Here is a 57,179-nt window from a genome sequence, read left to right as displayed (position 1 = left end):
ACGGTGTTGAACACCGCGGCCACACCGGCCGCGTCGAGGAAGACGTCTGTGCCCGGCCGGGGCTGGCCGAGGGCGTTGGCGCTCTGGCCGTGCAGTGCGGTCAGCCGCGCCGCCACGTCCTCCTCCGCCGAGTTGACGACGGCGTCCGCACCCACGGCCAGTGCCTTCTCCAGCCGGGAGGGGATGACGTCGACGACCACCACGTGCTCCACGCCGCGCAGCTTCAGCCAGATCGCCGCGCCCAGCCCGATCGGGCCGGCGCCGAACACGACGACCTTGTCACCGGGGCCCGCCTCGGAACGGTTGACGGCGTGCCGCGCCACGGCCATCGGCTCGTTGAGCGAGGCCACGGCGAAGGGCACGGTGTCGGGGAAGACGGCGACGCTCCTGCCGACCTCGACGTTCTCGATCAGCAGGAACTCGCTCATACCGCCGTACGCGCCGCCGCAGCCGATGATGCCGGTGGGGGCGTCCTGCGGGTTGACGACCACCCGGTCGCCGATGTTCAGGCCCTCCACGTCGGAGCCGATCTCCACGATCTCGCCGGCCGGCTCATGGCCGAGCGCCACCGGGACCAGGTTGCCGCCCAGATGGGCACGGGCGGGCATACCGCCCATGTGGAGGAACGTGACATCGGTGCCGCAGATGCCGCAGGCACGGATCCGGACCAGGGCGTCCTTGGGGCCGGGCACGGGCCGCTCGACGTCGACGACCTCGATCTTGTCGACGCCGCCGGTCCGGACGGACTTCATCGTGCTCATGGGAGAACCTCTCTCGGGTGTCGCTTGTCGCTCATCGGTTATCGGTTATCGGTCATCGGTGGTGCACAACGGCGGTCACACGCCGAGGCGCTTCAGGACGGCGTCCGCCATGCCCTGTTCGCCGCGTGCGTTGGGGTGGACGGAGGCGGCCGGGGCGAGCGGCACGAGCGGCTCGACCCAGCGCACCCGCCGGTCGGCGCAGGCGTCGCGTCCGACCGAGGGGGTGTACGTGTCGACATAGCCGGCGCCCGCCTTTCCGGCCCGTTTCCGCAGCATCGTGTTGAGCTGCTGTTCCTTGTCGTGCAGATAGGTGATGTCACCCGCCGTGAGCCCCATCTCGGCGGCGCAGCCGGTGGTGCGGGACGGCAGGATCGCCGGGTAGCCGACGACGTAGACCCGGGCCTTCGGCGCGCGCCGCCGGACCTCGGCGAGGGCGTGCGCCAGCCGTTCGTCCGCGGCGGCGATCCGCTGCCCGATCTCGTCGGTGCCGTCGGAGACGTACCGGGCGCGGCAGGGCGCCGCGTCGCCGGTGCCGGCCCGGAGGCCGTCGAGCGCGAAGGTGAACACGCCGGCCTTCACACAGGTCCTCACCAGTGAGGCGAAGCCGATGTCGTTGCCGCCCATGCCGAGTGTGACCAGTCCGGTGCGGGTGTCGAGGGCGGACAGCTGGGCGGGGTTGGTGCCGCGGTCCGTTGACTGCGGCGCGCTCAGGTCCGCCAGGGTCGCCCCGGTGCAGCTCATGTCGCGGAAGTCCCCGGCGGGCAGGCCGAGGCGCCGGGCCACGAGGGCGGGGTAGTTGCGGTCGGAGCGGTCGCAGCCTGCGGGGGTGCCGGTCCGGTCCGGGATCTCGGGGCCCGCGGTGTAGGAGTCGCCCAGGGCCACGTACGGGCCGCGTGGCGGTGCGGGGTCCGCCGGGTCGCCGTGCCGGGCGGCCACCAGCGCGGTGGTGAGCACGCCGCAGGCGAGCGCCCCGGCCAGCGCGGCGCGTACGGGGGTCTTCATACGGTCTCCAGGGGTCTCCGGGGTGTCCGGGGGAGGGTTCGCTCAGTCATCCCGGGCGGGTCCACGCCGGTGGTGGTGTCCCCGGGCCCGGGCCGACAGGGGGGAGTGCGTCGGGGGCCGGGCCCGGGGCGCGGGCCGCTCCCCGTCCCCACGGGTGCGGCGCCGGGGAGCCGCCTCCGCTCAAGGCGGCTCCGGTCCGGGTTGCTTGAGTTAGGCAAACACATGTGGATTACTTGAGTCAAGCAAACGTGGAGATTTACTTGAGTCAGGCAAGTAGAAGGGTAGGGTGAGATCCATGTCTGCCTCGCCGCCCGCCGTACCGGCCGCCTCGCCCGCGGCGGTCGAGATCGAACGGTCCCTCACGCGTGTCGCCTATCTGAGCGTCCGCGCACGTCAGCACGACCGGCTGGTCGCCATGGCGGGCGTACCGCTGGACCGGGCCGCCGTCGCGATGCTGCGCCGGATCGCCGAGCACGACCCGCTGCGCCCGGGGGAGCTGGCCCAGGTGCTCGCCGTCCAGGCCTCGCACGTCACCCGCCAGGTGCAGCGGCTCCAGCACGCCGGGTACGTCACCCGGGTCCCCGACCCGGAGGACCCCCGCGCCCGTCGGATCCGCCTCACCGCGCTCGGCGAGGACGCCGTGGCCCGGCTCGGGGAGGCGGGCGCCCGCGGGATGCAACTGGCCCTCGCCGCCTGGTCCCCGTCCGAACTACGCCTGCTGGCCCGGCTGGTACACCAAATGGCAGACGTCCTCCTGTCGGAGAAGCCCACCCCCGCCGGCTCCGCCGTCCCGCTTGACCTCCCCAGGCCTGCCGCCCCCGGCGCCCCGGGTGGTCTCACCGGGCCCGCCGCCTCTGTCGGCTCGGCCGGTCTGGCGGGCCTGGCTGGTCCTGGCGGTTCTGCCGGTCCCGGCGGCCCGGACGGCTTGGTTGGCCCCATTGGCCCCGTTGGCCCCGTTGGCCCGGTTGGTTCGGTCGGCCCGGTGGGCCTTGCCGGGCCTGCGGTCCCTGGCGGCCCGGGTGGTTTCACGGGGTCCGTCGCCTCTGTCGGCTCGGCCGGTCTGGCGGGCCTGGCTGGTCCTGGCGGTTCTGCTGGTTCCGGTGGTCCGGACGGCTTGGCTGGGCCCGTTGGCCCGGTTGGTTCGTCCGGCCTGGTTGGCCTTGCCGGGCCTGCGGTCCCTGGCGGCCCGGGTGGTTTCACCGGGCCCGCCGCCTCTGTCGGCTCGGCCGGTCTGGCGGGCCTGGCTGGTCCTGGCGGTTCTGCTGGTTCCGGTGGTCCGGACGGCTTGGCTGGGCCCGTTGACCCGGTCGGGTCCGTCGGTCCGGTTGGCCTCGCCAGGCCTGCCGCCCCCGGCGGCCCTGTCGTTTCCCCAGGCCCGGTTGGCTTCGCCAGGCCTGCCGCCCCCGGCGGCCCTGTCGTTTCCCCAGGCCGGGTTGGCTTCGCCGGGTCTGCCGTCCTCGGCGATCCGGGCGGCCTGGCTTGGCTCGCCCACCCTGTCGGCTCCGCCGGTCTGGCCGGCCTGACTGGCCCCTGCGGCCCTGCCGGCCCAACTGGCCCCTGCGGCCCTGCCGGTCCGGGCGGCCCCGTCGGCATCGCAGGCTCCGGTGCTCCTGCCGGCTCCGCCGTCCCACTTGACCTCCCCGGGCCTGCCGCCCCCGGCGCCCCGGGCGGTCTCGCCGGGCCCGTCGGCTCCGTCGGCCCGGCTGGCCCGAGCGGTCCTGCCGACCCCAGCGGTCCCGTCGGTCCCAGCGGCCCTGCCGGTCCCAGCGGTCCTGTCGATCCCCGCGGTCCTGTCGGTCCCAGTGGTCCTGTCGGTCCCAGTGGTCCTGTCGATCCCCGCGGTCCTGTCGGCCCCAGTGGTCCCGTCGATCCCCGCGGTCCTGCTGATCCCAGCGGTCCTGTCGATCCCAGCGGTCCCGTCGGTCCCAGCGGCCCTGCCGATCCCCGCGGTCCTGTCGATCCCCGCGGTCCTGCCGGCCCCAGCGGTCCCGTTGGTCCCGGTGGTCCTGTCGGCCCCGATGGTGCTGTCCGTTCCGGTGGACCCGTCGTGCCTGTCGGTCTCCCCGCTCCCTCGGCGGAAAGGTTCGGTTTCTGATGCGTGTGCCTCGGTCGTCCCGGCGTGATGAACGCCGGGGGCGTGGTCTCCTCTACTCCTCCGGTCCGGGGGAGGTCCCCGGGCCGTTATCCCGGCCCGCTCCCTCGCGTACGGTCTCGCCCATGTCCGCCGATCCGCACGCGAAACCCTCGCTCGCCCGGGGCGCCGGGCAGCATGTGCTGATCCTCGCCCGTGACCCGGAAACCGCTGAACTGCTCGCCACCACCCTGGAGTTGGCCGGCTACCGGATCCGCCTCACGGACACCGCAGCCGACGCGCTGGCGCGGCTCGACACGCACCGCTTCGATCTGCTCCTCGTCGACACCACCCTGCCCGACCTGCCCGGCATCGCCCGCGCGGGCCGCCCGGTGATCGCCCACCGGCCGCCCGTCCTGTACCTCACCCCCTACGACTCCCTCGGCAGCCTGCTGCCCGAACTCGGCCTGGGGGAGAAGGACTACGTCACCAAGCCGTTCCGGGTGGCGGAGGTGCTGGCCCGGATGCAGGTCCTGCTGCGCGGCACCGCCGCACCCGGCCGCCCCGGCCACTCCCCGTGCTACGACGACCTCGTCCTGGACGACACCCTGTGCCGCGCCCGGCGCGGCCCCCGCGCCCTCGACCTCACCCCCGCCGAGTACCGCCTGCTCCGCCATCTCATGGTCAACGCGCACCGGGTGCTCTCGAAGGAGCAGATCAGCCGGTACGTCTGGGGCGACTTCCGCGGCGACAACGCGATCGAGCAACTCGTCTCCCGGCTGCGGCGCAAGGTGGACCGGGACGGGCCGCCGCTGCTCCATACCCGCCGGGGCTTCGGTTACTGGCTCGGGAGGGCGGAGGGTGAGGGGTGACGGGTCGCCGGCCTGCGATGTGATCCAGGTCACGTCAGGTTGCTGTCAGGGAACTGACCGGAAGCCGTCAGCCCCCTCTGTTTGCCTGTGCTCATCGAGGACTCGACCCCCCCTTCACTTCCCCCCACCGAGGAGAGCCATGGCCGACACCCTGACCGGTCCGGTGCCCGAAGCGCCGGACGCGGTCCCCGAGTTCCCGATGCCCAGGGCGGCCGGCTGTCCCTTCGACCCGCCACCCGCCCTCCAGGAACTCCGGGAGCGGGCGCCGCTGACCAGGGTGCGGCTCTGGGACGGCACCGAGCCCTGGCTCGTCACCCGGTACGCCGACCAGCGGGCGCTGCTAGGCGACCCCCGGGTCAGCGCGGACACCGACCGGCCCGGCTACCCGACCAAGGCCAGCCCCGAGGCCGGTGAGGGCAAGCTCAGCTTCATCATGATGGACGACCCGGAACACGCCCGGCTGCGCCGGATGGTGACCGCGCCCTTCGCCATCAAGAAGGTGGAGGCCCTGCGCCCCGCCGTGCAGCGGATCGTCGACGACCTGATCGACAAGCTGCTGGCCGGCCCCCGACCGGTGGACCTGGTGGAGGAGTTCGCGCTGCCGATCCCCTCGCTGGTGATCTGTGAACTGCTCGGCGTGCCCTACGACGACCACGCGTTCTTCCAGGACAACACCAAGACGATGGTCCACCGGGACGCCACCCCCGAACAGCGCGGCCTGGCGAGCCGTGAGGTGGCCGGCTATCTCGCCGCGCTGATCGGCAAGCGGCTCGCCGACCCCCGCGACGACCTGCTGTCGAGCATCGCCGCCCGGATCACCGCCGGCGAGATCGACCACCAGCAGGCCACCGAGATGGCGCTGCTGCTGCTCATCGCCGGTCACGAGACCACCGCGAACATGATCGCGCTCGGCACCCTCGCCCTGTTCCGGAACCCCGACCAGCTGGCCCTCCTGCGCGAGACCGACGACCCCAAGCTGGTCGCCTCCGCCGTCGAGGAACTGCTGCGCTACCTCCACATCACCCACCTCGGCCGGCGCCGCGCGGTGACCGAGGACATCGAGATCGGCGGGCAGGTCATCAGGGCCGGCGAAGGCCTGATCATGGTCAACGAGATCGCCAACCGCGACCCCGAGGTCTTCGCGGACCCCGACCGGCTCGACCTCACCCGGGACGCGCGCCGCCATGTCGCGTTCGGCTTCGGCGTCCACCAGTGCCTCGGCCAGCCGCTCGCCCGGATGGAGCTCCAGGTCGTGTACGGCACCCTCTACCGGCGCATCCCGACCCTGAAGCTGGCCGGCGCGTTCGACGACGTCCGCTTCAAGCACGACGCCTTCATCTACGGCGTCCATGCCCTGCCCGTGACCTGGTGACGGTTCCCCGTCCCGCACAGCACAGCACAGCACAGCCGCAGTCCGACCGAACGACGAACGACGAACGACGAACAAAGCAGGAAAAGGGGAACCCCATGACCTCCCACAAGGTGGAGCTGGAAGCCGACAAGTGCGTCGCCTCGGGGCAGTGCGTGGTCGCCGCCATGCAGGTCTTCGACCAGGACGACGACGGCATCGCGATCCTCCTCGAGGAGTCGCCCGCGCCCGAGCTCCTCGACGACGTCCGCGAGGCCGTCGCCGTCTGTCCGGCCGCCGCGATCCGACTGGTCGAGCAGTGAACCGGATCGTGGTCGTCGGGGCCTCGGCCGCCGGACTCGCGGCGGTCGAGACGCTCCGCCGCGAGGGGTACGACGGCACCCTCACGCTCGTCGGCGACGAACCGCATCCGCCGTACGACCGCCCGCCGCTGTCCAAGCAGCTCCTGGCCTCCGAATGGGAGGAGGACCGACTCGGGCTGCGCCGCCCCGAGGACCTCGCCGCCCTCGGCCTGGACCTGCGGCTCGGCACCGCCGCGCACGGCCTGGACGTGGCGGAGCGCCGGGTGCGGCTCGCCGACGGCGGCGTGCTGCCGTACGACGGACTGATCGTCGCCACCGGTGTGCGGCCGCGCCGGCTGCCCGGTGAGGGGGCGCATGTGCTGCGCACCCTGGAGGACGCCCTCACCCTGCGGGAACGGCTGGAGCCCGGCCGTCGGCTGGTCGTCGTCGGCGCCGGTTTCCTCGGCGCGGAGGCGGCGGCCGTCGCCTGGCGGCTGGGCGCCCTCGTCACCCTGCTGGAACCGGCGCCGGTGCCGCTGGCCCACGCCGTCGGAGAGGAGGTCGGGCGCGTCCTGTCGCAGGCCCACCGCGACCGGGGCGTCGACCTGCGCTGCGGGGTGGCCGTCACCGAGGTGACCGAGGACGGCGTACGGCTCGCGGACGGGTCGGTCGTCGACGCCGACGAGGTGCTCGTCGCGGTCGGCTCGCTGCCCAACACCGACTGGCTGGCGGGCAGCGGGCTGCCGGTCGGCGACGGCGTCGTGTGCGACGAGTACCTGGAGGCCGCCCGCGGCGTGTACGCCGCCGGGGACGTGGCCCGCTGGTACAACCCGCTGTTCGGCACGGCGATGCGGATCGAGCACCGCACCAACGCGGCCGAGCAGGGCATGGCCGCCGCCCGCAATCTGCTCGCGGCCCCGGAGGCCCGCAAGCCGTTCGCGCCGGTGCCGTACTTCTGGTCGGACCAGTACGACATGAAGATCCAGGCGTACGGCTTCCTGCGCGGCCACGAGGAGGTGGCCGTCGTCGAGGGCGACCTCGCCGAACGCCGGTTCGTGGCCGCGTACCGCACGGGCGACCGGGTGAGCGGGGCCCTCGCGGTCGGCATGCCGCCGAAGGCGATCCGGCTGTGGCGCCAGGCGATCGCGACGGGAGCACCCTGGGGCGAGAGCGTCGGCGTCCCGGCCTAGCGGCCACAGCGGACGGCGACCGGAAGAGAAGAGGGGCCCCGGCGGGCGGTGCGAGCCTGCCGGGGCCCTTTACGCTTGCCCGGGCGCCGTGCGCGTCGTACCCGCGCAGGAGATGTGGGTCAACGCACGCAGTAACTTACTTGAGTTACGCAACAAGATGGTAAAGTGGGTCGCATGTCCACCGAACCGCTCCCCCTGCCCGCCGTGGCCACCCCGGAAGTGATCGAGATCGAGCGCGCGCTCACCCGGATCACGTATCTGAGCACCCGTGCCCGCCAGCACGACCGGCTGATGGCGCTGGCCGGCGTCCCCCTGGACCGGGCCGCCGTGGCGCTGCTGCGCCAGGTCGCCGACTCCGAGCCGCTGCGGCCGGGGGAGCTGGCCCAGCGCCTGGGTGTCGAGGCCTCCCATGTGACCCGCACCGTGCAGCAGCTCCAGAGGTCCGGCTATGTCACCCGGGTCCCCGACCCCGACGACGGCCGGGCCCAGCGGATCCAGCTCACCGAGTCCGGCCGCGAGGCCATCGACCGGGTCCGCGACGCCGGCGCCCGCGGCATGCAGCTCGCCCTGGCCGGCTGGTCCCCCGACGAGCTCGGCCAGCTCGCCACGCTCTTCCACCGCATGGTCGACGACTTCCTCTCCTACGCCGTCGACGAGGACACCGACCAGTCGGCCGTCAGCGCCTGACCCGCTCCCGGCCGGCCGTCACGGCGGCGGCGGCCCCGCCCGGCTCCCGCAGCCCGCGCAGCAGCAGCCAGGCCACCACCGGCGGGATCAGCAGCGGGACCAGGCCCGTGCGCAGGCTCGTGGCGTCCGCGAGCGCCCCGAGGGCCGGAGCGGTGAGCCCGCCGACGCTCACCGTCAGGCCCAGGGTGACACCGCTCGCCGTCCCCATGTGCCGGGGCAGACAGTCCTGGCCCAGGGTCACGTGCAGCGAGAACGGCACGTACAGCCCGGCCGAGGCGAGCGCCACGCACCCGTACAGCGCGGGCCCCGGCACCAGTAGCACCCCCGCGACGGCGACCAGGGTCACCGCGTACGCACCGCGCACCACCGGCAGCCGCCCGTACCGCTCGGCCAGCCTGCTCCCGGCCAGCGTCCCCACCGCGCCGCCCGCGTAGAGCACGCACAGCGCGACCGTGCCGGCCGCCGCCCCGCCCCCGGTACGCTCCCGCACGTACAGCGCGACGAACGTGCTCAGCCCGACGAAGACCACCGAGCGGCACAGCACGGCCCCCGACAGCCGCAGGAACGCCGGCCAGTCGTCCCGGCCCGCTGCCCCGGTCGCACCGGCCGCCGTGGCCCGGGCGCCCGTCGAGCGGACCGCCGCCGCGCACAGCGCCACCCCCACCACGGCAGGCACGGCCAGCAGGGGAGTGGCCCGCAGGCCCCAGGCCGCCACCACACCCGAGACGAGCAGCGGGGCGCACGCGAAGCCGACGTTCCCGCCGAGCGCGAACCAGCCCATCGCCGTATGGCTGCCGCCCGACACGGCCCGCGCGGCCCGGGCGGCCTCCGGGTGGTACGCCGCCACCCCCACCCCGGACACCGCGACCACCACCAGCGTCACCGCGTACGAGCCGCCGATCCCGCTCAGGGCCACGCCCGCACCGGCCGCCGCCGCGCTCAGCGGGAGCAGCCAGGGCAGCGCCCGGCGGTCGGTGAGCAGGCCGAACAGCGGCTGCGCCACCGACGACAGCAGCGAGGCCGCGAGGACCACGCCGGAGGCGGCCGCGTAGGACCAGGCGCGCTCGGCGACGAAGAAGGGGACCAGGGCGGCCACGGCCCCCTGGTACACGTCCACGCACGCGTGGCCCAGGGACATCAGGGTGAGGGGCCGGTTCCCCGGCGGTCGCTTCGGCACACCGCGATCCTCGCCACTCCCGGCCCTGTCGCGCTTCCGATAATCTGCCCGACTGTGTCGAACATCCGCCACACCGCCAACGGCGAGGGCCCCGCCCCGGCCGCCGTCCGTCACGCGGCCACCGCCCCCACCCGGGCCCGCGTCCTGGTCCCCGGGGAACGCATCGACGCGCACCGCCACGACGACCACCAGATCGTCTACGCCGGTTCCGGCGTCCTGGCCGTCACCACGGACGCCGGCACCTGGTTCGCGCCCGGAACCCGCGCCCTGTGGGTGCCGGCCGGCACCGCGCACGCCCACCGCGCCTACGGCCCTCTCGACCTGCACCTGGTCGGACTGCCCGCCGAGGACAACCCGCTCGGCCTGGACACGCCCACCGTGCTGGCCGTCAGCCCCCTGCTGCGGGAGCTGATCCGCGCCTACACCGCCGACCCCGAGGACACCGGCCCCGAACGGGCCCGACTGCTGGCCGTCCTGCGGGACCAGCTGCGCGTCTCCCCGCAGCAGCCGATGCGACTGCCCACCCCCGCCGACCCCCGGCTCGCCGCGGTCTGCGCGCTCGTCCACGCCGACCCCTCCGACCAGCGCACCCTCGCCGCGCTCGGCGCCGCCACCGGCACCGGGGAACGCACGCTCAGCCGGCTCTTCCGCCGCGAGTTCGGCATGACCTTCCCCCAGTGGCGCACCCAGTCCCGGCTCTACCACGCCCTGCGGCTGCTCGCCGACGGCACCCCCGTCACCACGGTCGCCCTGCGCTGCGGCTGGTCCTCCGCCAGCGCCTTCATCGACGTCTTCCGCCGCTCCTTCGGGCACACCCCGGGCCGCCACGGCCGCGCGACCTGACCGGGGCGCCATCGGCACCGGAGGACAAGGGAGTTGGGGGCGACCGCGCGGCCGTACCCCCGCCTCCGGCCGCTCGACTACCGTCCAGTAATGTCGGGCGCCAGGACTTCAGAGGAGGAACCTTGTCCCGGTCCGGACGCTCACCCCTGCTGCTGGCCGGCCTGCTGGCCACCGCGGGCGTGGCCCATTTCGCCGCCCCCCGCTCCTTCGACGCGACGATCCCGCGCGCCCTGCCGGGTCCCCCCAGGGCCTGGACGTACGGCAGCGGCGTCGCCGAGCTGGCGCTGGCGGCCGGACTGGCACTGCCCCGGACCCGCAAGGCGGCCGCCCTGGCCAGCGCCGCGTTCTTCGTCGGCGTCTTCCCCGCCAACGTCAAGATGGCGCTGGACTGGCGCGACCGTCCCACCCCCCTCAAGGCCGCCGCGTTCGGCCGGCTGCCCCTGCAGGTACCCCTCGTGCTGTGGGCCCGCAGCGTCGCGAACGGCACGGAAGGACGGTCATGACGAAGACGCTGGAGACCGGCGACAAGGTCGAGGACTTCTCGCTCCCCGACGAGACCGGCACGCCGCGCAGCCTCACGGAACTGCTCGCCGACGGCCCCGTCGTCCTCTTCTTCTACCCGGCCGCCCTCAGCCCCGGCTGCACCGCCGAGGCCTGCCACTTCCGCGACCTCGCCGCCGAGTTCGCCGCGGTGGGCGCCCGGCCGATCGGCATCAGCGGGGACTCCGTCGACCGCCAGCAGGAGTTCGCCGGCCGTCACACCCTCGGGATGACCCTGCTGTCCGACAGCGACGGAGAGGTGCGGGCGCTGTTCGGGGTGAAGCGGGGCGTCTCCCTCATGCCCACCAAGCGGGCCACCTTCGTCATCGCCCAGGACCGCACCGTCCTGGAGGTCGTCCGCAGTGAACTGCGCATGAACACCCACGCCGACCGCGCCCTGGACGCCCTGCGCGCCCCTCGCGCCTGAGCGGCCGCACGCGGTAACCCCTCGCTCCACGACCGGACCCCGCGCGGTTGATGCACCCGGGCAAAAGGACCATTCTGGACGACATGGAGCATGTCGTCGCTGCGGCGGTCGTCGATGCCCGGGGCATCGTGACGGGCTGGAGCGAGGGTGCCCGACTGCTGACGGGGCATCCGGCCGAGGAGGCCGTGGGGCGGGCGGCGGCCGACCTCCTCGCCGAGGAGCTCCCGGACGCCGTCGGACGGCTCCCCGACGCCGCCGGACGGGCCTGGAGCCGGCCGGTCGTCGTACGCCACAGCGACGGGCACCCCGTCACCCTGGCCGTCACCGCCTGCCCCCTCCTCGGCACGGGGGGAGAGCCCCTGGGCTGGACCCTCACCGCGGAACGCGCCGCGGCCCCGGAGCCGACCCTCGCCGGGCGCGCCTTCCAGCAGGCGTCCATGTCGATGTCCGTCTTCGACCCCGACCAGCACTATCTGCGGCTGAACGAGGTCGCCTGCAAGGTCATGGGCGTGTCCGAGGACGTCCTGCTCGGCCGCCACTTCCCGGACACCGTCGTAGAGGCCGAGCACAGCCGCGGCTTCAACTGGCACCTCCGGCAGGTCGCCGAGACGGGCCGCCCGCTCCGCTACGAGAGCTGGACCGGCGCCCCCTCGCTCAACCGCGAACACGCGTGGACCACCGAGATGTGGCCCGTGCGCGAGACGTCCGGGGAGGTCGTCGGGGTCGCCCTGGCCGCGTTCGACAGCACCGAGCAGTACCTGGCCCGCCAGCGGCTGGCCCTGCTGAACGAGGCCGCGGCCTCCATCGGCACCACCCTCGACATGGTGCGCACCACCGAGGAGGTGGTCGACCTCCTCGTACCGCGGTTCGCCGACTTCGTCAGCGTCGACCTGCTGGACTGGGTCCTCGGGGCCGACGAACCGCCGCCCGTCCCGGACGGCGAGGTCGTGCTGCGCCGCGTCGCGCACGGTTCCGCCCACGAGGGCACCCCCGAGGCCGCGGTCCGTCTCGGCGAGACCGACGTGCATCCGCCGTTCAGCCCTCCCGCGCGTGCCCTGCGTGAGGGGCGCGCCGTCCGCATCCAGGCGGGCGAGCCCGATTTCATGCGCTGGCTCGTCGAACGCAACACACGCGCTCCCGAGGGCCGCCGCTTCCGCACCGGGGTCCACTCGGTGATCTCGGTGCCGTTGCGGGCCCGCGGCACCATCCTCGGGGTGCTGGTCGGCGTCCGCATCACCCACCCGGACGACTACGAGGCCGACGACGCCGTCTTCGCCGAGGAGCTCGCCAGCCGGGCCGCCGTCTGCATCGACAACGCCCGCCGCTTCGCCCGGGAACGCACCACCGCGCTCGCCCTCCAGCACAGCCTCCTGCCGCGCGGACTGCCCGGACAGGCCGCCGTCGAGGTCGCCCACCGCTATCTGCCCAGCGGTTCCACGGCCGGTATCGGCGGCGACTGGTTCGATGTGATCCCGCTCTCCGGCAGCCGGGTCGCGCTGGTCGTCGGGGACGTCGTCGGGCACGGCATCCCCTCCTCGGCCACCATGGGCCGGCTCTGCACGGCCGTGCGCACCCTCGCCGACGTGGACCTGCCGCCCGACGAACTGCTCACCCACCTCGACGACCTCGTCACCCACCTGGCCGGCTACCAGGAGGGCGGCGACGGCGACGAGGTCGCGGAGCTGGGCGCCACCTGCCTGTACGCCGTCTACGACCCGGTCAGCCGGCGGCTCGCCCTCGCCGCCGCCGGCCATCCCGCGCCCGCCGTGCTGCTGCCCGACGGCCGCGCGGAGCTGGTCCGGATGGCCCCCGGCCCCCCGCTCGGCGTGGGCGGACTGCCCTTCGAGGCGGTCGAGCTGGAACTGCCCGAGGGCGCGGTCGTCGCCCTCTACACCGACGGCCTGATCGAGGACCGGGACCGTGACGTCGACCGCGCCACCGGCGAATTGTGCAGCGCCCTCACCGCACCGGCCGCCACCCTCGACGCCCTGTGCGACACCGTGCTCAAGGCCGTCCTGCCGGAGGAGCCCAGCGACGACGTGGCGCTGCTGCTGGCGCGCACCCGCGCCCTCGGCGCCGACCGGGTCGCCACCTGGGACGTGGAGCCCGACCCCGCCCGGGTCGCCGCCACCCGGCAGGCCGCCACCGAGCAACTCGCCGCCTGGGGGCTGGAGGAGACCGCCTTCGTCACCGAACTCGTCGTCAGCGAACTGGTCACCAACGCCATCCGCTACGGCGAACCCCCCATCCGGCTCCGGCTGATCCGCGACCGCAGCCTCATCTGCGAGGTGAGCGACGGCAGTTCCACCTCACCGCATCTGCGCCGCGCCCACGCCTTCGACGAGGGCGGGCGCGGTCTGCTGCTGGTCGCGCAGCTCACCCAGCGCTGGGGCAGCCGGCAGACGGACCGGGGCAAGACGATCTGGGCGGAACAGAGCCTGGAACCGCAGTGACCGCGGTGCGCCGCCGTCGAGAAGCCATCGTCGAGAAGCCGTCGTCGAGTAGCCGTCGTCGAGTAGCCGTCGTCGAGAAGCCTCAGAACTCCTCGTGGGTCTCCGGATCGCCGCCCAGCCGCTCACGGACCCGGTCCGCGATCACGCTCATCTGCGCCGGACCGAGCGCGAAGCCGAAGACGTCCAGGTTGGCACCCTGCCGCCCCGGGTCGGACGACTTCGGGACGGGGACCGCGCCGAGCTGGACGTGCCAGCGCAGCACGACCTGCGCGGGGGTGACCCCGAGCGCCTCCGAGACCTGGACCACCGCGGGGTCCTGGAGCAGGGCCGAGCCCCGCCCCAGCGGGCTCCAGCTCTCCGTGACGATGCCCTTCGCCGCGTGGAAGGCCCGCAGCTCGTCCTGCGGGAACAGGGGGTGCAGCTCGATCTGGTTCACCGACGGCAGGACGCCCGTCTCCTTCTCCAGGCGCTCGATGTGCCCGGGGGTGAAGTTCGAGACGCCGATCGACCGGACCAGACCCTCCTCCCGCAGCTTGATCATCGCCCGCCACGAGTCGACGTACCTGTCGAGCCGGGGGAGCGGCCAGTGGATCAGATAGAGGTCGACGTGGTCGAGGCCGAGACGGCGGCGGGACTCCTCGAAGGAGGCGAGGGTCTCCTCGTACCCGTGATGGCGGCCCGGGAGCTTGGTGGTGACCACGAGGTCCTCGCGCGGGATCCCGCCCCGCGCCACGCCGCGTCCGACCCCGCTCTCGTTGCGGTAGTTCGTCGCCGTGTCGATCAGCCGGTAGCCCAGCCCGAGCGCACCGGCCACCGCCTCCTCCGCCTGCGCGTCGTCCATCGGCCAGGTACCCAGACCGAGGGCCGGGAGCCGCGTACCGTCGTTGAGCGTGTGCACCGGGATGTCGATCACCGTCTGCCCTTCCCCTGGAGCGGGATACGTCACTCCAGCCTCACGGATGAAGGGGGCGCGATCAACCGGGCGGGCCGGAGGCACTGTCGCCACGGCGGCGATTCGCTGTCACGATCTTCGGCGAGGGGTGTTCACGACGATCGGAGCGGGCATGACCACGGACTTCGACAGCCAGGCGACGGACGCGGCCGGGGTCGAGGTGAAACCGGTCGCCGGGCACATCGGCGCCGAGATCGAGGGCGTGGACCTGGCCGCCGGTCTCGACGACGCCCAGGTCGCCGCGATCCGGGCGGCCGTGCTGTGCTGGAAGGTGGTGTTCTTCCGCGGACAGCGCCTCGACCACGCCGGGCACGTGGCCTTCGCCCGGCGCTTCGGCACCCCTGTCGTGCTGCGCAAACGGGGCGGCGCCTCACCGGCGGACTTCCCGGAGATCGAGACCACCGCCGACCGGCTGGAGCTCGGCGGCAGGTTCGGCATGGAGCACGACGAATGGCTCCAGCGCCGGCGGCACACCCTGCTGCGCGGCTGGCACTGCGACCACGGCGCCCGGATCGACCCGCCGGCCGCGACGATCCTGCGCGCCGAGACGGTCCCGCCCTACGGCGGTGACACCACCTGGTCCAACCTGGCCGCCGCGTACGCGGGACTCTCCGCGCCCGTACGGGAGTTCGTGGACGGACTCAGGGCCGAGCACCGCCTGGGCGTCGGCTACCAGCCGCGGCCCGGCGAGGACGCCTACGTCCGCCATCTGCTCGACCACCAGGTCGCCGCGCTGCACCCGCTGGTCCGGGTCCACCCCGAGACCGGGGAGCGGATCCTGTACGTCAACGGCTACTACGTCGAGCAGATCGCCGACGTCTCCCGGGCCGAGAGCCGCGCCCTCCTCGACCTGCTGCTGGACCAGGCGGTGCGCCCCGAGTACACCGTCCGCTTCCGCTGGGAGCCGGGCAGCGTCGCCTTCTGGGACAACCGGGCCACCATCCACCTCGCCCCCGGCGACAACGCCCACCTCGGCTTCCCCCGCACCATGCACCGCGTGATGCTCACCGGCGACATCCCGGTCGGGGTGGACGGCAAGCCCTCGGAGCCGATCACGGGCACGGAGCCGGGCCGCTGGTGAGGCTCAGCCTCAGTCCCCTGGCTCGGCACGGGCCACGAACGGACGGCCGTCCTGCGGGAGGAACACCAGGAACTCACGGGTGCCGTGGACCACGCTGGCCAGGCCCAGCCGCCAGTCCGCGCGCACCACGGCCTCGACGAGTGTGCCGCCCTCGACGATCCGCCCGGGGCGCGCGTGCCGCCGTACCAGCTCCGCCGCCCGCCCGTCGACCCAGAGCCCGACCCGCGCCCCCTGCTTCAGGACCCCCAGCAGTTCCTCCCGGAGGGGCCCCGGCACCGCGCCCCGGACCCGGTGGCGCAGGAGATCCTCGGGTGTCGGCTCGGGATCTCCGAGCGTCCGCGCCCGGCACGCCGGGCAGGCCGTGTCCCGGGTCGGGTCGAACGGGCCGCGGTACACCGTGAGCCGCTCGCGGGGAACCCCGCACAGGGACGCGCCCTTCGACAGCCCGTGGCCCGTGCCCGGCGCGTCGGTCTCCTCGCAGAGCGCGAAGAACGGCCGGCGCCCGGGCCCGGGACGCCACCCGTCCGTCTCCGCACCCCGCACGGCGGTCAGCCGGTCGCCGTCGGGTGCCACCCCAGGGCCGGGCCCAGTTTCGTCGCCGTGTCGGTGAGGATCTGGACGTAGTCCTCGTGCGTGAAGGTGAAGGGCAGGGCGAAGGCCACCTCGTCGATCTCGCGGAACGCGGCGTGCGCGTGCAGCCGTTCGGCGATCTCCTCCGAGGTGCCGACCAGGTCCGGCGCGAACAGCAGCCGCGCCGGACCCTGCGGGGACCGGGTGCGCGGCAGCCGCTTCGCGGCGAACTCCTCGTACCGGGCGCGCTGTTCGGGCGTGGCGGAGTCGGTGGGGATGACCACGAGCCCCTGCGAGACACGGGCGGCCTCGCCGTCGGGATGCGCGGCGCGGAAGGCACGCACATGGGAGAGCTGGATCTCGGCGAAGTCCCGTGTGTCGTCCGGGCCTTCGGCCTTGACGACGCTGCTCGTGAGGAAGTTCATGCCGTGCTCCCCGGCCCACGCGGCCGAGCTCACGCTGCCGCCGCCGTACCACAGGCGCCGCCCGAGGCCGGGGGAGTGCGGCTGCACCCGGTCGGAGAACACCTCGAAGCCCTCGACCCCGCTGAAGTCGCTCGCGGACTTGCCCCGCACCAGGTCCAGCAGCCGCCGCACCCGCTCGTAGCCGAAGTCCTCGGCGTCGGCCGTGTCCGGGTACAGGGCGTCCTTGACCTGGTCGTAGTGCATCGGCGGGCCGACGCTCACCCCCGGGTTGAGCCGGCCGCCGGACAGGACGTCGACCGTCGCCAGGTCCTCGGCCAGCCGCAGCGGGTTCTCCCAGCCCAGCGGGATCACCGCGGTGCCGAGCTCGATACGGCGGGTGCGCTGCGACGCGGCCGCCAGGACGGCGACGGGGGACGAGATGCCGTACTGCAGATGGCGGTGGCGCACCCACGCGCTGTCGAAGCCGAGCCGCTCGCCCAGCTCGATGATCTCCAGCGTGGTCTCGTGCCCCTGGCGCGGGTCGTCCCCGTCGAACAGCCCGATGGTGAGGAACCCGAGCCTGCGCAACGGGCGTGAGATGGGCGGCACGGGATCCTCCAGCGGTCGTACGGCGGTACCGTCCCGATTGTGACAGCCGAACATTGCGGGCGTGTGATCAGACGAGCGGGATGACCACCTCGTCCTCGACCGGGGGGTTCCGTTCCTGGGCGCGGTTGCCGGTGGCCGCGTGGCAGCGCAGACGGATCGACTCCGGGGTGACGTCCAGGCGCAGGAAGGACTTGAAGAACGGCGGGCTGTACGTCGCGGAGCTCGGCGAGAAGAGCTGGGTGTAGATCTTGCGCACGGGGAGCCGGAGGCGCCGTCGGCGTTCCGGGCGGCTTCCGGTGCCCAGCAGGCCCGCGATCAGCCGGATCCGGCGGGTGACACGGACCTCCGGTCCCGGGGTGCGGGTGGCCGGGAAGCCGAGCCGTTCGGCGACGACCGCCTGGGCCTCGGCCTCGCTGAGGGCGAAGAGGCGGCGCAGCCGCAGCCGGCGGCCGTAGAGCCCGCTGTAGAAGGCGAGGGAGTCGCCGCGCAGCGGGTAGCAGCGGAAGTCCCGCTCGGAGACCCCGGCGATCGAGACCCGGGGAATGGTGTGCGTGGCGTGCATGAAGGCCCCGCCGCCGCCCGACACGACGTACTGGAGGGTGCGGCCGTCCGCCAACGGCACCGGATAGCGCTGGTAGTTGTGGATGTCGCCGCCGATCGCGGCCACATAGCGGTGCTCCGGCGCGCGCACGATGTCGTCCACCGTCCCGCCGCCCTCGATGGGGCACGGGTGGTGCTCCCCGTCGACGTACAGCGGCGAGCCGGTGACGAGTATCTTCGGCCGGGGCCCCCGGGACACCTCGCGCAGCCAGGCGCCCTGCGCGGCGTCCAGGGTGCCCAGCAGACCGGTGTCGATGCCGATGATCCGCACCGGACCGGCATCGATCGCCCAGTATGGCCCCGGCTGCACGGCCAGTTGATCCGCCGCCGACCGCAACTTCCGTGCCTCGTCGAGGTGGTGGCCGTCGTGCGGACGCGGCCGGTGCCACAGCCGGGCGCGCAGCCAGGCGCCGGTGAGCGGGCGCGGCGCGGGTTCGGCCGGCAGCGGCGGGGCGTCGTCGCAGAAGACCCGCATGAACCCGCCGAGGTCCTCGTACCAGTCGTGGTTCCCCGGTATCGCGTAGACGGGCGCGCGGTAGTCCCGGTACGGGCGGAAGAACTTGGTGCCGTAGTCGTCCGCGCTGCCGACCGGGTAGATCACGTCGCTGGCGAGGACGGTGAAGGCGGTGCCCTGACTCACCTTCAGGAACCCCGGCACGACGGCGTATTGGGAGTCGTCGCCCTCGCCCGTGTCGCCGATCACCATGAAGGAGAAGCGGTCCGGGTCGGAGCGCCGGATCACCTTGTCGGCGGGTGCCCCGGCCGCCTGCCGCTGGGCCACCCAGCGGTCCCGGGTACGGCCCGTGGGGTCCCCGAACCAGGAGGCGAGCACCCCGTTGCGGGCGGCCCACAGCATCCGTGGATCGAGCCAGGAGATCTTCTCGGTCCGGCCGGGCATCAGGGCGCGGTAGGCGCCGGGTTCCGCCTCGCCCCAGCCGGCGCCCGCGGCGGTATCACGTGAGGAGTCAGACACGCGGTGCACCGTAGCAATCGGGCCGATCCGGGGTCCCGGCCGACCCTGATGTCGCGACGTGCGTCAACTGCCCTCGAGATCCTACGGGTTCCCGTGAGCGGGCCGCGTTCCTCGCGGCGTCCACCTCACCGGGTACAGCCGGAGGACCCTGCGCGCCCCGCTCACCCACCGCTCCACGACCGGCTGACCTGCCGCTTCGGGGTCCCGGCCCGCTCGTCCGGAGCGGGCCGGTTCCACTCTCCGTCGCCGAGCACCAGCAGCGGGTCGAACATCACCACCACCCCCGCGAGGACCAGGAAGACCACCGGTCCGATCAGCATCGGCAGCAGCAGCGAGGTGGGGGATTCGCCGGCCCAGGACGAGGTCGTGCCGTGCACATGGACGCCGACCGCGGCCATCGCCGTGTAGTGCATCCCGGAGACGGCGAGGCCCATCACCAGGCTGGCGCCGAGGCTCGTCAGGAAGCCGCGGACGGTGACGGCCGCCCACAGCGCGGCGGTGGCCGCGCCGACCGCGATCAGAACCGAGAGGGCGACCAGGAGCGGGTCGTACACGAGGGTGCCGTCGAGCCGCATCGCCGCCATGCCCAGATAGTGCATCGCGGCGACACCGAGACCCGTGACGGCGCCCGCGAGGGGCAGCGCGCCGCGGCCCGCGCCCCGGCGGCCGACGAGGAACACGCCGACGCCGACCACGCCGACCGCGATCGCGAGGCTGAGCACGGTCGGCCAGACCGCGTAGCCGATCCGGGTCTCCCGCACCCGGAAGCCGATCATCGCGATGAAGTGCATCGTCCAGATCCCGCAGCCGATCGAGGTGGCCCCCAGCACCAGCCATCCCGTCCTGAAGGAGTCCTTGTCCATCAGCGACCGCACGATGCAGCGCAGCCCGAGGGCCCCTCCCAGGCACGCCATCAGATAGGCCGCCACCGGTGTCACGATCCCGTAGCGGAAGCCGTCAATCGTGCCTTCCATCGCCAACTCCCCCCAGAGTCACGCATGTTCGTGGAGGATTGTCTACGTGTAAGAGTGGGGTGAGGGCAAGCGCATCCGGCGTGTCGCGCAGGGCGGACAGAGGGTGCACAGCCCACGCACAGGCATGCCGGGGGGTGACGGTCCGCGTCGGGCCCGGCACCGAGGGATAACCCTCGAAGCTCCCGGGTCGGGCTGACATGTAACCGTCAAGCCTGTCATTCTCCCTCCCAGCGTGCCGCACACCAGCGGCACCTCACCCCCCACTCGGTTCCACGGTCCCGCACCACTCAGCTCGTCCCGGACAGCACACCCGTCTGTCCGGTCTGTCACCGGCCGTACCCCTCGGCCGCCGCAGTAGGAGAACGAGTGAGACCCAACCCCCGCAAGCGGACCGCGGTCGGAGCGGCCCTGCTCTCCACCGCCGCCCTCCTGGCCCTCGGCGTCCAGTCGGTCCCGGCAGCCGCGAAGCCCGCAGCCCCCCACCCCACCCCCCTACGCAGCGGCGGCCTCGCCGCCGACGTCACGCCCGCCCAGCGCACCGCGCTCATCAAGGGCGCCCAGGCGAAGACGGAGCAGACGACGGAGTCCCTGGGTCTGCCCGCCCAGACGAAGCTGATCGTCAAGGACGTCGTCAAGGACAACGACGGCACCGTGCACACGCGCTACGAGCGCACCTACGCCGGACTGCCCGTCCTCGGCGGTGACTTCGTCGTGCACACGGCCCCGGCCTCGCTGGCCGCCGGCACCGTGAGCACGACCTTCAACAACAACCGCCGCGCCATCTCGGTGAAGTCGACCAAGGCGACGTACAGCAAGGCCTCCGCCGAGACCAAGGCCCTGAAGCGGGCCGCGGCGCTCGACGCGACGGACCCCGCCACGCAGAGCGCCCGCAAGGTGATCTGGGCCGGCGAGGGCACGCCGAAGCTCGCCTGGGAGACCGTCGTCACCGGCCTCCAGGACGACGGCACGCCGAGCCGGCTGCACGTCATCACCGACGCCCTGACCGGAGCGAAGCTCTCCGAGTTCCAGGACATCAAGACCGGTACCGGCAACAGCCAGTACAGCGGGACCGTCACCATCGGCACCACGCTGTCCGGGTCGACGTACCAGCTGTACGACACCACCCGCGGCGGCCACAAGACGTACACCCTGAACAACGGTACGTCGGGCACCGGCACCCTGATGACCGACACCGACGACACCTGGGGTACGGGCTCCGGCTCCAACACCCAGACCGCCGGTGTCGACGCCCACTACGGCGCGCAGGTCACCTGGGACTTCTACAAGAACACCTTCGGGCGCAGCGGCATCAAGAACGACGGCGTCGCCGCCTACTCCCGCGTCCACTACAGCTCGGCGTACGTCAACGCCTTCTGGGACGACGACTGCTTCTGCATGACCTACGGCGACGGCTCCGGCAGCACGCACGCGCTGACCTCGCTGGACGTGGCCGGCCACGAGATGAGCCACGGTGTCACCTCCAACACCGCGGGCCTGAACTACTCGGGCGAGCCGGGCGGTCTGAACGAGGCCACCTCGGACATCTTCGGCACCGGTGTCGAGTTCTACGCGGCCAACTCCTCCGACGTCGGTGACTACCTCATCGGTGAGAAGATCGACATCAACGGGGACGGCACCCCGCTGCGCTACATGGACGAGCCCGACAAGGACGGCAGCTCCGCCGACAGCTGGTACTCCGGCGTCGGCAACCTCGACGTCCACTACTCCTCGGGCCCGGCGAACCACATGTTCTACCTGCTGTCCGAGGGCAGCGGCAGCAAGACCATCAACGGCGTCACCTACAACAGCCCGACCTCCGACGGCGTCGCCGTCGCCGGTATCGGCCGGGCCGCGGCGCTCCAGATCTGGTACAAGGCGCTGACGACGTACATGACGTCCAGCACCAACTACGCGGGCGCCCGCACCGCCGCCCTGAACGCCGCCACGGCGCTCTACGGCTCCAGCTCCACCCAGTACGCGGGGGTCGGCAACGCCTTCGCGGGCATCAACGTCGGCAGCCACATCACGGTCCCGTCGACCGGCGTCACGGTCACCAACCCGGGCAGCCAGTCGACCACCGTCGGCACCGCGGTCAGCCTGCAGATCTCGGCCAGCAGCACCAACAGCGGCACGCTGACCTACGCCGCGAGCGGTCTGCCCACCGGCCTGTCGATCAGCTCGACCGGTCTGATCTCGGGCACGCCGACCACGGCCGGCTCCTACAGCACCACCGTCACGGTGACCGACTCCACCGGTGCCACCGGCACCGCGTCCTTCACCTGGACGGTCAGCTCCTCGGGCAGCGGCTCCTGCACCTCGACCCAGCTGCTGGGCAACAACGGCTTCGAGTCGGGCAACACCACCTGGACGGCGTCGAGCGGTGTCATCACCAACTCGAGCAGCCAGGCGGCCCGTACCGGCTCCTACAAGGCGTGGCTCGACGGCTACGGCTCGACCCACACCGACACGCTGTCCCAGTCGGTGACGATCCCGAGCGGCTGCACCAACACCACGTTCACCTTCTACATCCACATCGACACGGCCGAGACCACCACCAGCACCCAGTACGACAAGCTGACGGTCACCGCCGGTTCGACCACCCTGGCCACGTACTCGAACCTCAACGCGGCCTCCGGGTACGTCCAGAAGTCCTTCAGCCTCGGCTCCTACGCGGGCTCGACGGTGGCGCTGAAGTTCACCGGCGTCGAGGACTCCTCGCTCCAGACCAGCTTCGTCATCGACGACACCGCCGTGACGACCGGCTGATCCGCACCACCTGACCGACGTCCCGCACGCAGGCTCCCCCCGCGTGCGGGACGTCGTCGTGGTCAGGAGAGCGGATCGAGCGTCAGATACGCCTGGCGCGGCGCGCCGTCGTGGACGAGGGACTCCTGCTGTCCCACGTCGTCGAAGGCGAACGCGTACGCCTTCCCGTCGGCCGTCCGCGCGTGGATCGCGCGGGCGTAGTGGTTGGTGACCGCGTCCTGGTAGAAGCTCGCCGGGGTCGGGTCCGGCTGGCTGGGGTTGATCAGGAGCGTCGACCGGTTGAAGCCGGCGCACAGCGTGCGCGAGATCGGGCCGCGTACGGCGTCGTTCGGGGCGTCCAGCAGCTTGTGGCAGCCGAAGATACTGGCCGCGTCCGGCTTCTGGAAGCTGGTCACGACCGCGCCGGAGGCGTCGGTGAAGTTCATGACCCCGCCCGAGACCCGGCCGTAGTACTTCGTGCCGGGCCGGTCGGCGTACGGCGTCACGGTCAGCGTCGTGGTCGTGTACTTCTGCCAGACGCGGTTGACGTAGTCGTTCGTGACGGTCGCCGGGAGCGCCCCGGTCTCCACCCCGTACAGCGGCGAGAGCGCCCGCAGGACCGTGCCGTCGGAGCGGGTCTGGATCAGGTTCGCCCAGCCGCCGGGGAGACCGCGCAGATCGTCGAGGACCCCGTTGTAGCCGCCCGCCCTGAGGTGCCCGGTGCTCACCGTGCTGCCGTCGGCGCGCTGCACACCGACCGCGTAGGGAGCGGAGAACATGTCCACCTGGGTGCTGTTCAGCCACAGCCCGGCGTCGTTCAGGGTGTACTCCGACCAGTTGAACAGGATGTCCCGGTTGGGGTCGCCCGGGTTCTGCACGGCCGGCTGCACCAGACCGCCGGTGGTCAGCCTGAACACGAGCTTCCGGCCGTACGAGAAGTAGATCCGGCCGGAGATCTTGGGGATCCGGACGGTCGTCGACCGCCCGGCCGCCGGACCGGGGATCGAGGCGTCCGGCGCCGGGGTGGGCGGGTTGCCGCCGGCCGGCCAGGCGTGGAAGGCGCCGTTCGCGTCCGCCCAGCCCTGCTGACCGGTCGTCAGCAGGGTGCCCAGGTTGTAGACGTAGAGGGCCTCGCCGCGGCCCGAGTCGTTGGTGATCGTGAGCGGGATCGTGTCGGGGACGGCGGCCCCGGCCGGTGGCCCGAGGGTGAGCAGCGCGCCGAGGAGCGCGACCGCCCCGAGCAGTGCCGTGGTGGTCCTGATGAGCACTCTCCACCTCCGTGCGGGGAGACCTGTGGGGTTGGTCCAGACCTGTTCTGAGAGCGCTCTCAAAGTCGCACCGGGGTGTGCTCATGTCAACGGAGGGGCGGGAAAGAGGGCGCCCGTGAACGGTCCGGGCGCCCTCCGCGGTTCAGAAGGCCCGCTTCACGAGGTCCGCTTCAGAAGGTCCCCTTCAGAAGGTCCGCTTCAGCAGGTCAAGCAGCGCCGCCCAGTGCCGCTCCGCCGCCTTCTCGTCGTACGACGAGGTGTCCGCCTGGGTGAAGCCGTGCTGCGCGCCCTCGTAGACCTCGCAGGTGTGCCGTACGCCGGCCGCCGTCAGGGCGTCCTCCAGCCGCTGGATCTGCTCGGGCGGCAGGGAGTGGTCGTTGTCGGCGTGTCCGAAGTACAGCTCGGCGGTGATCCGGCCGGCCACCAGGTGCGGGCTCTCCGGGGTGTCGGTGGCGAGGCGCCCGCCGTGGAAGCCCGCCGCCGCCGCGACGCGCTCGGGGTGCGTACCGGCGGTCAGCAGGGAGAGCCGCGCGCCCATGCAGTACCCGGTCACCGCGACCGGGCCGTCCGCGACCAGCGGGTCGTCCTCCAGCCGGCGCAGATACGCGTCGGCGTCCCGCATCGCGAGGTCGTTCGTCAGCGACTGCATGATCGGCATCAGGCTGCCGAAGATCTCGGGCCGCGCGGCGGGGTCGATGAACTCCGGCATCTCCACCACCGGGGCGCGCCCGTGCCGGTAGAACACGTTGGGCACGAGGACCGTGTAGCCCGCCGCCGCGAGCCGGTCGGCCATCGCCTTCAGATGCGGGCGCAGTCCGAACGCGTCCTGGTACAGCAGCACGCCCGGCCGGGGCGTCCCGTCGCCGGGATGGGCGAGATAGGCGTCCGCGACGCCGTCCTCGGTGGGGATGTCCACGGCTGTTCCCTGAACGGAGGTCATGGGGGGTGCCTCTCTGCGCGGTGCAACGGGTGCGGCGGGACTCATCGTTGCACGCACCACCCACCTCCCGGCGAGGCCCCCCGCCCGACCGCCGTTGCCGTTCCGTTATGGAGCGGTCCAGGCCCGGTCACAAGGCGACTGCACCTTTGTGGACCGTGATCATGTACGGCCTCCCCACAGCCCTTACCGAGATGAGACAGGTGATCAGCATGTCCGGGTCCCCCAGCAGAGGTTTACGTGTGGCGGCGGTGATCGCCATGGCCGTCGTCCTGGCGGCGACCGGCACACCGGTCGTGAGCCAGACCTTCGCGGCGGCCGCCGACGCGTCGGCCGGTGCGAAGAGGATACGGACGGTCACTTTGATCACCGGTGACAAGGTGTCGGTCGCCCCGGACGGCTCCGTCGCCGGGATCCAGCGGGCCGAGGGCCGTGGGAAGGCGTCCTTCCAGGTCCGCACGATCGACGGACACACGTACGTGGTGCCCGGCGACGCGGCTCTGGCGACCGCCCGGGGCACCCTCGACCGGCGGCTGTTCGACGTCACGCAGCTGCTGGCGGACGGTTACGCCGACAAGAACGGGTCCGACCTGCCGCTCATCGTCACCTACACCGGAGGCGAGACGCCCGCCGCGAGCGCCTTCCGCCCCGCACGGGCCACGGTGAGCAGGACGCTCGACGAGGTCAACGGCGTGGCGCTGCGCGCGGACCGGCGCGGGGGTGCCGCCTTCTGGGACACCTTCACCGACGGCGGCGACCGCGGCGAGGGCACCGCGCGCCTGGGCGGCTCACCCGCGGTGAAGAAGGTCGAGAAGGTCTGGCTGGACGGACGGCGCAAGGTCAGCCTGGACCGGAGCGTGCCGCAGATCGGCGCGCCCGCCGCCTGGGAGGCCGGGTTCGACGGCACGGGCGTCAAGGTCGCCGTCCTGGACACCGGAGTGGACCGCGACCATCCCGACCTGGCGGGTCAGGTGATCGCGCACCGGAACTTCTCCGATCCCGCCTCCGAGGACACCGTCGACCGCAACGGCCACGGCACCCATGTGGCCTCCACCATCGCCGGTACGGGCGCGGAGTCGCAGGGCAAGTTCAAGGGCGTCGCGCCGGGCGCGCGCATCCTGGACGGCAAGATCCTCGACGACGAGGGCTACGGCTGGGACTCGGACATCATCGCGGGCATGGAGTGGGCGGTCGACGAGGGCGCCGACATCGTCAGCATGAGCCTGGGCGGCACCGACACGATGGGCATCGACCCGCTGGAGGAGACGGTCAACCGGCTCTCCGCCGAGTCGGACGCCCTGTTCGTCATCGCCGCGGGCAACGCGGGCTACGCCGGCGAGAGCACCGTCGGATCGCCCGGCAGCGCCGAGTCCGCGCTGACCGTCGGCGCGGTGGACAAGGACGACCGGCTCGCCGACTTCTCCAGCCGCGGCCCGCGCGTGGGCGACGGCGGGCTCAAGCCGGACCTGACCGCACCGGGTGTCGACATCACGGCCGCGGCCTCCACCACGAGCGAGATCGAGGACCACTACCCCTCCGGGACGCCCGGCTACGCCACGCTGAGCGGCACCTCGATGGCCACCCCGCACGTCGCGGGCGCCGCCGCCCTCCTGGCGCAGGAGCACCCGGACTGGACCGGTGAACGGATCAAGGCGGTGCTCACCGGCTCCACCGAGCCCGGCGCGTACAGCGCCTACCAGCAGGGCACCGGCCGCACCGACGTGGCGCGGGCGATCGGGCAGACCGTCGTCGCCGAGAACGGCCCGATCAGCTTCGGCCGCCCCGCGTGGCCGCACACCGACGACCAGCCGGTGACCAAGGAGATCACCTACCGCAACCTGGGCACCGAGCCCGTCGTCCTGGACCTGTCCATGGACGCGCTCGGGGTGGACGGCAAGCCCGCCCCCGAGGGCCTGTTCGCCCTCTCTGCGCGGCAGGTGACCGTCCCCGCGGGCGGTACGGCGAATGTCGCGGTCACCGCCGACACCCGTGTCGGCGGCGAGGTGTCCGGCTCCTGGGGCGGCTCGGTGACCGCGGCCTCGGCCGACGGCGCGACCTCGGTGCGCACCGCCTTCGGTGTGGAGCGCGAGGCCGAGTCGTACAACCTGACCGTGAAGATGCTCGACGACGAGGGCAAGCCGTCCGGCAACGGCTACACGATGATCGACGGCCGGGACCGCGCCTACGCCGGCGACCTCGCCGAGTCGGACGGCGAGGCCACCATCCGCCTGCCCAAGGGCAGCTACGCCCTCACCGGGCTGCTCGGCGGGGCCGACGAGTCCGCCGCGGACTCGTACTTCCTGGCTCCGGCCGTGGACCTGGACAAGGACACCACGATCGTCATGGACGCCCGCGAGGCCGAGTCCGCGCGGATCACCCTGCCCGACGCCGAGGCGAAGAGCACCCACGCCCAGCTGATGCCGGGCTACACGAACACGGACGGGACCGCCCTCGACACCATCTCCGTCTTCGCCTTCCCCGACTTCCAGAGCTTCAAGGTCGGGCAGATCGGCGACGAGACGCCGAAGGACGTGGCGTACGCCCAGTACAGCGGCTTCTGGACGCGTGAGGACGCCGACGGACGGGCCGTGAACTACCGCATGGCGTGGAACCGCACGGGTTCGCTCGGCGGCTTCAGCACCGAGGTCCGGCGCGAGGACCTCGCCAAGATCGACATGACGTTCGGCGCGCCCCTCCAGGACAAGGGGGTGGTCTTCGCGATGCCCTACTCGCCCGACGAGCGGATCGCGGCCGACTTCAGCACCCCCGTCTGGCGGGACGTGCCGCAGCGGACCACCGAGTACGTCCTCGGCAACGGCGTGAAGTGGGCGTACGCCATGGAACAGTGGAACGCGCTGTCCTCGCTCCAGGGGCAGTTCAGGGCGTACGAGCCGGGCCGGAGCTACACCAAGAGGGTCAACATCGGTGTCTTCGGCCCGTCCCTGCCCGCGTCCCAGGGCGAGCCGGCTGACCTGCGTCCCGGGCTCGCGCGGCGCGGGAACACGATCAAGGCGGCCCTTCCCCTGTTCGGCGACGGCGAAGGGAACGTGGGATCCAGCAGCTACACGCTGGACGCCTCGCTCCGCGCCGACGGTGAGGAGATCCCCGCCAAGGGCGATCCGCTGTACCGGGCCGAGTACACCGTCCCGGCGGAGGCCCACCGGTACGAACTGAGCCTCGACGCGAGCCGGGACCCCGAGATGTACCCGGTCAGCACCCGGGTGCGGGCGCAGTGGACGTTCCGCTCGGCGGAGGCGGCCGACGACAGCTGGAGCAGGCTGCCGCTGTCCGTGGTCCGGTTCTCCCCGGCGCTGTCGCCCACCAGCACGGCCAAGGCGGGGGAGCGGTTCGAGGTGCCCTTCACGGTGGAGGGCGCGGCCGACCGGCGGACCGTGAAGAAGCTGACGTTCGAGGTGTCGTACGACGAGGGCGGGACCTGGACGCCGGCCCGGACCGTGCACGGCGACCGTCTGGCGCTGGAGCACCCCGCCGAGCCGGGCAGCGTCTCCCTGCGGGCCAGGCTGACCGACCGGGACGGCAACACCCTGGTCCAGACGATCGACCGGGCCTACCTCACGGTCCGGTAGGGCGTCCGGTAGGGCGTCCGGCACGGCGGACGACCGCACGGCGTGTCCGGGAACCACTCCCGTCCCGGACACGCCGTCGTCGGCCGTTCGGAGGCGCCGGCCGCGGGGCTCACTCGAACCGCGAGGTGTCCCCGGCCCCGTGCCGCACGACCACCGCCTCGCCCTCGGAGAAGTCGATGACCGTGGTGGGCTCGGTGCCGCAGTCCCCGGAGTCGACCACCCCGTCCACCACATGGTCGAGCTGGTCCTTGATCTCCCAGCCCTGGGTCATCGGCTCGTCCTCGCCGGGCAGCAGCAGGGTGCTCGACAGCAGGGGCTCGCCCAGCTCGGCGAGCAGGGCCTGGGTGACGACGTGGTCGGGGATGCGGACGCCCACGGTCTTCTTCTTCGCGTGCTGAAGCATGCGCGGCACCTCCCTCGTCGCCGGGAGGATGAAGGTGTAGCTGCCCGGCGTCGACGCCTTGATCGCGCGGAACACGTCGTTGTCCAGCCGCACGAACTGGCCGAGCTGGGCGAAGTCCCGGCACACGAGGGTGAAGTGGTGCCGGTCGTCCAGTTTGCGGATGGACCGGATCCGGTCGATGCCGTCCTTGCTGCCCAGCCGGCAGCCCAGTGCGTAGCAGGAGTCCGTCGGGTACGCGATCAGCGCGTCCTCCCGGATGGCCTGCGCGACCTGTGCGATGGTGCGCGGCTGGGGGTTGTCGGGGTGCACGTCGTAGTACTTGGCCATTGGCCGAGCTTATCCGTGGGCCCTACCCCGCGGGCCGGCCGAGCAACTGCACCCAGCTGTCGGTGAGGAGGCCCAGCGCGGTCTCCGGCTCGCTCCGCCAGCCGTGCCGCATCCACTGCCGGGCCAGCCCGTCGAGCTGGGCGAGCGCCAGGAAGCCGCGCATGTGCCGGGAGCCCGGATCGAACCGGCCGGCCCCGTCGAGCGCGGCCCGGACGTCGGCGACCAGCCCGTCGAACAGACCTTCGACCAGCTCGCGCACCTCCGCGTCCACGGCCGCCGCCTCCTCCGCGGCCAGGACGTACGGCCGGATCCCGGGCCAGCGCTCCGCCGTGGCGGCCAGCCAGGCCCCGATGCCGTCCCGCCCGCCCTCGCGCACGACGTCGACGAGCCCCTCGGTGTCCTCGGCGGTCAGCTCCGCCAGCTCACCGCAGAGCGCCGTCATCAGGGCCGTGCGGGAGGGGAAGTACGCGTAGAAGGTCACCCGCGTGGTGCCGGCGGCCCGCGCGATGTCGTCGACCGTCGTGCCGGTGTAGCCGTACTTCCCGAACAGCTCCAAGGCCGTCGACAGCAGCAGCCGACGGGTCATCTGCTTCTGGGCGGCACGCAGCTGGGCCACGGCCCCATCGTACGGGGCGGGCTGCTGGTGGAGCACGTCAGCTGGCAGTCCGTCTTCTCCATCAACCTGCCCATTGGTGCCGCCGCGCTCATGCTCACTTGGTCCACCGGCTCCTCGTACGGCACCATGTGGCCGCCGTTCGTCGCGCTCGGCCTCGGTGTCGGCATGGTGATGGCCGCGTCCTCGGACGCCGTCGTCGGCAACGCGCCCGTCCGTGACGGTGGTGTGGCGGGCGGGCTCCAGGCCACCACGCTCCAGATCGGCGGCGCCCTCGGGACCTCCGTCCGCCACGGCGCGCGGCCTCGCACAGGCCGAGGACGCCGTCGCGATGGGGGTGGCGCCGGTCTCCGCCGACATGCCCGCGCACCTGCGGTCGTCGAGGCCGGCGGCCAGGCCTTCATGAAAGGCGTCCACACGGCCGTCACGGTCACCGGGCCGCTCTGTGTGGCCGGAGCCGTCCTGTCCGCCACCGGCATACGCCGTCCCGCCCCGGCCGAAGAGCCGCTCCTGGCCCCGGCCTGAGCCAGGCCTGCCGCGCGCGCCCGACTGGCCTCGCTCCCACCGGTCGCCCGAGGCCCGACCCCGCCGAGTGGGATCGTCCCGGCCGTCGGTGGCGGCCGACCGCGGCCGAGTGGGATCGTCCCGGCCGGGTGAGCGCTGTCCGTCGGCCGTGTGAGGGCCGGTCCCGGGCCTCTGAGCCGGGGGCCGGTCCTGGCGTGAGGTAACGTCCCCGACCGAGAAATGACTGGTCCTGGCCCCGAGCGGGCCGGGTGGGACGAGGAGAGCGCGCGCATGGCCGGCCGGGACGACGGGAACCGCCACACCGAGACGACGGGTGGCGCGGACTCCTCATGGGCGCAGGAGCTGCTCGACCACCTGCGCCCCGCCGGGTCCGGCGTCCGGCGGATCGTCGACTGGCTGGCCACCACCCTCGATGCGACGGTGTCCCTGCTGGACCGCGGCGGCGAGCCGCTCGCCGGGGAGCGGATGCCGCTGGACGGGGACCTGTTCGGCGACCTCGTCTGCGGCCGCCTCGCCTCCGCCGCCTGGGAGGGCGACGGCCGCCATCTGCGGCTCGTCCGGGTCGAACTCCCCGGGCCCGGCACGGCCGCCGTCCTCGCCGTCAGCCGGACCGCGCCCTACGACCGGCGCGCCGCCGACATCCTCCGGCGCGCCGCGAGCGTCCTGGAACTGCTGCTGCGCGCCCAGCAGACCGTGGCCACCGGAGACCGCCTCGCCCGCGCCACCGCCGACCTGCGTCTGGCGATCCTGCAACTGCTCATGGTCGAGGACATCGTCGCCGCCCGCCGGGTCGCCGCCGGACTCTGGCCGGGCCTGCTCGACACCGACACCGCCTGTGTGTACGTCGTGGAGACCAGCCCCGCCGACCGCGACCGCCTCGCCGAGGCCTGCGTGGAGGCCACCCGCGACGAGGCCCTCGTCGTCCGCTGCCCGGCCATGGACGGCCATGTCATCGTCGTCGTCCCCGACGACGCCACGGCCGCCGCCCTGCGCCGCGTGTGCGACCGCACCCCCGACGCCCTGCTCGGCGGCAGCGCCCGGCAGAGCCTCGCCGGCACCGCCACCGCCTACGGACAGGCCGTCAGCGCCCTCGCCGTCGCCCGCTTCCGCCCCGACCACACCGCCGTCTACGCCGAGCGCACCCACCCCGAACGCCTGATGGACCCCGGCGTCCTGCGCTCCTGGACCACCCGGCTGCTGCGCCCGCTCGACACCCTCCCGCACCACACCCGCGCCGAACTCCTCGCCACCACCCGGCTCGGCCTGGAGTTCACCGCCGTCAGCGCCGCGAAGGTGCTCGGCGTCAGCCGCAACACCGTCCGCGCCCGCATGGAACGCGTCGAGAACCTGCTCGGCACCGACTTCTCCGACCTCACGGTCCGCGCCACCGTCCATCTGGCCCTCAACACCGAGGTCGCCCTCACCGAGGGCAGCACGGGGCACCCGGCCGCCCCCGCCCGGCTCGGCGACCTGCTCACCGAACCCGCCCTCGGCACCTGGGCCCGCGACCTGCTGGCCCGTCTGGACACCGACGCCCGCGACCTGCGCCGCACCCTGCGCGCCTGGATCGCCGCCGGCGGCAACGCCGAACGCGCCGCACAGCTCCTCGGCGTGCACGCGCAGACCGTGCGCGAGCACGTCCGCAGCGCCGAACCCGTCCTGGAACGCCAGCTCCTGGCCTCCGGCAGCGACCTCTACGAGGTCGTCCTCGCCCACCTCGCGACCCGCGAACTCGACCAGCCCGACCTGCGCGGGGACCGCTGACGGGCCGTCGTACCGGTCACGGAATCGGGCCATCCGGACTCACCTGTGCACAACTGAGTCCCCGGCGCCCGCGAACGGGCATCGCCACGATTCACATCCCCCTCCCGCGGCACGTAGGTTCGGGGTACCGCGGGGGTGCGACCGGCACGGGGGTCTGGTCGCTCCCCCGCGGACGTCCTCAGCCGCGCAGCCGGACGGGGATCTCCTGCCAGCCGAACGCGATGAACGACGGCACCTGCTCCAGCTTCCCCTCCGCCGCGCTCAGCTCCGGGAACCGCTCGAACAGGGTGCTCAGCGCGATCGACGCCTCCATCCGGGCCAGCGGCGCCCCGATGCAGCGGTGCACCCCGATCCCGAACGACAGATGGTCCTCCGCCGCCCGCGTCGCGTCGAAGACGTCCGCGTCCGGGCCGTAGTGCGCGGGGTCCAGATTCGCCGCGGCGTACGTCGTGATGATCGCGTCCCCGGCCGGTATCGTCACCTCGCCGACCTTCAGATCGCTCACCGCGAACCGCAGCGGCAGCGAGGCGATCGACGGATGCGCCCGCAGCGTCTCGTCGATCACCGCGTCCCAGGAGATCTCCCCGGCGCGCACCGCCGCCAGCTGCTCGGGCCGCCCCAGCAGCGCCACCACCGCGTTCCCGACCAGGTTCACGGTCGTCTCGAACCCGGCCCCGATGACCAGCAGCAGGGTGTACAGCAGCTCCTCGTCGCTGAGGCGGTCCCCGTCCTCGTCGCGCACCCGGATCAGCTCGGTCGTCATGTCGTCGCCCGGATGCTCCGACTTGTGGGCGATGAGCCCGCCCAGGACCGTGCCGATCTGCTCCTGCACGAACGCGGCGTGCTCCGGGCTCGGGTCCGAGGTGTCCATGATCGCCGCTATCAGCCGGCCGACGGAGTCGCGCATCTCCTCCGGCACCCCGAACAGCTCGCAGATGATCCGCATCGGCAGCGGGTGCGCCAGCCCCGCCTTCAGGTCCACCACCTCGCCGCCCCGCTCCAGCTCGTCCAGCAGCTCGGCGGTGATCGTCTCCACCCGCTCCCGCAGGGCCTCGGTGCGCCGGTGCGTGAAGCTCGGCGCCACCAGCTTGCGCAGCCGGGTGTGGTCGGCGCCGTACGTCGACAGCATGTTGACCACGCCGACCCAGCCGAGGATCCAGCCCCAGGAGGGGTGTTCGCCGAGCTCCGGCCACAGCCGCCAGTGTTTGCGCGGGTCCTTGCTTACCTCGGGGTCGAGGATCAGCTGTTTCAGCGTGTCGTACCCGGTGGGCGCCCAGGCGGGGATGCCGCCGGGCAGCTCCACGGGCACGACGGGGCCGAGGGCACGCAGCCGGGCGCTCTCGGCGGCGATGTCGGCGCCGAGCGGGTCGAGGGCGATGCGGTCGGTCACGGTCACGAAGGCACTCCTGGCTGTTCGGACGGCTGGTCGGACGGCTGGTCGGTCGACGGCGAGCGGGGGCTGAAACGGACGGGCAGCGCGGTCAGCGAGCGATGGAACGGCCCGGGCCGCCAGGACAGCCGCGCCCGCGGCAGCACCGGCTCCAGGTCCGGCAGCCACTGGGTGAGCTGCTCGATGGCCTCGGTGACGAGCAGCAGCGTGTGCTGCTTGACCGGACAGGAGTGCGCGCCCGCGCCCCACGACAGATGCGAGGCGTCGTTCGGATGCCGGCCCTCGGTGACCTCCTGCTCCGAGAAGTGCCCGAGCGCCCCGTACGACACCACCACCGGCACCGCGTCCCGCAGCCACACCCCGTGGAAGGAGACCGGTCTGCGCGCGTAGTAGATGCCGTAGTTGGCCAGCGGGGTCTCGTGGTGCAGCACCTCCACCACCGCGTCCAGCACCGGACGGGCGCCGCTGGTGAGGGTGGAGTAGTAGGCCGGGTTGCCGAGGATCCGGGACAGCGTGTTGGACAGCAGGTTCGCCGTCGGCTCGTAGCCGGCCCCGAGGGTGAGGAACACCTGCCAGGTGACCTCCTCGCGGGTCAGCCGGGCCGGATGGTCCAGCAGCCGGCTCGGCAGATCGTCCCCCGGCGTCCGGGCCTTGGTGTCGATCAGCTCCAGGACGTACTGCGCGTACCGGGCCTCGCCCTCGGCGGCCCGCGCGCCGCCCTCCATCATCGTGCCCAGGCTCTCGTTGAGCCGGTCGCCCTCGTGGTCCGGCAGCCCGAACAGGTCGTTGAGCACCAGCGCCAGCAGCGGCCGCGCGAAGTCCCCCACCAGATCGGCCTCGCCGCGCGGACCGATCCGGCCCGCGAGCAGCCGTACCGCCCGGTGCACCCGGCCGCGCAGATCGTGCGGCTCCACCAGGTCGAACACATCGATCAGCGTGGTGCGGTAGCGGACATGGGCGGCCCCGTCGGAGAACAGCGCGTTGGGCCGCCAGCGCATCATGCCGAGCACCGGAGAGTCGACCGGGACGGTCGTCTCCCAGGCCCTCGGGTCGTGCGAGAACGTCTCCTCGTCGTGCAGCACGTCCAGCGCCGCCCGCCGGTCCGTGACGACGTACGCCGGCACCCCGGGCGCCAGCTCGGCCCAGCCCACCGGCCCCTGGGCGCGCAGCGCGCCGTAGTAGTGGCGCGGGTCCGAGGCGAAGCCCTCCTCCCACAGGCGCACCGGCGCCGAGCGCGAGAAGTCCCGCTGGTCCGGGGGATAGGTGGTCACCGGGCCTCCGCCGGGTCACGGGTGAGCAGATGGTCGACCAGCGCCAGTAACGCGTCGATCGAGGAGTTCGGGTCCCGGGCGTCGCAGGTCACCATCGGGGTGTCCGTCTCCAGGTCCAGGGCCCGGCGCAGCTGCTCCACCCCGTGGTGCCGGGGCGCGTCCGGGAACTCGTTGAACGCCACCGCGTACGGCAGTCCGCTCTCCTCGACCAGCCCCAGCACGTCGAACGAGGCGTCGATCCGGCGGCTGTCCACCAGGACCAGCGCGCCCAGCGCCCCGTAGGCGATGTCGTCCCACAGCGCCCGGAACCGCTCCTGGCCGGGCGTGCCGAACAGATACAGCACCACCCCGCCGGGCAGGCTCACCCGGCCGAAGTCGATCGCGACGGTCGTCGTCGTCTTGTCCCGCACCCCCGCCAGATCGTCCACCTCCGCGGACGCCTCGCTCAGATGCTCCTCGGTGTGCAGCGGCCGGATCTCCGACACCGAGCCGATCAGGGTCGTCTTGCCCACCCCGAACGGCCCCGCGACCAGGATCTTCACCAGGTCGCGGGCGGTGTCGGGAAGGTGGACGCGATCCCTCTCGCCGGGCGCGCCGGTCGTGCCCGAGGGAGCGCTAGTCGTGCTTGAGGGCGCGGAGGCCATCGGCCACTCTCTTCAGCAGGTCGGGGTCGAACCGCCCGGCGGGCGGGATGGGCGGCCGGGCGAGCACCAGGCGCCGGTCTTCGAGGTCGGCCGCCAGCACCCGTACCGCGGACACCGGGAGCCGCAGCAGCGCCGCCGCCTCCACCACGGCCAGTGAGCCGCCCTCCAGGGCTTCCAGCAGGGCGAGTCCGGCGGCGGGCAGTCCCTCGGGCGGTCCTTCGGACGGGCCCTGGGGCAGGGGGTCACCGGTGAGGGCCAGCACCGTCAGCCGCTCCATGTGCGAGCGGCTGGGCCGGGCCACGCCCCCGGTCGACAGATACGCGGGGACCAGGGGGCGGCCGGCCGGACGGCCGGTCATGCCGGCGGGTTGTCGTCGGCTCCTCTGGGCGCGGCCGCCATGGCCTTCTCACCCAGTCGCGCCACCTGGGAGTGCACCCGGTGCGCCAGCAGGTCGAGGCGCGCCTCGACCCCGCCGTACGCGGCGACACAGGTGCCGTGGTCCGTCGGCACGATGAGGACGTACCCGTGGTCGGACTCGATGACGATCTGCCGGACCTCCGCCCGTTCCCGGTCGGCGAAGGCGGCCGCGGCCGTCCGGCACGCCCCTTGTACGGTGCTGGTGATGGCGGCCACCCGTTCGGCCGACGGCTGCGACAGCGCGTCGGTGTACCCCGTCACGAGGCCGTCCCGGGTGAGCATGACGGCGGCCACCACGTGCGGCACCTGCAGGATCGGCTCCAGCACCCATGCGGTGTCGCCCGTGTCGCGGCTGGTCATCGGGCCGCTCCTCCTTCTGCGTGGTCGGTCTGGTCGGTCTGTTCGGTGCCGTCCCCGGCCACCTCCGCGGTGGCCGGCTCGTCGGCGCCGGAGCGGGCCGCCGCGGTGCCGGACTGCAGCGCGCCGAGTGCGGCGGCGGCCTCCTCCGGGCGGCGGGCCGGCCGGACGGCCGCGGAGTCCTCGGGTACGGCCACGCGGGAACGGCGGCGGCGCTGGGGCAGGCCGTCGGCGTCCCGGGAGCCGTGGTGCCCGGCGGGCTCCGCGTCCTGGTTCTCCGTTCCGTACGTGTGGGAGGGGGCGTTGCGTTCAGGGGCCGTCCGGCGTGTGGTGCGCGGGGCGCTGGCCGCCGGGGGCCGTTCCTCGGGGTCGACCTTGCTGAGCAGATGGCTGTCGACGCGCAGCACCGCGCGCACCCCGCCGTAGGGGGAGGCCGAGGAGACGTCGACGCCCAGGTCGAACTGGCGGGTGAGGCGGCCGATCGCGGCCAGTCCCATGCGTGGCGGATCGCCCAGCCCGGTCAGCAGGATCGGCTCGTCGCCGGCCACCAGCCGCTGGGCGCGCTCGCGTTCGTCGCGGGTCATGCCGAGGCCCGCGTCGTCGATGGTGACGCACACCCCGTGGTGGACGTGCTCCAGGCCGACCACGACGTCGGTGTCGGGGGAGGAGTGCCGCAGCGCGTTGTCGAGCAGTTCGGCGACGATGATCGCGACCGGCTCCACGGCGTGCGAGACGAGGGCGGTGCCGGGCTCCAGATGGTTGTGGACCCGCACCCGCTGGTACCCCGCGAGCCGGGCCTGGCCGCCGGTCACCGCGTCCACGACGTGGGACTCCTCGCGGGCGAGCCCCACCCAGGCCCCGCAGACCACCGCGGTGACCTGGGCGCGGCGCAGCGACTGCTCGTTCTCGTGGTCGAGCCGGAACAGGGTCTGGGCCAGCTCCGGGTCGTCGTAGCGCTGTTGCAGCACGCGCAGGGCGTCCTGGAGGCGGTAGAGGGCCGCCTGGATCTCCCGGGTGGCGCCGCGCATCCCGGCCTGTGCGGCGGCGTCGACCCGGGTGCGCTGGGCGAGCACCTCGGACTGGAGCGCGAGCAGCACGTTCTCCAGGCCGATGCCGAGCGGGGTGCCGACGGTCAACGGCTGGAGCGGGCCCGGGACGTCGAGGTGCGGATGGGCCACCCGGCGGGCGGCGGCGGGCACGCGGTGCGCCGCCAGATGCTCGACCTCGGCCGTGAACGCCCGCACGGTCCCGTCGAGTCGGGTGCGCAGGGCGGCGATCTCCGCGTGGGCGCGGGCGCGTTGCCGCCGGGCCCGCAGCAGGCCGCCGCCCAGGGCGAGCGCGGACAGTGTGCCGACGGCAAGACCGCCGGCCACCAGGTCCGGTAATTCGATCATCGATTCGGGTTCCAGGAGGGGTCGCATCGGGGTACTCGCAGCACAGTACACACCGCCATTGGCCGCTCTCGCACGGTTGGGCGAGAGTTCACTGTGAAAGTGACCGGCATCTGTTCGGTTCTGCGTCGAGTGCCTGAAATGCCGTTGCCCGTGGGTGAGTTGAAAACCCCGAGAGCGGCCCGTCCTGGGCGACGCGCTAGTCTGCGCCGAGCGGGGTCAGCACGGACAGGGTGCCGTTGGCCTGGCGCAGCGCCAGTTCCAGCGTGCCGGGGGCGTGCAGGGCGCCGGTGCCGTCCGGTGGCACGAGCCACTCCAGGAACCGGGCCGGCCGGTACGGCGGCGGCACCGCGACCCAGGAGCCGCGGCGGGCGTGCCGCAGCCCCGCCCCGATCCACCGGCTGCCCGGGTCGGGCGGCAGGAAGAAGCCCACCCGATGGGCCGCCGTGTCCACCAGCGTCGGCCCCGGCACGGGCAGCGCCGGCTGCCACAGCAGATCCAGCGTGAGCAGACCGAGCCGGTCCGGGACGCTGAGCACGTCCCAGTACCGGCCCGCCTGGAGCAGGGCGATCCCGTCGCCCTGGTCCCACTCGCGTTTGCAGACCCGAGGGTCCGTCGCGGCGGCGGAGAGCCACTCCACACCGCGTTCCCACGTCACATCGCTCATCGTCCGGCTCCGTGTGCTGTCCCCAGGACCCGGCAGCGGACCAGCGCGGCACCGGGCAAAGCCGTCGGCCGCACTGTGCCGACTCGGCATATGCATGCTGGTAGATATTTCTACCTGGCGGAAGGGGTGGCGGACCGTGGCGTTTTGGTCTGTTTCGTTCGACTTTCGCGCCGGTGTTCGGGCGGGGGCGGCGGCTCGCCCTAGTGGTCGCTCTCCAGGTGCAGCTTGAGCAGGTCCACACCGTAGTCGCCCCCGTTGGGGGTGCGGATGATCGTGTGGATGTGGTGCTGGCTGGGGTTGCGGTTCTGGGTCTCGTAGGCGATCGGGGACTGGGCGTCGTACTCGATCAGGACCACCGGACTGTGCACGCGGTAGTAGAAGGCGGAGGAATCCTTCGTCTCGCCGATCCAGTAGAACCAGGTGTCGTCGAGGTGCTTCTCGACCTCCGTCATCTTCACCTCGGCGTGGCCGTCGTCCAGGTTGCCGACATAGACGCGGACGAGGTCGAGGAGGTGGTTGCGCTGCGCCTCGGTCCAGTCCTCGGCCGCCAGCCCCTGGTAGGCGATCTTGGCGTTGTCCTGGCCGGCGCCGGCCGTGAAGTTGTCGCCGGCCTTGGCCTCCGAGGAGACGGCCTTCTTCCGCTGGGCGGCGGTCAGCGACCGCAGCAGCGTCAGCCCGGCCCTGGTCTCGGTCCTGAAGAGGGTGATCTTCTCGCCGCCGTAGGTGGCGGAGGTCGGCTCCGAGCCCATGAAGGTCGGTGTCATCACGACCTGGTCGCCGAGGACGAAGTAGTTGATGGCCAGGTGGTGGCCCTCGTACTGGAAGCCCCAGGGCTTGGTGGTGGACGGGGTCCCCATGAAGGTGAAGAAGTACGCGCCCTCGGTCAGGGTCTCCTTGCCGCCGCCGCTGTACTCGCCCAGGTAGCCGTTGAGCTTCATGATGTTCCGGGACTGGGTGAGCCCGTCGGCGGACAGGGCGGCGCCGAGCAGGGCGTAGCCGAGGTCCCGCTGCTTCTCGGTCAGGTCTCCCATCCGGGCGCCCTGACGCTCGTACCCGTCGACGTTGCTCCACTTCAGCCACTCGTCGTCGTCCACGTCGAAGACGGACGCCTTGCGCTCCTTGGCGGTCAGCCCGTCCAGGAAGGCCTGCGCGGCCCGGACGACCTTGTCGGTGGAGACGTCGGTCGAGTGGACGGAGTACAGGTCGTCGACGACCTTGCCGTCCGTGGTGACCCCGACGAAGTCCGCGTACGGGACCTCGCTCGCCCCGGGGCCCATGCCCCCGGCGCCGCCGCCGGGACCTCCGGAGGGCATGCCCGAGGGCACCCCGCCGCCCGGACCGCCGCCGGGGCCGCCGTACGAGGCGGAGGCCGCCGTGCCGGAGGAGTTCGAGGAGCATCCCGTCATCGTCGCGACGGCGGCGACTCCGCCGGCGAGCAGCGCCTTGTTCATGAACCAGCGGCGGCTGCGCTCGGCTTCGGGGGTGCGGGGTCGGTGTCCGTGGTCGTGTCCGTGCATGCGGTCGAGGCTCCACGGCCCACCTGAAGCAAACCTGAAGACGACACCGTCATGTCTCCCGCCCGCTCCGCCGTCACACCCGCCGGCCACCGCCCTGCGGCACCGGCAGCGGGGGATCCGCCTGGCGCAGCTCGGCCAGCAGCTCGTTCTGGCCCGCGAGGAGCTCGGTGAGGATCCGGCGGGCCGCCCGCAGCAGTTCGGCCACATCGCCGCCGGCGAGCGCGTAGCTCACCGTCGACCCCTCGCGGATCGACACCACGATCCCGGAGCGGCGCAGCACGGCCAGCTGCTGGGACAGGCTGGACGGTTCGATCTCGATCTCGGTGAGCAGGTCCCGTACGGGGACGGGGCCGCCCTGCAGCAGTTCGAGGACCCGGATGCGTACCGGGTGCCCCAGCATGCGGAAGAACTCGGCCTTGGCCTGATAGAGGGGGACCTGCATGGTCAATCGCACGCTCCTGCCGCGTTCGCCGGATGGTGCCCGCTCGCGCGGCGGCCCGGCGTCGTACGCCGCCGCGCGTGGTCCTGCGTCGGGATCCCGCTCCCGATCCTCCTGGTTGGGGGCTCCGCACACCCGTGTGATGCGCTGATCTGGATGTGTCGAGATGAAGAAATCTTCAATTCATGGGCGTGCGAAGCCGAGGACCGTGAAGGTCCCTACACCTCGATCTCGTTCTCGATGCGCTTGAGCTGGTGGCGGGCCATGGCCAGGTTGGAGCGCTCCCGGTCCAGGACGAGATAGATGAACAGCCCGCTGCCGGTACGGCCCTTGACGAGCCGGATGAGGTGGTACTGACTGCCCAGCGTGATCAGGATGTCCTCGATCTCACCCTTCAGACCCAGGTGTTCCATGGTGCGGACCTTGGCCCGGATCACATCGGTGTTGCCCGCGGCGGCGACGGCCAGGTCGAGGTCCTTGCCGCCGCCCATCGTGCCCAGGGCCATCCCGCTCGTGTAGTCCACGACGGCGGCTCCCATCGCGCCCTCCACCGCGGTCATCATCTCCTTGAGAGAGATCTCCACATTCGCCATGGCGCTCCTCCTGCCGGTTGCGCGGGCCCGACTCCTCCGGTCCCGCTGGTGCCTCCGAACGTACGGACCGCGTCCGCCGCGAGGGCCGCGTGCTCCGGGACTGGCCCAAGGACGTTCGAAACACGAAGATCCAGGCGAGTTTTTGACCATCGGAGGGTGGGAGTTGACCGGGTGCCCGCCTCCGGTACCACCGGCGTGCACCCGGGGGAGCCGTCGCTTGCGGTGGGTCGGTCCAGCGGGCAGGGTTCCGTGGCGTGGCCACCTTGCTGATCGTTCATCACACCCCGTCCCCCCACTGCCAGGCGATGTTCGAGGCGGTGCTCTCGGGGGCGACCGACCCGGAGATCGAAGGGGTACGGGTCGTACGGCGGGCCGCCCTCGCCGCCACCGCCTCGGACGTCCTGGAGGCCGACGGCTATCTGCTCGGCACCCCCGCGAACCTCGGGTACATGTCGGGCGCGCTCAAGCATTTCTTCGACCAGGTCTACTACCCGTGCCTCGACGCCACCCGGGGCCGCCCCTTCGGCTACTACGTCCACGGCGGCAACGACGTCACCGGCGCCGTCCGCGCCGTCGGGGCCGTCACCACGGGCCTCGGCTGGCGCAGCGCCGCCGACCCGGTCACCGTCACCGGGGAACCCGGCAAGGCGGACCTGCGGGCCTGCTGGGAACTGGGCGCGACGGTGGCCGCCGGCCTGATGGAGTGAGCCGGGCTCAGTCCCAGAGCGGGTAGGTCACCACGCGCGGGAAGTGGTCCGGCCGGGCCCCGGTGTAGGTGAGGGTCATCCGGCTGTAGTGCTGCACCTGCGGGTGCTTCTTCCACGGCTTGGGATGGTCGAGCTTCACCCGCACGGCGTACGGGTGGAAGTGCCCGGCCGCGCAGTACGGAACGCAGTCGTTGACGACGTTGACCCCGCTCCCGCGTGCCGACCGTTGACCCCAGTGGTTCCAGTGCAGCGAGGTCAGCCGGCTGTTGCCGTCGCCGCAGGCCAGCACGAAGGCGCTCGGCCGGACCTGCGCGTGCCAGAAGCAGTCCACCAGGACCGGCACGGCCACCTGCCGCACCTTGGCCGACGGCGCGCCCGGCGTGGCCGAGGCCGTGCCGATCGCCGCGGTGAGTCCCAGCGCCGCACAGAGCATCACCGCTGTCCTCGTCAGGTGTCGCATGTCGGCTCCCGCCCGCCCGTCCCGGGACCGGGTGCGTCCCGGGGGATTCGGTACCGACGGTACGACGATGCGCGCAGGTCGACCACTCGAACGGAGTAGTGCCCACCTGTTCGGCGTAGGCCGCCGACGGCGGTGCGGCCGAAAATCTGCGCCCGCCGGGCCGAATTCCCAGTCGGGCATGGCCATTTCCGGCCGAAGTTTTGGCATTCGCATGACAAAGCTGTGCACCCGGTGCCACTCTGCTGCGGGCATTCACCGTTCCTTCACATGCACCTCATGAGGTGGATGCCCGTCCACCCCCCACTCCATCACCCCCCACCTCCTTCCACCCGCCAGTCGTGCAGCGCTCCGGACCGGCCCATCCCGTCGGTCCGCCCCCCGTCGGCCCCCACCCGAGGCCGACCGTCGCACCGAAGGAGAACCCGTTGCCCCGGCGACACCATGCCACCCCCCGGCGCAGACGCGCCTCACTCATCGCCCTCACCACCGCCGGCACCCTGCTCACCCTCGGGGTGCAGACCGGCGCCGCCTCGGCGGCACCCGTCGACCCCGGCCCCGGCAGGATCACCGCCACGCCCCGGGCCGGCGCCGAACCGACCGCCCTGTCCCCGGCCCGCCGCGCCTCGCTGATCAAGAGCGCGCAGACCGCGGCCGGCGCGACGGCCAGGACGCTCGGCCTCGGAAGCCGGGAGAAGCTGGTCGCCAAGGACGTCATCAAGGACGCCGACGGCACCACCCACACCCGCTACGAGCGCACCTACGGCGGACTCCCCGTCCTCGGCGGTGACCTGGTCGTGCACGACAAGAGCGGCCGCACCACCGTGACGAAGGCGAGCGGGGCCACCCTGAAGGTGCCCTCGCTCACCCCCGCGCTCTCCGCGTCGGGCGCCACCGACAAGGCCCTCGCCGTCTCGAAGAAGGCCGACGTCAAGGGCTCCGCGACCGAGAACGCGCCCCGGCTGGTCGTCTGGGCCGGCACCGGCAAGCCCGTCCTGGCCTGGGAGACGGTCGTCGAGGGCGTCCAGAAGGACGGCACCCCGAGCGAACTCCAGGTCGTCACCGACGCCACCACGGGCAAGCAGATCCAGGCCGCGGAGAAGGTGCACACCGGCACCGGCACCGGCCAGTACGTCGGCACGGTCCCGCTCGGCACCACCCTGTCCGGATCGACGTACCAGCTCACCGACTCCGACCGCGCCGGGCACAAGACGTACGACCTCAACCAGGGCACCTCGGGCACCGGGACCCTCTTCACGGACGACAACGATGTCTGGGGCACCGGTCTGCCGTCCAACCGCCAGACCGCCGGTGTCGACGTGGCCTTCGGCGCCGCAGCCACCTGGGACTACTACAAAGAGGTTTACGGTCGCAACGGCATCCGCAACGACGGGGTCGCCGCCTACAGCCGGGCCCACTACGGCAGCTCCTACGTCAACGCGTTCTGGCAGGACAGCTGCTTCTGCATGACGTACGGCGACGGCTCGGGCAACACCCACCCGCTGACCGCCCTCGACGTGGCCGCCCACGAGATGAGCCACGGCGTCACCGCCGCCACCGCCAACCTCACCTACTCCGGCGAGTCCGGCGGCCTGAACGAGGCGACCTCGGACATCTTCGCCGCGGCCGTCGAGTTCTACGAGAACCTCCCGGCCGACCCCGGTGACTACCTCGTCGGCGAGAAGATCGACATCAACGGCAACGGCACCCCGCTGCGCTACATGGACAAGCCCTCCAAGGACGGCTCCTCCCGCGACAGCTGGAGCTCCACCCTGGGCAGCATCGACGTCCACTACTCCTCGGGCCCCGCGAACCACTTCTTCTACCTGCTCTCCGAGGGCAGCGGCGCCAAGACGATCAACGGCGTCTCGTACGACAGCCCGACCTCCGACGGCCAGGCCGTGACCGGCATCGGCATCACCAACGCCGCCGCGATCTGGTACCGGGCGCTGACGACGTACATGACCTCGTCGACGAACTACGCCGGTGCCCGCACCGCCACCCTGTCGGCCGCCGCCGACCTCTTCGGCGCCTACAGCCCGACCTACCTCGCCGTCGCCGACGCGTGGGCGGGCATCAACGTCGGCAACCGGATCGCCCTCGGCGTCAACGTCGCCCCGATCGCCGACCAGACCAGCGGCATCGGCCAGGCGGTCAGCCTCCAGGTGGACGCCTACACCACCAACTCGGGCGCCGGCCTGACCTACGAGGCGACCGGACTGCCGGACGGGCTGAGCATCAGCCCGAGCGGTCTGATCTCGGGCACGCCGACCACCCTGGGCACCGGTGACGTGACCCTCAAGGTCACCGACAGCACGGGGGCGTCCGTCACGGACACCTTCAGCTGGCGGATCGCGTACATCTACGCCAACGCCACCCGGGTCGACATCCCCGACAACGGCGCCGCCGTCGAGTCCCCGGTCACCATCACCGGCCGCGACGGCAACGCCTCCGCCACCACCTCGGTCTACGTCAACATCGTCCACACCTACCGCGGTGACCTGACGGTCGACCTCGTCGGCCCGAACGGCACGGTCTACTCGCTGCTCAACCGCAGCGGCGGCTCCGCCGACAACGTCGACCAGACCTTCACCGTCGACGCCTCGGCCCAGCCCCTCAACGGCACCTGGAAGCTCCGCGTCCAGGACCGCGCGTCGATCGACGTGGGCTACATCCAGAACTGGCAGCTGACACCCTGATCCCCGTCATCCCCTGACCTCGGGCGGCACGGCCGGCCCGAGGCCGGGGGAAGGCTCCACGACCGCCGCCGCCCGGACCCTCGAGGTTCCGGGCGGCGGCCCGTGTCACCGGCTCTCAGCGCTGGGGCGCGGCGTCCGCCGCGAGCTGGGCCAGCGGCGTGCCGCCCGCCCACAGCAGCAGCCGGGGGCCGTCGATCAGAAACGTGTGGCCCTGGCGCGCGGCCCACACCTCGTCGCGATGGGTGAACGTGCCCCGGTGCACCACGAGCCGCAGCGCCGGCGCCGCCCAGCCGCGCGCCGCCGGCCGCGCCCGGCAGGAACAGGCCCCGTCCTCGTCCGGCAGCGGTTCCGCCACCGGACGGAACGCGACGTCGAGCACCCGCCCCCGGCCGTCCCGGGCGGCGAGATGCAGGGCGTCGTGGCGCGGCGGCGGCAGCACCCGCCAGCCGTCCCGCCGCAGCATCCGGGCCACCGCCACCACCAGCGCCGGCATGTCCAGCTCCGCCAGCTCCTGCGCGGTGTAGCGTCCGCCGCGCCGCCGGGCGTACGGCCGTGAGCGGTGCCGCAGGGCCGCACCGGCGACCGTGAGCAGCACCAAGGCCGGGACGCAGGCCCACGGGCCGAACCGGCGGGAGACCAGCACAAGCCCCACGACCAGCGCGCACACGGCCACGATCAGCAGGACCAGCGCGGGCAGCACCTCCCGCAACCGGGGCCCGTCACGGCCCTGCGCCCGCAGCCGCCGCACGGTGCGGCGCTGCCGGTCCCGTCCCGACCCGTCCTCCGGTAATCGGTCCCGCTCGCCTGCCGTCACGGTCGCCCCCCAGCCCGTACACCCCGATGTGCGAGTGAGAGCGGGCTACCCGTCGACGCGCCGCCGATGCGGAGAACGCTTCCGTGCGCCCCTGTGCGCCCCGCGTTCCGACCCCGGCCCGGGAGTCGGTAGGCAGCCCTCGCGGACGGGGCCGTTGTCAGTGGGGCGTGCCAAGCTGCCGGTCATGGACGAGGCTGAGTTCTTGCGGGGCCGGGTGTACGGCGCCGAACACGACGACGCGGGCCCCCGCCCGGACCGTGCGTACGCCGAGCTGGTGGGCGGCCCGCTCGACGGCCTGCTGCTCGACGTCACGGACCGCGCCGACCATGAGCCCGGCGAGGTGGAACTCACCACGGAGATAGGCCGCTACGGCCCCGGCGGCCGCACCCTGTACGCCCGACGCCCCACCGACGCCGCCCGCTTCGACTGGCGCGGCGACACTCCGGGCACGCCCTGACGGCGGATACGTGGTTTTCTGGGCTCCAGTGACCCCCGGACCTCTTGGGAGAGCCCTCCATGACCCACGTCGCGCACCCGGAGCGCTACGACAACGGCATGCTCTACCGCCGCACCGGCCGCTCCGGACTCGACCTCCCCGTCCTGTCCCTCGGGTACTGGCACAACTTCGGTGACGACCGGGCGTTCGAGAAGCAGCGGGAGATCGCGCTGCGCGCCTTCGACCTCGGGATCACCCACCACGATCTGGCCAACAACTACGGTCCCCCCTACGGCGCGGCCGAGCTCAATTTCGGCCATCTGATGAAGCGGGACCTCGGGCCCTACCGCGACGAGCTGGTGATCTCCACCAAGGCCGGCTGGGACATGTGGCCCGGCCCCTACGGGCAGGGCGGCGGCTCGCGCAAGTACCTCCTGGCCTCGCTGGACCAGTCCCTCAGCCGGATGGGCCTCGACCACGTCGACATCTTCTACTCCCACCGCCTGGACACCACCACGCCACTGGAGGAGACGATGTCGGCGCTGGCCACCGCCGTGCGCCAGGGCAAGGCCCTCTACGTCGGCATCTCGTCCTACGACGCCGAGCGCACCCGCATCGCCGCGGGGCTGCTGCGCGACCTGGGGACGCCGCTGCTCATCCACCAGCCCTCGTACAGCATGCTCAACCGCTGGATCGAGACCGACGGCCTGCTGGACGTCACCCAGGAGGAGGGGGTCGGCGTCATCGGATTCACGGCGCTGGCCCAGGGGATGCTGACCGGGCGTTATCTCCAGGGCGTCCCCGAGGACTCACGCGCGGCACAGGGCACCTCGCTGGACGCGGCATGGCTCTCCGACGACATGGTCGGGCGGCTGCGTGCCCTCGACGCCGTCGCGTCGCGGCGCGGGCAGACCCTCGCCCAGATGGCCCTCGCCTGGGCGTTGCGCGACCCGAGGGTCACCTCCCTGGTGATCGGCGCCTCGCGGACCGGGCAACTGGAGCAGAACGTGGCCGCGCTGAAGAACCTTCACTTCGGCGAGGAGGAACTCGCCGAGATCGACCGGTACGCCACCGACGCCGGCGTCGACCTGTGGCAGGACGCCCGGCTCGGCAAGCTGGGCTGAGCCCGGGGCACCCGCACGCGGAAGTGGCCGGAAGTGTGCTCGTTCGATCGTACGAACATGCGTGCGGTGGGGTTACCTCTGTGACAGCGGCTTGATAGGAAACTTTCCTGTCAGTTCGCCACCCCCCACCTCCCCTGGAGTCACCGTGGTGCCCATTCCCTCCTCCCGCCGTACCTTCCTCGCCCTCACCGGTGCCCTCGCCGGGGCCGTGGCGGCCGCCCCGCTGCTCGCCCCGTCCCGGGCCGGCGCCGTGACCGCGGCCGGGCTCGACGACCCGGCGAAGAAGGAGATCGCGATGAAGCTGGTGTCGAGCGCGGAGAACTCCTCGCTCGACTGGAAGGCCCAGTACAAGTACATCGAGGACATCGGCGACGGCCGCGGCTACACCGCCGGGATCATCGGCTTCTGCTCCGGCACCGGCGACATGCTCGACCTCGTGCAGCTCTACACCGACCGCAAGCCCGGCAACGTCCTCGCCAAGTACCTCCCGGCGCTCCGCTCGGTCGACGGCAGCGACTCCCACGCGGGGCTCGACCCGAACTACCCCAAGGACTGGCGCAAGGCCGCCCAGGACACCGCGTTCCAGCAGGCGCAGAACGACGAGCGCGACCGGGTCTACTTCAATCCGGCCGTCAAGCAGGGCAAGGCGGACGGTCTGCGGGCCCTGGGCCAGTTCGCGTACTACGACGCGATCGTGATGCACGGCGACGGCGACGACTCCACCAGCTTCCGCAACATCCGCAAGCGGGCCCTGCGCAGCGCCAAGCCGCCGGCCCAGGGCGGCAACGAGACGACGTACCTCAACGCCTTCCTCGACGCGCGCGTCTGGGCCATGAAGCAGGAGGAGGCGCACAGCGACACCAGCCGTGTCGACACCGCCCAGCGGGTCTTCCTGCGCAAGGGCAACCTCGACCTCGACCCGCCGCTCGACTGGAAGGTCTACGGCGACAGCTACCACCTCGGCTGACCGGCGCCCCGGTCAAGCCGGCCCGGGCGGTGCGTCGAGGACCTCGAACGTCGCCCGGCCGACGGTCAGCACGCCGTCGGACAACGGCGTGCACCGCACACCGCCCTTGTCACGCAGGGCGCGCCGTGCCCCCGGCCCGACCGTGACGTCCATCCAGGCGCACGGCCGGGCCGGCCGGTTCACGGCGAACAGCACGGGACCGGCGCCGCTGTCCAGCGCGATCGTCGAGCCGACGCAGGAATCGATGTCGACGCCCCGGAGCAGGATGTTCCGCCGGGTCTGCCGCAGCCCCGGGGAACCGTCCGGGCGCACCGGCAGACTCTCGACGGCCATGAGGGTCACCGCCGCGTCCCGGTGGGCCGGTTGGCCGAAGTACCGGTCGCCGACCAGCCCCAGGCCCCGCCGGACCTCCACCCGGGACACCGACTCGTCCTCGGGCCCGTCCGCCGGCCCGTCCGAGGGACGCCCCCCGAACCGGTGCGCGGCCGACACCAGCAGCTCCACCACCTCGATCTCGGCCATGACCTCAGCCTAGGGCCGAGGTCATGACGTCACGAGGTCAGGGCTTGAACGGCAGTGTCGCGCAGTTCGACGAAGCCCGCTGTCCGTCGAGCCGGTCGGTCAGCCACGCGATCGCGTCGCCCTGGTCGGTCAGCAGGGGAGCGAAGTGGTTGAGCAGCGCCCGGCCCAGGCCCGGCAGCACCACCGGCTTGTACGTGACGTCCACGCCCTTCGCGCACCAGGCCACGGCGAGCGCCCGCGCCTGGGCGTGGGGAACGAGATCGTCGGCGGTGCCGGTCGCCAGCCGTATCGGGGACGTCGGCTCGAGCCTGCCGATGCGCTGGTCGGCGAGGAACGCCTGGAGCGCCGGCTCCTCCTCGACGACATCGCTGATGGAGCTGCCGTCGGTGGTCCAGGAGCTGCTGCGGGCCGAGTTGTAGGCGAGCAGGGCGTCACCCACGCACATGGTCGACAGGTCCTTCAGGGCCGCCTTGCCGGCCGCGTTGAGATGGGCCTCCGCGATCGGCTTCAGCTCGGGGTCGGACTGGACGAACCCGTTCACCGACCAGCCGAGCGCCCCCGCGAGGTCACTGCCGTCGATGGCCCGGGTGACCGCGGCCAGGTCGGCGGGCGGGGCGCCGGTGTAGGTGCCGGCGAGGGTGATGTCGGGGGCGTAGGACGGCTGGAGTTCGGCCGCGGCCGCCGTGGCTCCGCCGCCCTGGCTGTAGCCGTACAGCGCGACGCGGGAGGCGGACGTGAGCGACGTACCGCCGAGGGAGCGGGCGGCGCGGACGGCGTCCAGGACGGCGTGCGCCTCGTCGACCCGGTTGACGTAGGTGTGCAGCCGGTCCGTGGCGCCCAGCCCCGGATAGTCGGTGACCGCGACGGCGATGCCGCGCGCGAGCAGCCGGTAGATCGCCAGGTTCTCGTAACCGACCGACAGGGTCTGGAGATTGACGGTGAGGGGGCGTTCGAGTCCGAGGGAGGCGGCGCACTGGTCGCCCTGGCCCATCGTGCCGGGGGCCACCACGACCAGCGGGCGCGCCCCGCTGCCCCGCCAGGCGGCCGTCGGCTCGATGTAGGCGCCGGTGACCGCGACGGGTCCGCCGGCGGAGTCCGTGGACTTGTACATCAGCCGGGTCGCCGTGCCGGGGAGTGGGCCGTCGATGCCGGGCAGGCTCAGGGCGAGGGGGAGGGGTTCGGTGCGGACCAGGGTGCCGTCGGCCGCCGGGAGGGTGGCGGGCGGGTTGTAGAAGGTGGGGATGGTGACACCGCGCGAGACCACGGCGTCCGTGTCCGTGTCGCCTGCGGCGGTGGCCGGGACGGCCGTCGTACCGAGGCAGGCAGCCACGGTCACGGCCGCGGCCAGCAGTCTGGTGGGGGCGGGCATGGCGGACCTCCGGGGGAGAGGGGAGGCCCGAGCCTTCCTCTGCGGCTCGGGTGGGGGACGGCACGGAGCGCAGGTCGTCCCGACCGCAGCCCCGCACCGCTCTTAGACGAACTGTCAGGACCGTACCGACCAGGGGGTTACCGCGGGTACTGGTCGGTAGGTTACGGTTCGGTAATATGACTGCGGGTGCCCGGAGGGCCACCCTCAACAGGTGCTACGACCCGTGTGGTTGACTGCGTGAATGTTGCGAGAGTCGGTCTTCCGGACCACGGACCTGCCGCCGCGCGACCGTTTCGACGCCTGGGCCCAGCGCATGGGCAGCACACACGCGCCCATGCGGCTCAGCACCGACCGCACCGAGGACTACCGCGGCCACCAGCGCGTGATCGAGCTGGGCGAGGTCGTCGTGTGGCCGGCGACCATGGACCCCCTCACCTTCCACCGCACGGCCAAGCTCGTCCGGCAGTCCGACCCCGAGACGTACCACCTGTCACTGCTGCTGAAGGGCGAGGGCGCGGCCGTCTGGGACCGGCGCCAGGCCGTCTACCGGATCAACGACTTCCACACCAACTCCTCGTCGCGGTCCTGGGACGTGACGACCGGAGCCGACCCCGTGACGATCGTCGGCGTGGAGATCCCGCGGACGCTGGTGGCCGTGCCGGGGAACCGGGTCGACCGGATCCTGGGCGGCCTCATCTCGGGCCGCGAGGGCAGCGGCGCACTCCTGGCCCAGTTCCTGCGCCAGCTGATCGGGGACACCGGGCCGTACCGGCCCTCCGACGCCCCGCGGCTCGGCACGGTCGTCGCCGACCTGGTCACGGTCGCCTTCGCGCACGCCGTGGACGCCGATCCGAGCCTCCCGCCGGAGACCCGCAGCCGCACGCTGGTCCTGCACATCAAGGACCACGTCCGCCGCCACCTGGCCGACCCGGACCTCACCCCCGCGCGGATCGCCGAGGCCCACCACATCTCCCGGAGCTACCTCTACCGCCTCTTCCAGGACGAAGGCGTCGGCATCGCCGCGTACATCCGCGACCAGCGGCTCGCCGGCGCCCACCGCGACCTCGCCGACCCGGCCCTGCGCACCCTGCCGATCCACGCCGTCGCCGCGCGCTGGGGCTTCCTCCGCGCGGCCGAGTTCACCCGGGCCTTCCGCACGGCGTACGGTCTGCCGCCCAGCGAACTCCGCGAGCGGACACTGAAGATGGGGGCAGGGGCAGGGGCATCGCGTGGTGGTGGGCGGGGGTTCGAGGCCGTGAGCGCGCGCCGGGGCGGCGGGGATGCCGGGGCGTCGACGTCGCGCGGTAGGGGGCAGGACTCCGCACCCGAGACCTCGTGCAGTGACGGACCGGACTCCGGCCTCGTGGTTGCGCGTGGTGAAGGGTGGGACGCCGACCTGGTGACCGCGCGTGGTGGTGACCGGGATCGGGGTGCGCTGTCGGTGCAGGGTGGCGCTGCGGGGGAGGGGCGCCGACTTCCTACGGGGGCGGTCCGGACGCGGACGCGCTGAATCGTCACTGCGGCAGGCGGGACGGGGGCGCGCCGCATCCTCTAGGCGCCGGGCCGTGCACGGAGGTGTCCCTCTTCTCACGGCGTTCTCACGGCGCCGGCCGGGCGCAGACGTGCCGAATCACGTAACGCCGAGCCGCGCACGGACGTGCCGCATCCCATGTGGGCGGTCGGCCGGGCGGGGACGTACCGCACCCCCACGACGTCGGGCCGCGGGCGGACATGCCCCCGTTCCCGCGGCGGCGAGCCGGTTGTGGACGCGGTGCCAACGAGCCGTGGACCGTCTGCCAACGACATACCGCCCGCACCTGTCGCATGCTGGTGATCAACCGCGGCACGGTTGCCCGCGGCGCCGGTGGCCGGGCCAGGACTGCGGGGGAGTCCTGGCCCGGCTCCGTTACGTCCCCCGGGTGATCGAGTGGTGACGGTCCGGGCGCGGGCGTACGGTCGAACGGTGGATCCGACCCTGGGCACCACCGTCCACGGTCATCTCCCTCCAGCCCGCTCCGGGCGGGCGACACGACGTCATGACCAGTGCTCCGCAGCCGACCCCCGCGACCGAGACCACCGCCCCGCAGAACGGCGGTGGCGGACACGCGATGGCGCTGCTGGTCATCGCCTCGTGCCAGTTGATGGTGGTCCTCGACATCACCATCGTGAACATCGCGCTCCCGGACATCCAGCGCGCCCTGGACTTCTCCACCACCAGTCTGTCGTGGGTCGTCAACGCCTACACGCTGACCTTCGGCGGGCTGCTGCTGCTCGGCGGCCGGGCGGGCGACATCCTCGGCAGACGGCGCGTGTTCATCGTCGGCGTGCTGCTGTTCGTCCTCGCCTCCCTGCTCGGCGGACTCGCCCAGAACGAGGCCCAACTCCTGTCCGCGCGCGCCCTCCAGGGCGTCGGCGGGGCCATCGCCTCCCCGACCTCCCTCGCCCTGATCAGCACCACCTTCCGTGAGGGACCCGAACGCAACCGGGCCTTCGGGGTGTTCGCGGCGGTCTCGGCGGGCGGCGGCGCGATCGGCCTGCTCGCCGGCGGCATCCTCGTCGAGTACCTGAACTGGCGGTGGGTGCTGTTCGTCAACGTCCCCATCGGCCTGCTCATCGCGCTCGCCACGCCCCGCTACATCAAGGAGTCCGAACGCCACCCGGGCCGCTTCGACCTCGCGGGCGCCTTCACCTCCACCGTCGGCATGGTGCTGCTGGTGTACGGCTTCATCAGAGCCGGACAGGACGGCTGGCGCGACGCCCTCACGCTCGCCTCGTTCGGCGCGGCGGTCGTCGTCCTCGCCGTGTTCATCCTGATCGAGCGGCGCTCCCGGCAGCCGATCACCCCGCTGCACATGTTCGCCGACCGCAACCGGGCGGGCACGTACGGCATCATGCTCTGTCTGGCCGCCGCGATCTTCGGCATGTTCTTCTTCCTGACGCTCTTCGTCCAGAACGTGCTCGGGTTCAGCCCGCTCGCCGCGGGTTTCGCGTTCCTGCCGGTCAGCGCGGTCATCGCGGTCGGCGCCGGACTTGCGTCGCGGTTCCTGCCGACGTACGGCCCCAAGCCCTTCATGGTCGGCGGCGCGATCCTCGCCGCGGCCGGTCTGGGCTGGCTCACGCTCACGAACGTCGACTCCACCTACGCGGGCAGCATCCTCGGCCCCATGCTCGTCTTCAGCCTCGGGATGGGCATGGAGTTCGTGTCACTGACGCTGATGGCGCTCTCCAACGTCCCCACGCCGGAGACAGGCGCGGCCTCCGGCCTCCTCAACGCGACCCAGCAGGTGGGCGGTTCGCTCGGCCTGTCCATCCTGGTCACCATGTACGGCACGGCCAGTCGCAACGAGGCGAACGACCAGATCCCCGCCTTCCTCGCCCAGGCGACCCCCGCCGAACGCCTGCGCTTCCAGCACACGGGCCAACTCCCGGCCCCCTGGTCCGACCACGTCCTCACCGCCGGCGTCTCGGCCGCCTTCATCATGGCCGCGATCTTCACGGCCCTCGCCGCCCTGATCGCCATCGTGGTCATCCAGGTACGCCCCTCGGACCTGGAACGCCTCCAGGGCAGCCCGGGACCCCCGGGGGTCTGACGGGCTTTGGCCGCTCAGGGCGCCCATGACACCCGTCCGCCCGGCCACGCAGATCAGACCGCTGCACACCTTCTTGCCCAAGTCGCCCTCGTCCGTGCCGACTTGATCACCCCTATGTCGTTGGCGGACGACCTGCGGCAGTTCCTGGAGCTGCTGGAGTCGTCCCTGACACGCTACGTCGCCGATGGTGAACCGGGACGCCTCCAGGAACCGTTCCGCACCCTGGTCGCCGTCGGAGCCGTTCGCCGGTGGATGGTGCCGCCGGGTGCGTACCAGCCCGCCTTCTTCCGGACCGCGCGGCTCGGGTCGTTCGCGTGGGACTCCTGCAAGGCCGCGACCGCGCGTGCGTCGGAGTGGGCGAACTTGCCGACCAGTTCGGCGGCCCTCGAGCGGACCTGTGGGTCGGGGTCCGAGAGGAGGTGGCGGAGGGCGGGTTCGAGGACCTGGTCCGGGCCCGGGGCGCAGGTGTCGCCCTTGCAGCGGTCGCAGGCCAGCGCATGGAACGCGGCGATCCTGACGCGGGCGTCGGGATCGTCCGCCATCGCGACGAGTTCGCCCATCGATCCGGTGTCGACCAGATGATCGAGAAGGCGGCAACAGCCCTCACGCACCGCGGGATCCGCGTCACGCAGGCCGACGCGGATCGCGCTCACCGCACGCTCCCCGCGCCGCAGCAGCTCGCGGTACGCCGCCACCGTGCGCTGGGGGTCACCCAGGCACGAGACGAGCGCCTCGTCGTCGGTCCTCACGAATCCGAGCATGCCCTCAGTCTCGACTCGTACGGATAATCCGGGCAAAGGGTTTTTCCCGCCCGGATTCTCCGCAGTTCACCGGTCCCTGTCCCGGTCCCTGTCCTTGTCCCGGTCCCTGTCCCTGTTCCTGTCCCGGTCCCTGTCTCCGTCCCGGTACCGGTCCCCATCCCCGTCCCGGCGCCGCAGCACCACGCTCCCCTCCTCCACCCGCGCGGCCATCGCGAAGTCGTGCACATCCGCCTCCAGGCACAGCGCCGTGTCCCCCGGGTGGACCCCGGGGTAGCCGCGCCGGACCCCGTCGGCGATGTCGGCCGCGGCGGCGGACGCGGCCGCGCGGTGCAGATACGGCACCGGGTCCGCCGTACATCCGACGGGCCCGGCGGCCAGCTCGGCGATGTACCGGGCGCAGGCGAGGTCCTCCTCGGCGCGTCCGCCACCGCCGGTGATCAGGTACGTCACCTGCCGGGGGCGTACCGCACGCAGTACGTCGGCGGTCGCCGCGGCCACGGTGAAGCCGGCGCACAGCAGCAGCGGCGCGTCGCGCGCGGCGAGGGTGCCGACAGTGCCGTTGGTCGTCTTCTGGACGAGGGTGCGTCCCGTCAGGTCCAGGGACCGTACGAGAGCGGGGGAGTTGACGGTGTCGAAGCCCGGCTCGGGCGGTCCGTCCTTGAGCGTGAGCCAGTCCGGGTGAACGGACTTCAGGGCACGGGCCTCCTCCAGCGACCCGGCCAGGACGATCCGCTCGGCACCTCGCGCGAACGCCCAGGAGGCCGTCGTGAAGGCGCGCAGCACGTCGATCACGACGACCGCCTCGGGGGCCCCGGACCGCGCGCCGTCCCATTCCGCTGTCCCGATGAAACGTTGCTCCATCCCGGCATCATCCACCCGACCGGCGCCCCAACAAGGCACCGCTGCACGCCTCTTGACCCTGTGTGAGAGCCCGGCATAACGTTCCGGCGTTTTGAGAAGGTGATTGAAACGATTCAATCACTCACTCTCGTGGTCACCACCCTGGGGAGCATCCTGTGCCGGAGAGCGTCTCGTCGCGCGGTCCGTCCCGCCGTACCGTCCTGGCCGTCGGCCTCACGGCGGGAGCCGTCGCGGCGGCGGGGCCGGGATCCGCCGCCGCAGCAGGGGCGGGAGCGCCGCAGACCGCCCACGGCCCCGGCCCGTCCGCCGACTGGTTCGCCGATCCGGTGCGCGGCCTGCGCCCCCGGTTCCGCTGGTGGTGGCCCGACGGTCTGGTCGACGCCGACGAGATCGCCCGTGAGGTCGACGCGATCGCCGACGCCGGGTTCGGCGGTGCCGAGATCGCCGCGGTCCACCACAGCGTCAAGGACAAGTCGGTCCTCGACACCGCCCACCACGGCTGGGCGAGCCGGCCGTGGCGCGAGGGTGTCGAGGCGGCCCTGCGCCGCGCCGCCCGCCGGGGCCTCACCCTCGACCTCACACTGGGCCCCAGCTGGCCCGTCGCCGTCCCCGGCCTCACCCCGGACGACGAGGCCGCCGCCCGCGAACTCGTCCTCGGCCGCGTGCAGTTGACCGCCGGAGCCCGTTACGAGGGACCCGTGCCCCCGCCCGGCCACGCCCCCGCGAGCGGCGTGAACCGCCAGACACTCTTTGCCGTGCAGGCCGCCCGGATCGAGCCCGCGTACTCCACCCGCAAGGAGACCGGCCTCGACCCCTCCAGCGTCCGCGACCTCACCGCGACCGTCACCGACACCGGCCTCGCCTGGACCGCGCCGGACGACGGCGACTGGGTGCTGATCGCCTACTGGCTGCGCGGCTCGGCCCAGCAGCCCGAGTCCGGCCCCCACTCCGCGCCCGCCGCCTACGTCGTCGACCACCTCAGCGCGGCCGGCACCGCCGCCGTCACCCGGTTCTGGGAGCGGGAGATCCTGACGCCCTCCCTGCGCTCCCTGCTGCGGGCGGCCGGCGGCGCCTTCTTCGAGGACTCCGTGGAGCTGGAGACCGCCGGGCCGGCCTGGACTCCCGCTCTGCCCGAGGCCTTCGAGAAGCACACCGGACGCGCCCTGCTGCCGTATCTGCCCGCAGTGATCCTCGACGGCTCCAACCAGGTGTTCGCCTTCGAGGCCCAGCTGACCCGGCAGATCCGGCACGACTTCTGGGAGACCGTCTCCGGCCTCTTCAACCGGCACCACGTCCGCGCCCTGCGCGACTGGGCCCACTCCCTGGGCATGGAACTGCGCGCCCAGCCCTACGGCCTCCAGACCGACGCCATCGCCTCGGCCGCGATCCTCGACATCCCCGAGGGCGAGTCCCTCGGCTTCAAGAACCTCGACGACCACCGCTGTCTGGCCGGCGGCCGGGACATGGCCGGGCAGACCGTGCTGTCCTGCGAGGCCGGCGCCTACAACGGGTCGGCCTACAGCACCACGTGGGACCGCTTCCTGCGCACCATGGGCGGCGCCTACGCGGCCGGCGTCAACCAGACCGTCGTCCACGGCTTCTCCTACGCCACCGTCCCCGGGGCGAGCTGGCCCGGCTTCGCCGCCTTCAGCCCGTACAACGGCACACCCGGGTACGGCGAGTCATGGGGACCGCGCCAGCCGACCTGGCGCCATCTGAACGACATCGCCGACTACCTGGGCCGCGTCCACACCGTCCTGCAGTCCGGCACCGCCCGCGCGGACGTCGCGATCCTCCGCCAGACCGGCTACACCGCGACCGGCATCGGCGCCTCCTGGTTCACCGCCACCGGGGTCCCGCTCGGCTGGACCCACCAGTTCCTCAGCGGCCCCCTGCTGAACCTGCCGAACGCCACCGTGCGCGGCGGGCGTCTCGCCCCCGACGGCCCCGCCTACAAGGCCCTGTTCGTCGAAGGGGACTTCTTCTACGGCTCCACCCCCACCCTCGCCCTCACCGACGCCCGCCGACTGCTCGCCCTGGCCCGCGCCGGACTACCCGTAGTCCTGCTGGGCGCCTTCGACCAGGCGCTCACCCCCGGAGTGCCGGACGAGGGCGAGACGGAAGGGCTGCGGGAGATCCTCGCCCGTCTGCTCGCCCTTCCCACCGTCGTCCGCGTCACCG

Annotated in this window: 49 protein-coding genes and 2 pseudogenes (2 of these 51 cut by a window edge); 23 read left to right on the top strand and 28 right to left on the bottom strand. The window is 72.7% G+C overall.

Features of this window, described 5'->3' with window-relative positions; translation table 11 throughout:
- Both ABZ490_RS21135 and ABZ490_RS21130 read right to left on the bottom strand, forming a co-directional pair.
- Window positions 1-761, bottom strand: partial view of a zinc-binding dehydrogenase gene (locus ABZ490_RS21135; protein WP_358992140.1) — the 5' portion only. The gene continues 283 nt to the left of window position 1, outside the view; the window shows 761 of its 1,044 coding nt (coding positions 1-761); it begins with the start codon at window positions 759-761; its stop codon lies off the left edge, out of view.
- Between the two features lie 75 nt (window positions 762-836).
- A complete protein-coding gene (locus tag ABZ490_RS21130) occupies window positions 837-1,763 on the bottom strand; it encodes an SGNH/GDSL hydrolase family protein (RefSeq protein WP_358992138.1) in 927 nt (308 codons plus the stop codon).
- A 295-nt stretch (window positions 1,764-2,058) separates the two neighbouring features.
- Between ABZ490_RS21130 and ABZ490_RS21125 the strand changes: the two are divergent.
- From ABZ490_RS21125 to ABZ490_RS21100, 6 genes and pseudogenes are all read left to right on the top strand, one after another.
- A pseudogene (locus ABZ490_RS21125) lies at window positions 2,059-2,523 on the top strand (MarR family transcriptional regulator); the annotation flags it as partial.
- A gap of 1,457 nt (window positions 2,524-3,980) precedes the next feature.
- A complete protein-coding gene (locus ABZ490_RS21120) occupies window positions 3,981-4,706 on the top strand; it encodes a response regulator transcription factor (RefSeq protein WP_358992136.1) in 726 nt (241 codons plus the stop codon).
- A 139-nt stretch (window positions 4,707-4,845) separates the two neighbouring features.
- Window positions 4,846-6,078, top strand: coding sequence for a cytochrome P450 (locus ABZ490_RS21115; RefSeq protein WP_358992134.1), 1,233 nt, complete (start codon window positions 4,846-4,848; stop codon window positions 6,076-6,078).
- 95 nt (window positions 6,079-6,173) lie between these two features.
- Complete coding sequence (locus ABZ490_RS21110; protein ID WP_133916636.1) at window positions 6,174-6,377, top strand: ferredoxin; 204 nt, start codon at window positions 6,174-6,176, stop codon at window positions 6,375-6,377.
- Window positions 6,374-7,546, top strand: a complete 1,173-nt coding sequence (locus ABZ490_RS21105) for an FAD-dependent oxidoreductase (protein WP_358992132.1) — start codon at window positions 6,374-6,376, stop codon at window positions 7,544-7,546. Before ABZ490_RS21110 ends, ABZ490_RS21105 begins: the two co-directional genes overlap by 4 nt.
- A gap of 174 nt (window positions 7,547-7,720) precedes the next feature.
- Window positions 7,721-8,233: a MarR family transcriptional regulator gene (locus ABZ490_RS21100; protein ID WP_358992130.1), complete on the top strand. Its 513-nt coding sequence runs from the start codon at window positions 7,721-7,723 to the stop codon at window positions 8,231-8,233.
- Here the strand turns inward: ABZ490_RS21100 and ABZ490_RS21095 are convergent.
- Complete coding sequence (locus tag ABZ490_RS21095) at window positions 8,223-9,371, bottom strand: MFS transporter (RefSeq protein ID WP_358992196.1); 1,149 nt, start codon at window positions 9,369-9,371, stop codon at window positions 8,223-8,225. The genes ABZ490_RS21100 and ABZ490_RS21095 overlap by 11 nt on opposite strands.
- Before the next feature lie 102 nt (window positions 9,372-9,473).
- Between ABZ490_RS21095 and ABZ490_RS21090 the strand changes: the two genes are divergently transcribed.
- From ABZ490_RS21090 to ABZ490_RS21075, 4 genes are all read left to right on the top strand, one after another.
- Window positions 9,474-10,253, top strand: a complete 780-nt coding sequence (locus tag ABZ490_RS21090) for a helix-turn-helix transcriptional regulator (RefSeq protein ID WP_358992194.1) — start codon at window positions 9,474-9,476, stop codon at window positions 10,251-10,253.
- Between the two features lie 122 nt (window positions 10,254-10,375).
- A complete protein-coding gene (locus ABZ490_RS21085) occupies window positions 10,376-10,756 on the top strand; it encodes a MauE/DoxX family redox-associated membrane protein (RefSeq protein ID WP_358992128.1) in 381 nt (126 codons plus the stop codon).
- On the top strand, window positions 10,753-11,220 hold the full coding sequence (locus tag ABZ490_RS21080; RefSeq protein WP_358992126.1) for a peroxiredoxin: 468 nt from the start codon (window positions 10,753-10,755) through the stop codon (window positions 11,218-11,220). The genes ABZ490_RS21085 and ABZ490_RS21080 overlap by 4 nt, the downstream gene beginning before the upstream one ends.
- A gap of 83 nt (window positions 11,221-11,303) precedes the next feature.
- Entirely contained in the window at window positions 11,304-13,673 is a 2,370-nt protein-coding gene (locus ABZ490_RS21075) for a SpoIIE family protein phosphatase (protein ID WP_358992124.1), read from the top strand.
- 82 nt (window positions 13,674-13,755) lie between these two features.
- Here the strand turns inward: ABZ490_RS21075 and ABZ490_RS21070 are convergent, their stop codons facing one another.
- Window positions 13,756-14,586, bottom strand: a complete 831-nt coding sequence (locus tag ABZ490_RS21070; RefSeq protein WP_358992122.1) for an aldo/keto reductase — start codon at window positions 14,584-14,586, stop codon at window positions 13,756-13,758.
- Window positions 14,587-14,737: 151 nt separating this feature from the next.
- Between ABZ490_RS21070 and ABZ490_RS21065 the strand changes: the two genes are divergently transcribed.
- Window positions 14,738-15,706: a TauD/TfdA family dioxygenase gene (locus ABZ490_RS21065; RefSeq protein ID WP_358992120.1), complete on the top strand. Its 969-nt coding sequence runs from the start codon at window positions 14,738-14,740 to the stop codon at window positions 15,704-15,706.
- 9 nt (window positions 15,707-15,715) lie between these two features.
- Here ABZ490_RS21065 and ABZ490_RS21060 read toward each other — a convergent pair whose 3' ends face one another.
- The 4 genes from ABZ490_RS21060 to ABZ490_RS21045 form a co-directional block, all read right to left on the bottom strand.
- The gene (locus ABZ490_RS21060; RefSeq protein WP_358992118.1) at window positions 15,716-16,279 is read right to left on the bottom strand and encodes a hypothetical protein; all 564 of its coding nucleotides are present in this window, start codon (window positions 16,277-16,279) and stop codon (window positions 15,716-15,718) included.
- Complete coding sequence (locus ABZ490_RS21055; protein WP_358992116.1) at window positions 16,255-17,289, bottom strand: LLM class flavin-dependent oxidoreductase; 1,035 nt, start codon at window positions 17,287-17,289, stop codon at window positions 16,255-16,257. The genes ABZ490_RS21060 and ABZ490_RS21055 overlap by 25 nt, the downstream gene beginning before the upstream one ends.
- A 67-nt stretch (window positions 17,290-17,356) precedes the next feature.
- Window positions 17,357-18,862 (bottom strand): metallophosphoesterase, encoded by a 1,506-nt coding sequence (locus tag ABZ490_RS21050; RefSeq protein WP_358992115.1) that lies wholly within the window; start codon window positions 18,860-18,862, stop codon window positions 17,357-17,359.
- Window positions 18,863-19,023: 161 nt separating this feature from the next.
- Window positions 19,024-19,836, bottom strand: coding sequence for an MHYT domain-containing protein (locus ABZ490_RS21045; protein ID WP_358992113.1), 813 nt, complete (start codon window positions 19,834-19,836; stop codon window positions 19,024-19,026).
- A 366-nt stretch (window positions 19,837-20,202) separates the two neighbouring features.
- Here ABZ490_RS21045 and ABZ490_RS21040 point away from each other — a divergent pair, with 366 nt between their 5' ends.
- Complete coding sequence (locus tag ABZ490_RS21040; protein ID WP_358992111.1) at window positions 20,203-22,602, top strand: M4 family metallopeptidase; 2,400 nt, start codon at window positions 20,203-20,205, stop codon at window positions 22,600-22,602.
- A gap of 62 nt (window positions 22,603-22,664) precedes the next feature.
- Here ABZ490_RS21040 and ABZ490_RS21035 read toward each other — a convergent pair whose 3' ends face one another.
- Complete coding sequence (locus tag ABZ490_RS21035) at window positions 22,665-23,825, bottom strand: glycoside hydrolase family 64 protein (RefSeq protein WP_358992192.1); 1,161 nt, start codon at window positions 23,823-23,825, stop codon at window positions 22,665-22,667.
- 208 nt (window positions 23,826-24,033) lie between these two features.
- Window positions 24,034-24,789 (bottom strand): dienelactone hydrolase family protein, encoded by a 756-nt coding sequence (locus ABZ490_RS21030; RefSeq protein WP_358992109.1) that lies wholly within the window; start codon window positions 24,787-24,789, stop codon window positions 24,034-24,036.
- Window positions 24,790-25,028: 239 nt separating this feature from the next.
- Here ABZ490_RS21030 and ABZ490_RS21025 point away from each other — a divergent pair, with 239 nt between their 5' ends.
- Complete coding sequence (locus tag ABZ490_RS21025) at window positions 25,029-28,373, top strand: S8 family serine peptidase (RefSeq protein ID WP_358992107.1); 3,345 nt, start codon at window positions 25,029-25,031, stop codon at window positions 28,371-28,373.
- Between the two features lie 109 nt (window positions 28,374-28,482).
- Here ABZ490_RS21025 and ABZ490_RS21020 read toward each other — a convergent pair whose 3' ends face one another.
- On the bottom strand, window positions 28,483-29,103 hold the full coding sequence (locus tag ABZ490_RS21020) for an L-threonylcarbamoyladenylate synthase (RefSeq protein WP_358992105.1): 621 nt from the start codon (window positions 29,101-29,103) through the stop codon (window positions 28,483-28,485).
- A gap of 22 nt (window positions 29,104-29,125) precedes the next feature.
- The gene (locus ABZ490_RS21015) at window positions 29,126-29,719 is read right to left on the bottom strand and encodes a TetR/AcrR family transcriptional regulator (RefSeq protein ID WP_358992103.1); all 594 of its coding nucleotides are present in this window, start codon (window positions 29,717-29,719) and stop codon (window positions 29,126-29,128) included.
- A 60-nt stretch (window positions 29,720-29,779) separates the two neighbouring features.
- Here ABZ490_RS21015 and ABZ490_RS21010 point away from each other — a divergent pair.
- Window positions 29,780-30,241: pseudogene (locus tag ABZ490_RS21010) on the top strand (MFS transporter); the annotation flags it as partial.
- A gap of 270 nt (window positions 30,242-30,511) precedes the next feature.
- Window positions 30,512-32,005 carry a helix-turn-helix domain-containing protein gene (locus ABZ490_RS21005; protein ID WP_358992101.1) on the top strand — a complete coding sequence of 498 codons (1,494 nt, stop codon included), beginning with the start codon at window positions 30,512-30,514 and terminating at the stop codon, window positions 32,003-32,005.
- 178 nt (window positions 32,006-32,183) lie between these two features.
- On the opposite strand, the gene ABZ490_RS21000 is transcribed toward ABZ490_RS21005, so the two are convergent.
- The 10 genes from ABZ490_RS21000 to ABZ490_RS20955 form a co-directional block, all read right to left on the bottom strand.
- On the bottom strand, window positions 32,184-33,401 hold the full coding sequence (locus ABZ490_RS21000; RefSeq protein ID WP_358992099.1) for a cytochrome P450: 1,218 nt from the start codon (window positions 33,399-33,401) through the stop codon (window positions 32,184-32,186).
- Window positions 33,398-34,666 carry a cytochrome P450 gene (locus tag ABZ490_RS20995; RefSeq protein ID WP_358992097.1) on the bottom strand — a complete coding sequence of 423 codons (1,269 nt, stop codon included), beginning with the start codon at window positions 34,664-34,666 and terminating at the stop codon, window positions 33,398-33,400. Before ABZ490_RS20995 ends, ABZ490_RS21000 begins: the two co-directional genes overlap by 4 nt.
- Window positions 34,663-35,310, bottom strand: coding sequence for an ATP/GTP-binding protein (locus ABZ490_RS20990; protein WP_358992095.1), 648 nt, complete (start codon window positions 35,308-35,310; stop codon window positions 34,663-34,665). Before ABZ490_RS20990 ends, ABZ490_RS20995 begins: the two co-directional genes overlap by 4 nt.
- Window positions 35,282-35,668, bottom strand: a complete 387-nt coding sequence (locus ABZ490_RS20985) for a DUF742 domain-containing protein (RefSeq protein WP_358992093.1) — start codon at window positions 35,666-35,668, stop codon at window positions 35,282-35,284. The genes ABZ490_RS20990 and ABZ490_RS20985 overlap by 29 nt, the downstream gene beginning before the upstream one ends.
- The gene (locus tag ABZ490_RS20980) at window positions 35,665-36,087 is read right to left on the bottom strand and encodes a roadblock/LC7 domain-containing protein (protein WP_358992091.1); all 423 of its coding nucleotides are present in this window, start codon (window positions 36,085-36,087) and stop codon (window positions 35,665-35,667) included. The genes ABZ490_RS20985 and ABZ490_RS20980 overlap by 4 nt, the downstream gene beginning before the upstream one ends.
- On the bottom strand, window positions 36,084-37,478 hold the full coding sequence (locus ABZ490_RS20975) for an ATP-binding protein (protein ID WP_358992089.1): 1,395 nt from the start codon (window positions 37,476-37,478) through the stop codon (window positions 36,084-36,086). The genes ABZ490_RS20980 and ABZ490_RS20975 overlap by 4 nt, the downstream gene beginning before the upstream one ends.
- Window positions 37,479-37,674: 196 nt before the next feature.
- Window positions 37,675-38,142 (bottom strand): hypothetical protein, encoded by a 468-nt coding sequence (locus ABZ490_RS20970; protein ID WP_358992087.1) that lies wholly within the window; start codon window positions 38,140-38,142, stop codon window positions 37,675-37,677.
- A gap of 200 nt (window positions 38,143-38,342) precedes the next feature.
- A complete protein-coding gene (locus ABZ490_RS20965; RefSeq protein ID WP_358992085.1) occupies window positions 38,343-39,659 on the bottom strand; it encodes a DUF3500 domain-containing protein in 1,317 nt (438 codons plus the stop codon).
- 73 nt (window positions 39,660-39,732) lie between these two features.
- The gene (locus ABZ490_RS20960; RefSeq protein WP_067253509.1) at window positions 39,733-40,101 is read right to left on the bottom strand and encodes a metalloregulator ArsR/SmtB family transcription factor; all 369 of its coding nucleotides are present in this window, start codon (window positions 40,099-40,101) and stop codon (window positions 39,733-39,735) included.
- Between the two features lie 215 nt (window positions 40,102-40,316).
- Complete coding sequence (locus ABZ490_RS20955) at window positions 40,317-40,691, bottom strand: hypothetical protein (RefSeq protein WP_055633293.1); 375 nt, start codon at window positions 40,689-40,691, stop codon at window positions 40,317-40,319.
- A gap of 254 nt (window positions 40,692-40,945) precedes the next feature.
- Between ABZ490_RS20955 and ABZ490_RS20950 the strand changes: the two genes are divergently transcribed.
- Window positions 40,946-41,398, top strand: coding sequence for an NAD(P)H-dependent oxidoreductase (locus ABZ490_RS20950; RefSeq protein WP_358992082.1), 453 nt, complete (start codon window positions 40,946-40,948; stop codon window positions 41,396-41,398).
- 7 nt (window positions 41,399-41,405) lie between these two features.
- On the opposite strand, the gene ABZ490_RS20945 is transcribed toward ABZ490_RS20950, so the two are convergent.
- Window positions 41,406-41,858 carry a hypothetical protein gene (locus ABZ490_RS20945; protein WP_358992080.1) on the bottom strand — a complete coding sequence of 151 codons (453 nt, stop codon included), beginning with the start codon at window positions 41,856-41,858 and terminating at the stop codon, window positions 41,406-41,408.
- 425 nt (window positions 41,859-42,283) lie between these two features.
- Between ABZ490_RS20945 and ABZ490_RS20940 the strand changes: the two genes are divergently transcribed.
- Window positions 42,284-44,554 (top strand): M4 family metallopeptidase, encoded by a 2,271-nt coding sequence (locus tag ABZ490_RS20940; protein WP_358992078.1) that lies wholly within the window; start codon window positions 42,284-42,286, stop codon window positions 44,552-44,554.
- A gap of 115 nt (window positions 44,555-44,669) precedes the next feature.
- Here ABZ490_RS20940 and ABZ490_RS20935 read toward each other — a convergent pair whose 3' ends face one another.
- Window positions 44,670-45,368 (bottom strand): hypothetical protein, encoded by a 699-nt coding sequence (locus tag ABZ490_RS20935; protein WP_358992076.1) that lies wholly within the window; start codon window positions 45,366-45,368, stop codon window positions 44,670-44,672.
- Window positions 45,369-45,552: 184 nt separating this feature from the next.
- Here ABZ490_RS20935 and ABZ490_RS20930 point away from each other — a divergent pair, with 184 nt between their 5' ends.
- The 3 genes from ABZ490_RS20930 to ABZ490_RS20920 all read left to right on the top strand — a co-directional run bounded on the left by ABZ490_RS20930 (window position 45,553) and on the right by ABZ490_RS20920 (window position 47,895).
- Window positions 45,553-45,825 (top strand): hypothetical protein, encoded by a 273-nt coding sequence (locus ABZ490_RS20930; RefSeq protein WP_358992074.1) that lies wholly within the window; start codon window positions 45,553-45,555, stop codon window positions 45,823-45,825.
- 59 nt (window positions 45,826-45,884) lie between these two features.
- Window positions 45,885-46,928 carry an L-glyceraldehyde 3-phosphate reductase gene (mgrA, locus tag ABZ490_RS20925; protein WP_358992072.1) on the top strand — a complete coding sequence of 348 codons (1,044 nt, stop codon included), beginning with the start codon at window positions 45,885-45,887 and terminating at the stop codon, window positions 46,926-46,928.
- Between the two features lie 145 nt (window positions 46,929-47,073).
- Entirely contained in the window at window positions 47,074-47,895 is an 822-nt protein-coding gene (locus ABZ490_RS20920; protein ID WP_358992070.1) for a chitosanase, read from the top strand.
- Between the two features lie 12 nt (window positions 47,896-47,907).
- Here ABZ490_RS20920 and ABZ490_RS20915 read toward each other — a convergent pair whose 3' ends face one another.
- Complete coding sequence (locus ABZ490_RS20915) at window positions 47,908-48,417, bottom strand: molybdenum cofactor biosysynthesis protein (RefSeq protein WP_358992068.1); 510 nt, start codon at window positions 48,415-48,417, stop codon at window positions 47,908-47,910.
- 37 nt (window positions 48,418-48,454) lie between these two features.
- Complete coding sequence (locus ABZ490_RS20910) at window positions 48,455-49,786, bottom strand: lipase family protein (RefSeq protein WP_358992066.1); 1,332 nt, start codon at window positions 49,784-49,786, stop codon at window positions 48,455-48,457.
- Window positions 49,787-50,027: 241 nt separating this feature from the next.
- Here ABZ490_RS20910 and ABZ490_RS20905 point away from each other — a divergent pair, with 241 nt between their 5' ends.
- On the top strand, window positions 50,028-51,296 hold the full coding sequence (locus ABZ490_RS20905) for an AraC family transcriptional regulator (protein ID WP_358992064.1): 1,269 nt from the start codon (window positions 50,028-50,030) through the stop codon (window positions 51,294-51,296).
- A gap of 526 nt (window positions 51,297-51,822) precedes the next feature.
- The gene (locus ABZ490_RS20900) at window positions 51,823-53,376 is read left to right on the top strand and encodes an MFS transporter (protein WP_358992062.1); all 1,554 of its coding nucleotides are present in this window, start codon (window positions 51,823-51,825) and stop codon (window positions 53,374-53,376) included.
- A 173-nt stretch (window positions 53,377-53,549) separates the two neighbouring features.
- Here the strand turns inward: ABZ490_RS20900 and ABZ490_RS20895 are convergent, their stop codons facing one another.
- Window positions 53,550-54,137: a HEAT repeat domain-containing protein gene (locus ABZ490_RS20895; RefSeq protein ID WP_358992060.1), complete on the bottom strand. Its 588-nt coding sequence runs from the start codon at window positions 54,135-54,137 to the stop codon at window positions 53,550-53,552.
- A 66-nt stretch (window positions 54,138-54,203) separates the two neighbouring features.
- Window positions 54,204-54,998 carry a 2-phosphosulfolactate phosphatase gene (locus tag ABZ490_RS20890; protein ID WP_358992058.1) on the bottom strand — a complete coding sequence of 265 codons (795 nt, stop codon included), beginning with the start codon at window positions 54,996-54,998 and terminating at the stop codon, window positions 54,204-54,206.
- A 155-nt stretch (window positions 54,999-55,153) separates the two neighbouring features.
- On the opposite strand from ABZ490_RS20890, the gene ABZ490_RS20885 reads away from it, so the two are divergent.
- Window positions 55,154-57,179, top strand: the 5' portion of a protein-coding gene (locus ABZ490_RS20885; RefSeq protein WP_358992056.1) for a glycosyl hydrolase. 989 nt of this gene lie beyond the right edge of the window; only the first 2,026 of its 3,015 coding nucleotides appear in the window; it begins with the start codon at window positions 55,154-55,156; its stop codon lies beyond the right edge, outside the window.

The sequence above is a fragment of the Streptomyces sp. NPDC005811 genome (genome assembly GCF_040630405.1).
Taxonomy (GTDB): domain Bacteria; phylum Actinomycetota; class Actinomycetes; order Streptomycetales; family Streptomycetaceae; genus Streptomyces.
The sequence above is the reverse complement of the archived record's forward strand: the minus strand, read 5'-3'. Positions and strand labels throughout refer to the sequence as shown.

Excerpts from the sequence above, each read along its gene's own strand:
- ABZ490_RS20970 (WP_358992087.1), bottom strand. The coding sequence starts at position 38,142 with ATGAGCGATGTGACGTGGGAACGCGGTGTGGAGTGGCTCTCCGCCGCC.
- ABZ490_RS21075 (WP_358992124.1), top strand. The coding sequence starts at position 11,304 with ATGGAGCATGTCGTCGCTGCGGCGGTCGTCGATGCCCGGGGCATCGTG.
- ABZ490_RS20900 (WP_358992062.1), top strand. The coding sequence starts at position 51,823 with ATGACCAGTGCTCCGCAGCCGACCCCCGCGACCGAGACCACCGCCCCG.
- ABZ490_RS20955 (WP_055633293.1), bottom strand. The coding sequence starts at position 40,691 with ATGGCGAATGTGGAGATCTCTCTCAAGGAGATGATGACCGCGGTGGAG.
- ABZ490_RS20930 (WP_358992074.1), top strand. The coding sequence starts at position 45,553 with ATGGACGAGGCTGAGTTCTTGCGGGGCCGGGTGTACGGCGCCGAACAC.
- ABZ490_RS20890 (WP_358992058.1), bottom strand. The coding sequence starts at position 54,998 with ATGGAGCAACGTTTCATCGGGACAGCGGAATGGGACGGCGCGCGGTCC.
- ABZ490_RS20915 (WP_358992068.1), bottom strand. The coding sequence starts at position 48,417 with ATGGCCGAGATCGAGGTGGTGGAGCTGCTGGTGTCGGCCGCGCACCGG.
- ABZ490_RS20895 (WP_358992060.1), bottom strand. The coding sequence starts at position 54,137 with ATGCTCGGATTCGTGAGGACCGACGACGAGGCGCTCGTCTCGTGCCTG.
- ABZ490_RS21115 (WP_358992134.1), top strand. The coding sequence starts at position 4,846 with ATGGCCGACACCCTGACCGGTCCGGTGCCCGAAGCGCCGGACGCGGTC.
- ABZ490_RS20975 (WP_358992089.1), bottom strand. The coding sequence starts at position 37,478 with ATGATCGAATTACCGGACCTGGTGGCCGGCGGTCTTGCCGTCGGCACA.
- ABZ490_RS21020 (WP_358992105.1), bottom strand. The coding sequence starts at position 29,103 with ATGGCCAAGTACTACGACGTGCACCCCGACAACCCCCAGCCGCGCACC.
- ABZ490_RS21065 (WP_358992120.1), top strand. The coding sequence starts at position 14,738 with ATGACCACGGACTTCGACAGCCAGGCGACGGACGCGGCCGGGGTCGAG.
- ABZ490_RS20965 (WP_358992085.1), bottom strand. The coding sequence starts at position 39,659 with ATGCACGGACACGACCACGGACACCGACCCCGCACCCCCGAAGCCGAG.
- ABZ490_RS20910 (WP_358992066.1), bottom strand. The coding sequence starts at position 49,786 with ATGCCCGCCCCCACCAGACTGCTGGCCGCGGCCGTGACCGTGGCTGCC.
- ABZ490_RS21130 (WP_358992138.1), bottom strand. The coding sequence starts at position 1,763 with ATGAAGACCCCCGTACGCGCCGCGCTGGCCGGGGCGCTCGCCTGCGGC.
- ABZ490_RS21100 (WP_358992130.1), top strand. The coding sequence starts at position 7,721 with ATGTCCACCGAACCGCTCCCCCTGCCCGCCGTGGCCACCCCGGAAGTG.
- ABZ490_RS21030 (WP_358992109.1), bottom strand. The coding sequence starts at position 24,789 with ATGACCTCCGTTCAGGGAACAGCCGTGGACATCCCCACCGAGGACGGC.
- ABZ490_RS21120 (WP_358992136.1), top strand. The coding sequence starts at position 3,981 with ATGTCCGCCGATCCGCACGCGAAACCCTCGCTCGCCCGGGGCGCCGGG.
- ABZ490_RS20990 (WP_358992095.1), bottom strand. The coding sequence starts at position 35,310 with ATGGCCTCCGCGCCCTCAAGCACGACTAGCGCTCCCTCGGGCACGACC.
- mgrA (WP_358992072.1), top strand. The coding sequence starts at position 45,885 with ATGACCCACGTCGCGCACCCGGAGCGCTACGACAACGGCATGCTCTAC.
- ABZ490_RS20945 (WP_358992080.1), bottom strand. The coding sequence starts at position 41,858 with ATGCGACACCTGACGAGGACAGCGGTGATGCTCTGTGCGGCGCTGGGA.
- ABZ490_RS21005 (WP_358992101.1), top strand. The coding sequence starts at position 30,512 with ATGGCCGGCCGGGACGACGGGAACCGCCACACCGAGACGACGGGTGGC.
- ABZ490_RS21095 (WP_358992196.1), bottom strand. The coding sequence starts at position 9,371 with ATGTCCCTGGGCCACGCGTGCGTGGACGTGTACCAGGGGGCCGTGGCC.
- ABZ490_RS20980 (WP_358992091.1), bottom strand. The coding sequence starts at position 36,087 with ATGACCAGCCGCGACACGGGCGACACCGCATGGGTGCTGGAGCCGATC.
- ABZ490_RS21080 (WP_358992126.1), top strand. The coding sequence starts at position 10,753 with ATGACGAAGACGCTGGAGACCGGCGACAAGGTCGAGGACTTCTCGCTC.
- ABZ490_RS21045 (WP_358992113.1), bottom strand. The coding sequence starts at position 19,836 with ATGGAAGGCACGATTGACGGCTTCCGCTACGGGATCGTGACACCGGTG.
- ABZ490_RS20985 (WP_358992093.1), bottom strand. The coding sequence starts at position 35,668 with ATGACCGGCCGTCCGGCCGGCCGCCCCCTGGTCCCCGCGTATCTGTCG.
- ABZ490_RS20960 (WP_067253509.1), bottom strand. The coding sequence starts at position 40,101 with ATGCAGGTCCCCCTCTATCAGGCCAAGGCCGAGTTCTTCCGCATGCTG.
- ABZ490_RS21110 (WP_133916636.1), top strand. The coding sequence starts at position 6,174 with ATGACCTCCCACAAGGTGGAGCTGGAAGCCGACAAGTGCGTCGCCTCG.
- ABZ490_RS20905 (WP_358992064.1), top strand. The coding sequence starts at position 50,028 with ATGTTGCGAGAGTCGGTCTTCCGGACCACGGACCTGCCGCCGCGCGAC.